The 56,149-nt window shown below is 63.0% G+C and carries 53 protein-coding genes and 1 pseudogene (1 of these 54 cut by a window edge); 32 read left to right on the plus strand and 22 right to left on the minus strand.

Annotation, left to right across the window (positions count from 1 at the left end; translation table 11 throughout):
- Both EPO50_RS26230 and EPO50_RS26235 read right to left on the minus strand, forming a co-directional pair.
- A pseudogene (locus EPO50_RS26230) lies at positions 1-181 on the minus strand (site-specific integrase); the annotation flags it as partial.
- 175 nt (positions 182-356) lie between these two features.
- Positions 357-1,175, minus strand: coding sequence for a RadC family protein (locus EPO50_RS26235; protein WP_296349113.1), 819 nt, complete (start codon positions 1,173-1,175; stop codon positions 357-359).
- An 83-nt stretch (positions 1,176-1,258) separates the two neighbouring features.
- On the opposite strand from EPO50_RS26235, the gene EPO50_RS26240 reads away from it, so the two are divergent.
- On the plus strand, positions 1,259-2,671 hold the full coding sequence (locus tag EPO50_RS26240; RefSeq protein WP_296349116.1) for a serine hydrolase: 1,413 nt from the start codon (positions 1,259-1,261) through the stop codon (positions 2,669-2,671).
- 3 nt (positions 2,672-2,674) lie between these two features.
- Here EPO50_RS26240 and map read toward each other — a convergent pair whose 3' ends face one another.
- Positions 2,675-3,556 (minus strand): type I methionyl aminopeptidase, encoded by an 882-nt coding sequence (map, locus tag EPO50_RS26245; RefSeq protein ID WP_296349118.1) that lies wholly within the window; start codon positions 3,554-3,556, stop codon positions 2,675-2,677.
- Positions 3,557-3,669: 113 nt separating this feature from the next.
- Between map and EPO50_RS26250 the strand changes: the two genes are divergently transcribed.
- Genes EPO50_RS26250 through EPO50_RS26265 form a run of 4 tightly spaced genes read left to right on the plus strand, consistent with a single transcriptional unit; the run spans position 3,670 to position 7,603 of the window.
- On the plus strand, positions 3,670-4,431 hold the full coding sequence (locus EPO50_RS26250) for a molybdopterin-binding protein (protein ID WP_296349121.1): 762 nt from the start codon (positions 3,670-3,672) through the stop codon (positions 4,429-4,431).
- 4 nt (positions 4,432-4,435) lie between these two features.
- Positions 4,436-5,539 carry an AbrB family transcriptional regulator gene (locus EPO50_RS26255; protein WP_296349123.1) on the plus strand — a complete coding sequence of 368 codons (1,104 nt, stop codon included), beginning with the start codon at positions 4,436-4,438 and terminating at the stop codon, positions 5,537-5,539.
- The gene (locus EPO50_RS26260; RefSeq protein ID WP_296349125.1) at positions 5,523-6,911 is read left to right on the plus strand and encodes an amidase; all 1,389 of its coding nucleotides are present in this window, start codon (positions 5,523-5,525) and stop codon (positions 6,909-6,911) included. The genes EPO50_RS26255 and EPO50_RS26260 overlap by 17 nt, the downstream gene beginning before the upstream one ends.
- Positions 6,912-6,916: 5 nt before the next feature.
- The gene (locus tag EPO50_RS26265; RefSeq protein ID WP_296349127.1) at positions 6,917-7,603 is read left to right on the plus strand and encodes an aspartate/glutamate racemase family protein; all 687 of its coding nucleotides are present in this window, start codon (positions 6,917-6,919) and stop codon (positions 7,601-7,603) included.
- Here the strand turns inward: EPO50_RS26265 and EPO50_RS26270 are convergent.
- Positions 7,579-8,514, minus strand: coding sequence for a hypothetical protein (locus EPO50_RS26270; RefSeq protein ID WP_296349129.1), 936 nt, complete (start codon positions 8,512-8,514; stop codon positions 7,579-7,581). The two genes, EPO50_RS26265 and EPO50_RS26270, sit on opposite strands and share 25 nt — an antisense overlap.
- A gap of 109 nt (positions 8,515-8,623) precedes the next feature.
- Between EPO50_RS26270 and EPO50_RS26275 the strand changes: the two genes are divergently transcribed.
- From EPO50_RS26275 to EPO50_RS26310, 8 genes are all read left to right on the plus strand, one after another.
- Positions 8,624-9,262, plus strand: a complete 639-nt coding sequence (locus EPO50_RS26275; RefSeq protein ID WP_296349131.1) for a creatininase family protein — start codon at positions 8,624-8,626, stop codon at positions 9,260-9,262.
- Between the two features lie 55 nt (positions 9,263-9,317).
- Positions 9,318-9,692: a hypothetical protein gene (locus EPO50_RS26280; RefSeq protein ID WP_296349133.1), complete on the plus strand. Its 375-nt coding sequence runs from the start codon at positions 9,318-9,320 to the stop codon at positions 9,690-9,692.
- Positions 9,693-9,712: 20 nt separating this feature from the next.
- The gene (locus EPO50_RS26285) at positions 9,713-10,084 is read left to right on the plus strand and encodes a hypothetical protein (RefSeq protein ID WP_296349134.1); all 372 of its coding nucleotides are present in this window, start codon (positions 9,713-9,715) and stop codon (positions 10,082-10,084) included.
- A 39-nt stretch (positions 10,085-10,123) separates the two neighbouring features.
- On the plus strand, positions 10,124-10,567 hold the full coding sequence (locus EPO50_RS26290) for a DUF3617 family protein (protein ID WP_296349135.1): 444 nt from the start codon (positions 10,124-10,126) through the stop codon (positions 10,565-10,567).
- A 176-nt stretch (positions 10,568-10,743) separates the two neighbouring features.
- Positions 10,744-12,285 carry an ABC transporter substrate-binding protein gene (locus EPO50_RS26295; RefSeq protein ID WP_296349660.1) on the plus strand — a complete coding sequence of 514 codons (1,542 nt, stop codon included), beginning with the start codon at positions 10,744-10,746 and terminating at the stop codon, positions 12,283-12,285.
- Positions 12,286-12,384: 99 nt separating this feature from the next.
- Positions 12,385-13,593: a hypothetical protein gene (locus EPO50_RS26300; RefSeq protein ID WP_296349136.1), complete on the plus strand. Its 1,209-nt coding sequence runs from the start codon at positions 12,385-12,387 to the stop codon at positions 13,591-13,593.
- Between the two features lie 85 nt (positions 13,594-13,678).
- A complete protein-coding gene (locus EPO50_RS26305) occupies positions 13,679-14,875 on the plus strand; it encodes an ABC transporter substrate-binding protein (RefSeq protein WP_296349138.1) in 1,197 nt (398 codons plus the stop codon).
- 12 nt (positions 14,876-14,887) lie between these two features.
- Entirely contained in the window at positions 14,888-16,048 is a 1,161-nt protein-coding gene (locus EPO50_RS26310) for a phytanoyl-CoA dioxygenase family protein (RefSeq protein WP_296349140.1), read from the plus strand.
- Between the two features lie 9 nt (positions 16,049-16,057).
- On the opposite strand, the gene EPO50_RS26315 is transcribed toward EPO50_RS26310, so the two are convergent.
- Genes EPO50_RS26315 through EPO50_RS26325 form a run of 3 tightly spaced genes read right to left on the minus strand, consistent with a single transcriptional unit; the run spans position 16,058 to position 18,668 of the window.
- Positions 16,058-17,029 carry a polysaccharide deacetylase family protein gene (locus tag EPO50_RS26315; RefSeq protein WP_296349142.1) on the minus strand — a complete coding sequence of 324 codons (972 nt, stop codon included), beginning with the start codon at positions 17,027-17,029 and terminating at the stop codon, positions 16,058-16,060.
- Positions 17,030-17,599, minus strand: a complete 570-nt coding sequence (locus EPO50_RS26320; RefSeq protein ID WP_296349144.1) for a DUF4269 domain-containing protein — start codon at positions 17,597-17,599, stop codon at positions 17,030-17,032.
- A gap of 4 nt (positions 17,600-17,603) precedes the next feature.
- On the minus strand, positions 17,604-18,668 hold the full coding sequence (locus tag EPO50_RS26325) for an LLM class flavin-dependent oxidoreductase (protein WP_296349146.1): 1,065 nt from the start codon (positions 18,666-18,668) through the stop codon (positions 17,604-17,606).
- Positions 18,669-18,755: 87 nt separating this feature from the next.
- Here EPO50_RS26325 and EPO50_RS26330 point away from each other — a divergent pair, with 87 nt between their 5' ends.
- Complete coding sequence (locus EPO50_RS26330; RefSeq protein ID WP_296349148.1) at positions 18,756-20,240, plus strand: hypothetical protein; 1,485 nt, start codon at positions 18,756-18,758, stop codon at positions 20,238-20,240.
- 274 nt (positions 20,241-20,514) lie between these two features.
- Complete coding sequence (locus EPO50_RS26335) at positions 20,515-22,212, plus strand: amidohydrolase family protein (protein ID WP_296349150.1); 1,698 nt, start codon at positions 20,515-20,517, stop codon at positions 22,210-22,212.
- 4 nt (positions 22,213-22,216) lie between these two features.
- Here the strand turns inward: EPO50_RS26335 and EPO50_RS26340 are convergent, their stop codons facing one another.
- The 3 genes from EPO50_RS26340 to EPO50_RS26350 form a co-directional block, all read right to left on the minus strand.
- The gene (locus tag EPO50_RS26340) at positions 22,217-22,522 is read right to left on the minus strand and encodes a hypothetical protein (RefSeq protein WP_296349152.1); all 306 of its coding nucleotides are present in this window, start codon (positions 22,520-22,522) and stop codon (positions 22,217-22,219) included.
- 72 nt (positions 22,523-22,594) lie between these two features.
- Positions 22,595-23,047 carry a cupin domain-containing protein gene (locus EPO50_RS26345; RefSeq protein WP_296349154.1) on the minus strand — a complete coding sequence of 151 codons (453 nt, stop codon included), beginning with the start codon at positions 23,045-23,047 and terminating at the stop codon, positions 22,595-22,597.
- Positions 23,048-23,099: 52 nt separating this feature from the next.
- On the minus strand, positions 23,100-23,279 hold the full coding sequence (locus EPO50_RS26350; RefSeq protein WP_296349155.1) for a hypothetical protein: 180 nt from the start codon (positions 23,277-23,279) through the stop codon (positions 23,100-23,102).
- Between the two features lie 435 nt (positions 23,280-23,714).
- Between EPO50_RS26350 and EPO50_RS26355 the strand changes: the two genes are divergently transcribed.
- The 6 genes from EPO50_RS26355 (at position 23,715) to EPO50_RS26380 (ending at position 28,869) form a co-directional block, all read left to right on the plus strand.
- Positions 23,715-24,890 carry a molybdopterin-dependent oxidoreductase gene (locus EPO50_RS26355; protein ID WP_296349158.1) on the plus strand — a complete coding sequence of 392 codons (1,176 nt, stop codon included), beginning with the start codon at positions 23,715-23,717 and terminating at the stop codon, positions 24,888-24,890.
- 3 nt (positions 24,891-24,893) lie between these two features.
- Complete coding sequence (locus EPO50_RS26360; RefSeq protein ID WP_296349160.1) at positions 24,894-25,283, plus strand: cytochrome c; 390 nt, start codon at positions 24,894-24,896, stop codon at positions 25,281-25,283.
- 101 nt (positions 25,284-25,384) lie between these two features.
- Positions 25,385-26,620: a GTP cyclohydrolase II gene (locus EPO50_RS26365; protein ID WP_296349162.1), complete on the plus strand. Its 1,236-nt coding sequence runs from the start codon at positions 25,385-25,387 to the stop codon at positions 26,618-26,620.
- A 25-nt stretch (positions 26,621-26,645) separates the two neighbouring features.
- Positions 26,646-27,794 carry a URC4/urg3 family protein gene (locus EPO50_RS26370; protein WP_296349163.1) on the plus strand — a complete coding sequence of 383 codons (1,149 nt, stop codon included), beginning with the start codon at positions 26,646-26,648 and terminating at the stop codon, positions 27,792-27,794.
- Between the two features lie 16 nt (positions 27,795-27,810).
- The gene (upp, locus tag EPO50_RS26375; protein WP_296349165.1) at positions 27,811-28,449 is read left to right on the plus strand and encodes a uracil phosphoribosyltransferase; all 639 of its coding nucleotides are present in this window, start codon (positions 27,811-27,813) and stop codon (positions 28,447-28,449) included.
- Positions 28,450-28,473: 24 nt separating this feature from the next.
- On the plus strand, positions 28,474-28,869 hold the full coding sequence (locus EPO50_RS26380; protein WP_296349167.1) for an MAPEG family protein: 396 nt from the start codon (positions 28,474-28,476) through the stop codon (positions 28,867-28,869).
- A 21-nt stretch (positions 28,870-28,890) separates the two neighbouring features.
- Here the strand turns inward: EPO50_RS26380 and EPO50_RS26385 are convergent, their stop codons facing one another.
- The 8 genes from EPO50_RS26385 to EPO50_RS26420 all read right to left on the minus strand — a co-directional run bounded on the left by EPO50_RS26385 (position 28,891) and on the right by EPO50_RS26420 (position 35,490).
- Positions 28,891-29,361 carry a copper chaperone PCu(A)C gene (locus EPO50_RS26385; RefSeq protein WP_296349168.1) on the minus strand — a complete coding sequence of 157 codons (471 nt, stop codon included), beginning with the start codon at positions 29,359-29,361 and terminating at the stop codon, positions 28,891-28,893.
- Between the two features lie 55 nt (positions 29,362-29,416).
- Positions 29,417-29,902: a TlpA disulfide reductase family protein gene (locus EPO50_RS26390; RefSeq protein WP_296349171.1), complete on the minus strand. Its 486-nt coding sequence runs from the start codon at positions 29,900-29,902 to the stop codon at positions 29,417-29,419.
- Positions 29,899-31,086: a sialidase family protein gene (locus EPO50_RS26395; RefSeq protein WP_296349173.1), complete on the minus strand. Its 1,188-nt coding sequence runs from the start codon at positions 31,084-31,086 to the stop codon at positions 29,899-29,901. The genes EPO50_RS26390 and EPO50_RS26395 overlap by 4 nt, the downstream gene beginning before the upstream one ends.
- Positions 31,086-33,266 (minus strand): TonB-dependent receptor, encoded by a 2,181-nt coding sequence (locus EPO50_RS26400; RefSeq protein WP_296349175.1) that lies wholly within the window; start codon positions 33,264-33,266, stop codon positions 31,086-31,088. The genes EPO50_RS26395 and EPO50_RS26400 overlap by 1 nt, the downstream gene beginning before the upstream one ends.
- Positions 33,267-33,327: 61 nt before the next feature.
- On the minus strand, positions 33,328-33,717 hold the full coding sequence (locus EPO50_RS26405; protein ID WP_296349176.1) for a DUF2946 family protein: 390 nt from the start codon (positions 33,715-33,717) through the stop codon (positions 33,328-33,330).
- Between the two features lie 77 nt (positions 33,718-33,794).
- Complete coding sequence (locus EPO50_RS26410; protein ID WP_296349179.1) at positions 33,795-34,400, minus strand: NUDIX hydrolase; 606 nt, start codon at positions 34,398-34,400, stop codon at positions 33,795-33,797.
- Position 34,401: 1 nt separating this feature from the next.
- Positions 34,402-35,160, minus strand: a complete 759-nt coding sequence (locus EPO50_RS26415; protein WP_296349181.1) for an SDR family NAD(P)-dependent oxidoreductase — start codon at positions 35,158-35,160, stop codon at positions 34,402-34,404.
- A gap of 12 nt (positions 35,161-35,172) precedes the next feature.
- Entirely contained in the window at positions 35,173-35,490 is a 318-nt protein-coding gene (locus tag EPO50_RS26420; protein WP_296349183.1) for a multidrug efflux SMR transporter, read from the minus strand.
- 132 nt (positions 35,491-35,622) lie between these two features.
- On the opposite strand from EPO50_RS26420, the gene EPO50_RS26425 reads away from it, so the two are divergent.
- The 5 genes from EPO50_RS26425 (at position 35,623) to EPO50_RS26445 (ending at position 41,320) form a co-directional block, all read left to right on the plus strand.
- Positions 35,623-37,413, plus strand: a complete 1,791-nt coding sequence (locus tag EPO50_RS26425; protein ID WP_296349185.1) for a peptide ABC transporter substrate-binding protein — start codon at positions 35,623-35,625, stop codon at positions 37,411-37,413.
- Positions 37,414-37,471: 58 nt separating this feature from the next.
- Entirely contained in the window at positions 37,472-38,434 is a 963-nt protein-coding gene (locus tag EPO50_RS26430; RefSeq protein ID WP_296349187.1) for an ABC transporter permease, read from the plus strand.
- The gene (locus EPO50_RS26435; RefSeq protein ID WP_296349188.1) at positions 38,400-39,350 is read left to right on the plus strand and encodes an ABC transporter permease; all 951 of its coding nucleotides are present in this window, start codon (positions 38,400-38,402) and stop codon (positions 39,348-39,350) included. The genes EPO50_RS26430 and EPO50_RS26435 overlap by 35 nt, the downstream gene beginning before the upstream one ends.
- Positions 39,351-39,422: 72 nt before the next feature.
- Entirely contained in the window at positions 39,423-40,334 is a 912-nt protein-coding gene (locus tag EPO50_RS26440) for an ABC transporter ATP-binding protein (protein WP_296349662.1), read from the plus strand.
- On the plus strand, positions 40,331-41,320 hold the full coding sequence (locus EPO50_RS26445) for an ABC transporter ATP-binding protein (protein ID WP_296349190.1): 990 nt from the start codon (positions 40,331-40,333) through the stop codon (positions 41,318-41,320). The genes EPO50_RS26440 and EPO50_RS26445 overlap by 4 nt, the downstream gene beginning before the upstream one ends.
- 14 nt (positions 41,321-41,334) lie before the next feature.
- Here the strand turns inward: EPO50_RS26445 and EPO50_RS26450 are convergent, their stop codons facing one another.
- From EPO50_RS26450 to EPO50_RS26465, 4 genes are all read right to left on the minus strand, one after another.
- Positions 41,335-43,206, minus strand: coding sequence for an HWE histidine kinase domain-containing protein (locus tag EPO50_RS26450; RefSeq protein ID WP_296349193.1), 1,872 nt, complete (start codon positions 43,204-43,206; stop codon positions 41,335-41,337).
- Between the two features lie 24 nt (positions 43,207-43,230).
- Positions 43,231-48,681 carry a HAMP domain-containing protein gene (locus EPO50_RS26455; RefSeq protein WP_296349195.1) on the minus strand — a complete coding sequence of 1,817 codons (5,451 nt, stop codon included), beginning with the start codon at positions 48,679-48,681 and terminating at the stop codon, positions 43,231-43,233.
- A gap of 211 nt (positions 48,682-48,892) precedes the next feature.
- Positions 48,893-49,429, minus strand: a complete 537-nt coding sequence (locus EPO50_RS26460) for an MgtC/SapB family protein (protein ID WP_296349197.1) — start codon at positions 49,427-49,429, stop codon at positions 48,893-48,895.
- Between the two features lie 2 nt (positions 49,430-49,431).
- Positions 49,432-49,824 carry a PRC-barrel domain-containing protein gene (locus EPO50_RS26465; RefSeq protein WP_296349199.1) on the minus strand — a complete coding sequence of 131 codons (393 nt, stop codon included), beginning with the start codon at positions 49,822-49,824 and terminating at the stop codon, positions 49,432-49,434.
- Between the two features lie 447 nt (positions 49,825-50,271).
- Here EPO50_RS26465 and EPO50_RS26470 point away from each other — a divergent pair, with 447 nt between their 5' ends.
- The 6 genes in view from EPO50_RS26470 to hpnE are tightly spaced (at most 53 nt apart) and all read left to right on the plus strand, a layout consistent with a single transcriptional unit that may run on beyond the window.
- Positions 50,272-51,282 carry a hypothetical protein gene (locus EPO50_RS26470; RefSeq protein WP_296349201.1) on the plus strand — a complete coding sequence of 337 codons (1,011 nt, stop codon included), beginning with the start codon at positions 50,272-50,274 and terminating at the stop codon, positions 51,280-51,282.
- A gap of 53 nt (positions 51,283-51,335) precedes the next feature.
- Entirely contained in the window at positions 51,336-52,349 is a 1,014-nt protein-coding gene (hpnA, locus tag EPO50_RS26475) for a hopanoid-associated sugar epimerase (protein ID WP_296349203.1), read from the plus strand.
- Positions 52,346-53,509 (plus strand): glycosyltransferase, encoded by a 1,164-nt coding sequence (locus EPO50_RS26480; protein WP_296349205.1) that lies wholly within the window; start codon positions 52,346-52,348, stop codon positions 53,507-53,509. Before hpnA ends, EPO50_RS26480 begins: the two co-directional genes overlap by 4 nt.
- Positions 53,506-54,393, plus strand: a complete 888-nt coding sequence (gene hpnC, locus EPO50_RS26485; protein ID WP_296349207.1) for a squalene synthase HpnC — start codon at positions 53,506-53,508, stop codon at positions 54,391-54,393. Before EPO50_RS26480 ends, hpnC begins: the two co-directional genes overlap by 4 nt.
- Positions 54,390-55,235 (plus strand): presqualene diphosphate synthase HpnD, encoded by an 846-nt coding sequence (hpnD, locus tag EPO50_RS26490; protein WP_296349208.1) that lies wholly within the window; start codon positions 54,390-54,392, stop codon positions 55,233-55,235. Before hpnC ends, hpnD begins: the two co-directional genes overlap by 4 nt.
- A protein-coding gene (gene hpnE / locus EPO50_RS26495; RefSeq protein WP_367268064.1) for a hydroxysqualene dehydroxylase HpnE crosses the window boundary here: on the plus strand, positions 55,154-56,149 show its 5' portion. 324 nt of this gene lie beyond the right edge of the window; the window shows 996 of its 1,320 coding nt (coding positions 1-996); its start codon is at positions 55,154-55,156; its stop codon lies off the right edge, out of view. Before hpnD ends, hpnE begins: the two co-directional genes overlap by 82 nt.

Raw genomic sequence — 56,149 nt, forward strand, 5'->3', positions numbered from 1 at the left:
GTTTGCCATCGCGCCACTGCTGCGCCATCCAGTCGGCCGTCACGCGCGTCGGCATGGGTTTCAACACCAGCACAAGCCGGCCGGTGCCGCGGCCCTCGCCATCAACGAGGCTCTCCTGAGAGCTTTGTAGTTCGACCCGCTTCATGGCCTGCCGGATCGCTGCATCTGTAAGACTTGCCATCCTTCTCACCACCCTCACCAAATTGGGGGCGGTAACGAGGGTGCAGGGGTCGGCTACTGGGGGCGGCAGGCCCTCGCATCCCGCGAAAAACCGCTCCCATTTATGACTCTAACCGATCCCAGTGAACAAGGGATAAGTGTCGTGTTTAAGCGGTTTCTAGCGTGATTGAGCGTGATCAGCCGGTTTGAGTAGGGTGGTTGTGGACCAGGATCAGCGCGGCGGCGTTCAGTGCCAGCGCCCGCTTCACAACCTCACGCGGGTAGACCGGCGTGTGGTCGATGGTGCCGCGCTGCTGTACCTCGTCGGCGATCAGCACGTTCTTGGTGTCGAGGAAGAGAATGCGGAACTGCTCGGTTTTCTCGTGCGCGAGCGCGGCATGGCAATAGTCGATGAGCTGCTGCCAGTTGGTGAGGACGGGCATGTCCTTGACCTTGCGCTCGGCCAGCCGTCGGCCGACCTCGCGCATCGCCTTGAAGTGAACCAGCGTCCTCTGGTCGATCTCGAATTCGCGCAACTGTTCAGGCTCGGCGGCGAAGACGTCGCCCAGCGTGCCGAAGCGCTCCAGCAGGCGCTTGGCCAGTGGCTTGGTGTCGATCCGTTCGATTGAATAGAAGAGCAACAGCTCCAGCAGCTCATAGTCGGCCAGCGGTTCGGCGCCGGCTTTAAGCACACGTTCGCGCACCCGGCCGCGATGGCCGTGATAGTGCGGCTTGGGTGCATCTGCATCGCCGCTGTTGTGGCCGGTCGCGGCAGGCGCGGCGTCGATGGCTGCCACCAGTTTTTCGGTCGGATCCTCGCCAGCGAAGTCCCAGCATTGGTCGAGCCGGTTCCACGTGCCGCCGATGTCGCGCAACACTTGGCGATGAGCCAGAGTATTGCCGCTGACTCGCCAGAGATTTTCCGATGTCTGGAGACGAAGGCCCGCGGCCAAGAGCGCCACAACCGCCTTGTCGTCCGCTGCAGGTTCGAGTGCCTGGCGTTTTGCCTTCCCCATGGCGTTACGGTCCTACGCAACCGCGGCAGAAAGGCGGCAAGAACTGGCTGAAGCCGAGACGGTGCACCTGTTAGGATCGGCCGATGTCAGGAACGACCTTTACCGAGATCGACGCCGCCTGCGCGGCCTTTGCGAAACAGGAACAGATCCCCGGCCTCGTCGCTGGGATTGTCCAGGATGGCCGGCTTGTCCATGTGACGACAGTCGGCCTGGCGGATATCGAGGCGTCCCGGCCGGTCGGTCCGGCCACGGCATTCCGCATCGCCTCGATGACCAAGAACATGACGGCGCTTGCCATCCTCTCCCTGCGCGATCAGGGCCGTCTCGTCCTCGATGCGCCGCTGGCGGAGTATGTACCGCAGTTCGCCGCAGTGCCGCCTGCGACCCGCGACAGCCGGCCGGTGAGTCTGCGCGATCTCCTGAGCCACGTTGCCGGCTTCGTCACCGACGATCCCTGGGGCGACCGTGTGCTCGGCATGACGCCTGTAGAGCTGGATACGCTGATGGCGAGGAGCCGGCTGTTCGCCCGCCCACCTGGCCTTGCGTTCGAGTACAGCAATCTGGGCTACGCCTTGTTGGGGCGCGTGCTGACCAACGTCAGCGGAGAGCCCTATCAGGCCTTCATCCGGCGGACGTTCCTAGAACCGCTCGGCATGGTGCGCACCACCTTCGATGCTATCGACGCCAGCAATGGCGACTTCGCCTGGGGCTATCGTCTGGACGAGGGCCAGTGGTCACGCGAGCGGATCGAACCCGATGGCGAAGTGGGTGCGATGGGCGGACTGGCAACCACCGTGCCCGACTATGCCCGCTACGTCGCCTTCCTCCTCAGTGCCTGGCCGGCGCGCGACGATCCCGAGGCAGGTCCGGTCCGGCGATCTACCGTTCGCGAGATGGGCCTCTGGCATGCGCCGCCGCTCCCGCCCGATTCCGCCGCCGACGGACGTCCGCCGGCGCCGAGCGCCTATGGATATGGTCTCGTCCATTCTACGGACGGCTTGCTCGGTTCACGGCTGCATCATGCCGGTGGCCTGCCCGGTTATGGCTCGCACGTGCTCATGCTTCCGCAGCGGGGATGGGGTGTCTTTGCGTTCGGCAATCGCACCTATGCGCCTATGTCGCGCCTCACACTCCGCGTCGCGGAGATGCTGCATGCCGCCGCGCCCCGGCAGGAGCCCGCGAAGCCGTCACCGGCTCTTGCCCGAGCCGTGCAGGCGGTCGTGGCTGCCTACGGAGTCGGACGTATCGAGGAGGCCGAGCCAGTCTTCGCCGTGAACCTGCTGCTCGACATGCCGGCGCGTTTTCGCAATGCCGAGCTTGCTGCCTTGAAGCAGCGGCTCGGCGACGGTCATCTGGAAGGGATTGAGCCCATCCACGCGCTGGCGGGTCGTTTCACGATGGCCTGCCTGCGCGGTCGCTTGCGCGGAACAGTCACGCTCTCCCCTGACGCAGAGTCCGGAATCCAGAAGCTCAGCCTGGCGGCCGAGGAGATCTGATGCTCAGGCCGTCACGGCCTGACGATCTTCCGCAGGCTTGGCCTGGCCGAGATCGTAGGGCGGCTTGGCGAGGCCCATTGGCGAGAGGGTGAAGAACTCGACGCCTGTCTCGGTAATTCCCACGGAATGCTCGAACTGCGCCGAGAGCTGCTTGTCGCGCGTTACCGCCGTCCAGCCGTCGCTCAGGATCTTCACCTGCCAGGTGCCGGCGTTCACCATCGGCTCGACGGTGAAGAACATGCCGGGCTTCAGCACGGGGCCGCTGCCCTTCTTGCCATAATGCAGGATGTTCGGCGCATCGTGGAAGATGCGGCCGAGCCCGTGACCCGAGAAATCGCGCACCACGGAGAAGCGCTGCGCCTCGACATAGCTCTGGATGGCGAAGCCGATGTCGCCGACATGGGCGCCCGGCTTGGCCACGGCGATGCCGCGCATCATGGCTTCGTAGGTAACGTCGCACAGGCGCTTGGCCTTCACGCTGACGTCGCCGGAATAGAACATGCGGCTGGTGTCGCCGTACCAACCGTCGAGGATGACCGTGACGTCGATGTTGACGATGTCGCCGTTCTGCAGCCGCTTGTCCGACGGAATGCCGTGGCAGACCACATGGTTGATCGAGGTGCAGATCGACTTGGGAAAGCCGCGATAGTTCAGCGGGGCAGGGATCGCCTTATGGTCGAGAATGTAGTCGTGACAGAGCTTGTTGAGCTCGTCCGTCGAGACGCCCGGCTGGACGTGCGGCGTGATGAAATCGAGGGTCTCGGCGGCCAGGCGGCCAGCACGGCGCATGCCTTCGAACCCTTCCGGGCCATGCAGCTTGATGGTGCGCTCGTCGCGACGCCAATAATCGTCGCTGTCGTCGACGAACTCTCGGGAATTGGTCATAGGCCTTATTTGGCATGCGATACGGGCAGTAACAAGACCGTGGCGGCAGCTTGGCCCGACCTGCTGTGTCCGCTAATCTACTGAAACCACGGGGAAAATTGTGCGAGTCCAGAATGTCCGAGCCGGCAAAAGTCGTCACCGCCTGTATCCTCGTGATCGGTAACGAGATCCTGAGCGGCAGGACCCGCGATTCCAACATCCAGTATCTCGCCACGGAACTCGGCGCACTCGGCGTGCGGGTCATGGAATGCCGCATCATTCCCGACGTCGAGGATACCGTCGTCGCCACGGTGAACGAGGTGCGGCGGAAGTTCGACTACGTCTTCACCACCGGCGGCATCGGCCCGACCCATGACGACATCACGGCGGACTGCATCGCCAAGGCCTTCGGGGTAGGCATTTCCGAACATCCCGAGGCGGTCGCGCGCATGACGCGCCACTATGGCGACCCAGCGCTGTTCACGCCGGCGCGGCGGCGCATGGCCCGCGTCCCTCATGGCGGCGTGCTGGTCGACAATCCGGTGTCGGTGGCGCCAGGGTTCCAGATGGAAAACGTCTTTACTTTCGCCGGCATTCCCAAGGTTGCCGAGGCGATGTTCCAGTCGATGAAGCACCGGCTGGTCGGTGGCACGCCGGTTCTGTCGCGGACCGTGCGCACCAACCTGCCCGAAGGCATCATCGCCGAGCCGCTGGGAGTGTTGCAGAAGCGTTTCGAGGATCTCGACATCGGGTCCTATCCGGCTTTTCGCAACGGCAAGCCCAGCGTCTCGCTTGTATTGCGTGGCACGGATGATGCAAGGCTGGTCGCCGCGTCTCTCGAGCTGATGGACACCATCCGCAAGATGAATGGAGAGGCGGAGGAGTTCGTTCAGTAGTCCGATGACCGAAGAGCCCGCAGACAAATCCTCCAAGGGGTTGGGCGGGCTTTCACCGGCCCTGCAATGGGTGCTGCTTGTCGCGATCTCGGCCGGCATCGCAGCGCTGCTGCTCTGGTTGCATGCACCCGCGCCGCTCATGCTGGGGCCGCTGATCGCTGGCATCATCGTCGCTTCGAACGGCGGCAAACCCCGAATGCCCCTGTCGGCCTTTGTCTTCGCCCAGGGAGTCGTCGGCTGCATGATCGCGCGCATGGTGCCGCTGTCGATCGTGGGCGACATCCTGGCTCACTGGCAGCTCTTCACCGTCGGTGTCCTGGCGGTCATCGGAGCGAGCACCTTGCTGGGCTGGATCATGACCCGCCTGCAGATGCTGCCCGGCACGACCGCGCTCTGGGGTATCAGCCCGGGAGCGGCCTCGGTCATGACCATCATGTCCGAATCCTACGGCGCGGACGTACGGCTGGTCGCCTTCATGCAATATCTGCGCGTCGTCATGGTGGCGGGCGTTGCCGCCCTGGTGGCCAAGATGTTCGGTGTCACGGCGCCCCATGGTGGCGACGCGATCGCCTGGTTTCCCGATGCGAACTGGTTGTCGTTCGGCGAGACGCTGGTTGTCGCCATCGTGGGCCCCCTCATTGCCCGTGTGCTGCGGATCCCAGCAGGCGCCATGCTGGTGCCGTTGGTCATCTGCATCGTGCTGGCGCATGTCGGCTTGATGACGGTCGAGCTGCCGCCGTGGGCGCTGGCGGTGAGCTTTGCCTTCATCGGCTGGAATATCGGCCTCAGGTTCACGCGGCCGTTGCTGCTCTACGTTGCGCGCATGCTGCCACGGGTCGCGGCGTGCGCTGCCGTGCTGATCGCGCTCTGTGGCGTCGTCGCCTGGCTGATGGTCGTCACCATTGGCGTCGATCCGCTGACCGCCTATCTCGCGACCAGCCCCGGCGGCGTCGATTCGATTGCCATCATCGCCGCTTCGACCAACTGCGACGTGTCCTTCGTCATGGCGATGCAGACGGTCCGTCTTCTCGCCGTGCTGTTCCTGGCGCCAGTGTTGACCAAATTCATTGCCGAGCGTGTAAGCTATCCTGATGACCGCCATCCATGACATGACCGCCGGCGAGCTGCTCGCCGCCTACAAATCGAAGAAGCTGTCGCCGGTCGAAGTGACCGACGCCGTGATCGCCCACATCGAAGCCTGGGAACCGAAGCTGAAAGCGCTCTATGCGCCAGACTTCGGCGCGGCACGCAAGGCCGCCAAGGAAGCCGAGAAGCGCTGGCAGGCCGGCAAGCCGCAGGGATCGCTCGATGGCGTGCCGATCACCATCAAGGAGAATATCGCGACCAAGGGCGTGCCGGTGCCGCTCGGAACGGCCGCGACCGAACTCGTGCCGGCTGCGGCGGACGCGCCGGCATCGGCAAGGGTGCGCGAGGCGGGCGCGATCGTCCTCGCCAAGACCACGATGCCCGACTACGGCATGCTGTCCTCGGGGCGCAGCTCGTTTCATGCGCTGACGCGCAATCCCTGGAATCTTGCCTGGAACCCTGGCGGTTCCAGCTCTGGGGCGGGGGCCGCGGCGGCGGCAGGTTACGGGCCGCTGCATCTTGGAACGGACATCGGTGGCTCGGTGCGCCTGCCAGCCTCCTGGAACGGCATCTTCACCTTGAAGCCCAGCCTCGGCCGCATCCCGGTCGATCCGCCATTCTTCGGCCGCGCCATCGGCCCGATGACACGCACGGTCGCGGATTCGGCTCTGCTGATGGCCGAACTCTCCAAGCCCGACTCGCGCGACCATATGAGCCTGCCGCCGGCGACCATCGACTGGAGCGCAGGGCCGCGCGATCCCAAGGGCCTCAAGATCGGCCTGCATCTCGATGCGGGTTCCGGGTTGCCGGTCGATGCCGAGACCAAGGCGGCAATCGAGGCGGCGGCCAAGCTGTTCGCTGACGCCGGGGCTCATATCGAGCCGGTGGCGCCGTTCCTCTCGCCCGACATGCTGCATCTGCAGGACCTCTTCTGGCGGGTTCGGAGCTGGGTCGATTTCTCGGCGTTGAGCCATGAACGGCAGGCCAAGGTTCTGCCCTTCATTGCCGATTGGTGTCGCGGTGGCGCGGACGTCTCGGGCTCCATGGTGATCCGCGGCGTCAACAACTACATGGCGATCCGTGCCGCTGCGACGCGCGCGACGCAGCCCTTCGACTTCGTGCTGTCGCCGGTCTCGCCCGTGCCGACCTACCGGGCGGAATGGGAGACGCCGACCAACGACGTCAACCGGCCGCTGGAGCACATCTCCTTCACCATGCCCTACAATATGAGCGAACAGCCGGCGGCTTCGATCAACTGTGCGTACACGAAGGAAGGCAAGCCGATCGGCCTGCAGATCGCCGGCCATCGCTTCGACGATCTCGGCGTGATGCAGCTCTCGCGCTGGTTCGAGGCCGCGCGTGGCCCACAGAAGAGGTGGCCGGAGCCGAAGTAACGGCCATGAAGGCGCCCCTCGGCATCCTGATGCTCGACACGCGCTTTCCGCGCATCGTCGGCGACATCGGCAATGCCGCCTCGTTCGACTATCCGGTGATCTTCCGGCGCATGGAGGGTATCGGCTCATCGGATGCGGTGACGACCCATCCCGATCGGCCGCGTGTACTCGCGGCCTTGCGAGCCAATGCCGAAGCGCTGGCGGCCGAAGGGGCAGTGGGCATTTCAACAAGCTGTGGCTTCCTGGCGCTCTATCAGGATGAGCTGACCGCCGTGTCACCGGTGCCTGTAGCGACGTCGGCGCTGCTTCTCATCAAGCAGCTCGAGGGAAAGCGGGTAGGCGTCATTACGGCGTCGGCGAAGAACCTGACGCCGGCGCATTTCGAGGCGGTGGGTGCACCGGGCGACACACCCTTCGTCGGTCTGCCGGAGGACAGTTCCTTCGCCGACACGTTCCTGCGCAACGGACTTGCGCTCGATCGGCAACAGGTCGAGCGCGAGGCGGTCGCCGCCGGTCGCGCGCTGGTGGCCCGACATCCCGAGATCGATACGGTGGTGCTCGAATGCACCAATCTGCCGCCCTACAAGGGGGCTCTCAAAGCGGCCCTTGGCTTGTCGGTTTACGACGTGCTCGACCTGTTGAATGGCTTCTATGCCAAGCTTAGCCGTCAGGAAGGCAGCAAGCGGCGATAGAGCGGCTGCAGAAGCGTCGGGATCAGGTAGATCGGAAACTGCACGGCGGCGATGAACAGGAAGATGTCGGGATCGGCCGTGACCGGCAAGACCGCCATCAGCAGGGCGTTGTGGCGGCCACCTGAACAGTAGCCGGCGGTGAGGGCGATGCGCCGGTCGAGAATTGGCAGCAGGCCGACCGCCATGACGAGATTGCACAGGAGCATGCCGGCGAAGGCGCCGGCGATGAAGCCGCCGAGCTTCATAGGCTCGGCCAGGGCCCGGGCCACAACGCCGTCCATCAGGGGAATGGCAAAGATCATCAGCACCGCCACCGACAGGCCGTCGAGCGCAGGACCGGCCTCGGTGACTTTGGTGCCGAGGAAACGACGTATGACGATCGCGCCGATGAGCGCCAGCGCCACGATCAGCCCGAGCCTCAGGCTGAGGTCGAGAAGGCCGATCTTGAGATCGAGCCCCAGCAGCCAGAGGGCGAGCGGCGGCAGGGTGAAGGGTACGAGGAAGTTGGTGAACAGCGAGATCAGCAGCGCCAGCGACGAATCGAGCCTGAGGAAGGTCGCCGTCGTGGCGGCCGAGATGATGCCCGGAGCCATGGCGCTGAGGCAGAGGGCGGCCACCAGACCTGGCCACAGGCCGAGGCCCTGCCAGATCGGCCAGACGACCAGCGGAACCGCAATGAGATTAAGAAGCGACAGTGCGATGGCCAGGCCGGGACGGCGCAGCAAGGCGCTGAGCCGATTCCAGTCGACCCGCGCCAGGGCCAGCATCAACAGCGTGACGGCGAGCGGCATCAGAAGCGGGCGGGTCGCGGCGGCGAAATCCTGGAACAGGAGCCCGAGAAGCAGGGAGAAGGGCAGCAGAGTGGTGGCGCGCCTCCCCATGTGCTGCAAGACGAGAACGACAGGATTCATTGCGCCGACCCTAGCACAGGCCGATCGCCGCTACTTTTTGCATTGGCGCAGGCCCAGCATCCCGGATACGCATCCGTCGGTCGTACGCGTGTCGGGGAGGCGTGTGGGAATGAAGGGCGTCTGGTTGGAGGATCTCACCTGGCCTGAGGCCAAAGCTCGCTTCGATCGAGATGACGTGGTCGTCATCCCGGTCGCCGCCGCCATCAAACCCCATGGGCCGTATCTGCCGCTGGGTACCGACGCCCTCATAGCCCGTGCATTGGCACAAAGAGTGATCGAGCGGCTGCCCGTTGTCGTAGCCCCTATGGTGGACTCTGGCGTGGCTCTCGCCTGTACGTCTCTTGCCGGCGGCCAGCATCGGCAAAGTGAGACGTTCAGACAATTTCTGCGGGATGTTGTCGATGGTTTTGGTACCCAAGGTGTGAGCCGTGTCGCCCTTCTCGGTGTCGGAACCTCGGCCGAACAACTGCTAGATCTAGACCCAGTGGAGGGTGTCCTTGTGCTCCGCGCAGGAGGCATGGGTGTACCTGTCAAAGCATTGATCGAGCGTCTCGGCGATCATCCGGTCGGCGAAGTTGCGACATCCATCATGCTCGCGCTTGCCCCGCGAAGCATTCGACCGGAGCCGTCGGCCGGCGCCGGCGATCCGAGCCACGCGACGGCTTTCAAAGGCGAGCGCCTCATGGCTGCCTGGGTCGATGACTTGGTGACTACACTCACGGCGAAATGGCCGACGCTAGGGATGTGAGAAAAATGCCGGATTCTCTGGCCTTTCTCGGCATGGGCTGTCACAAAATCCCGCCATGCCTCTGCATTGGACGATCGACTCCAGGGACCATCTCGTCGTTGCTACCGCCGACGGCGATGTGACGCGTGAGGAGATCGAGCATTATTTGCACGTGCTCGATGGGGCAAATGCGATGGGGTATCGCAAGCTGTTCGATGCCGGCAACGGTGACACGTCGATGAGCGCCGATGATCTGCTGGCGATCGGCGTGCAGATTCGTGATCGTCACTCCAAAGGCGATCCTCTTGGCCCGCTGGCCATCGTCATGCCGTCCGACAAGACTGAATTGGTATCACGCATCCTCGGCATTCTCGCAGCGGCTGATCGTCCGATGCGCGTCTTCGATTCGATCGAACCGGCACGCCGTTGGATCGAGAGCTTCCCTAAGTAAAAATCGAGAGCGACATCTGTATGCCCATTCGTTGGACCGTCGATCAGTCGCGGGAAATGCTCCTGGCTGAAGCCGAAGGCGCAATCACCCTGCAGGAGGTCGTCGAGTATCTCGACGCTGTGGTCACCGCCGGGACCGGGCCCTATCGCAAGCTGTTCGACGGCAGCAAGGCGCAGTCGGCGATGACCGATGAAGAGATGATGGTCCTGGGAGCGCGGCTGCGGACCTATCACGGTCAAGGTAAGACCGGTGCTCTCGCCATCGTCGTGGCCGCGGACGAGACGCATGGCCTCGCCCGCTTGTTCGGTGTCTTGGCAGCTGCCGATCGCCGAACCAAGATCTTCAATACCCTGAAGGCCGCCCGCGATTGGATCGACGCGCAACCGCGATGAGCGATCGGGTATAGTGGCGGCCAACAGACGGAGATGGAAATGAAGTTGTTCGGAGTATCTGCAATCCTGGTCGCATCGGTCGTCGCTGGCACCGCCCTCGCCGAGACCGCCATCCAGGCTGGCGAATGGGAGGCCACCGAGAAGACCACGCTGGAAGGCGTGCAGCCCACACCCGCTACGTCGAAGAAGGTTTGTCTCAAGGGCGACGACGCCAAGCTAGAGCGGCTGCTCTTTCCGACGCCGGCCGAGATGAAGGAACACGGCTGCACATACCAGGAGGGGGCCAAGAAGGCGGGTGTGCTGACGGCCACGTTGATCTGTCCGCCGTCCGACATGATCGCGGGCGTTACGGCCAAGGCCGAGATCAACTACAGCGCCACGAGCTATGAAGGGATGGGCCAGATCGAAGCCAAGGACAAATCGGGCACTACGATCAAAGGCAGCAGCGTTCTGAGCGGCAAGCGTCTCGGTGACTGCTCGTAGCATCCGTCGATAGCGAGAGCGCTCATCCGATATCGCTCTGCAGAGTTTGTGAAATTCGGACAGGTCTTCATACTCACACGAAATGACGGCACCGCGATCTAACGCGGCCTGTGTGAGGAGGAGACGACATGAAAAAGAGGGCAGGATCTTTCACCCTGGCCGCTGTGGCGGCCGCGATGGTTCTGACGCCGGGCGTCGGCTGGAGTCAGAAAGCAGGCGGGGTGTTGAAGATCCAGCACATGGACACGCCGCCCAGCGCGTCGATCCATGAAGAGGCGACCGTATCCGTCGCCGTGCCGTTCATGGCGCTGTATAACAATCTGGTCGTGTTCGACCAGAACGTGGCCAAGAACAGCTTTGACTCGATCGTGCCCGATCTCGCCACAAGCTGGTCGTGGAGTGGCGACGGCAAGCAGCTCGTCTTCAAGCTGCGCGAGGGCGTGAAATGGCACGACGGCAAGCCGTTCACGGCCAAGGACGTAGTCTGCACGTTCGATCTTCTGCTGAGCCCCGACAAGCTCCGGCGTAATCCGCGCTCGGCGTGGTGGGGGAATGTCGAGAAGGCAACGACCACCGGCGATTTCGACGTCACCTTGCATCTCAAACAACCGCAGCCAGCCCTGCTGGCGTTGCTCGCCTCGGGCTATTCGCCGATCTATCCCTGCCATGTGCCGTCGGCCGACATGCGCCGCAAGCCGGTCGGCACCGGACCCTTCAAGCTGGCCGAGTTCAAGATGAACGAGGGCATCAAGCTCGTGAAGAATCCGGACTACTGGAAGAAGGGGCGGCCCTACCTCGATGGCATCGAATACACGATCATTCCCGATCGTTCGACGCGTATGCTCTCTTTTATCGCCGGCAAGTTCGACATGACCTTCCCGGCCGACATCACGGTGCCGTTGTTGAAGAACATCAAGCACGATGCACCGCAGGCCCAGTGCACCATGCGGGAAAGCGGCGTCAGCACCAACCTGATCGTCAATCGCGAGGTGGCGCCCTTCGACAATCCCAAGGTCCGCCGAGCGCTCGCCCTGACGCTCGATCGTCAGGCTTTCATCGACATTCTGAGTGAAGGCGAGGGCAAGATAAGCTCCGCCATGCTGCCGCCACCCGATGGTGTCTGGGGCATGCCGCCGGAAATGATAAAGACCCTCACCGGCTACGGCGACGTCGAGAAGAACCGTGCCGAAGCGCGTGAGCTGATGAAGGGAGCGGGCTACGGGCCGGACAAGCGGCTGAAGCTCAAGGTCAGCACGCGCAACATCGCGACCTTCAAGGATCCGGCGGTGATCCTGATCGACCAGCTCAAGCAAATCTGGATCGACGGTGAACTCGAGATCATCGACACCGCGGTCTACTACAATCGCGTCTTCAAGAAGGACTATGTCGTGGCGCTGAACCTGAGCGGCAGCGCCGTCGACGATCCCGACGTTACCTTCTTCGAGAACTACGCCTGCGGGTCGCTGCGCAACTACAACAACTACTGCAATCCCGAGATGACCAAGCTCTTCGAGGAGCAGTCGCGCGAGCCCGACCAACAGAAGCGTCTCAAGCTGGTGTGGGAGATCGACCGCAAGCTGCAGGAGGATATCGCCCGGCCGATCATCTCCTACGGCCGGATTGCCGGCTGCTGGCAGCCCGCGGTGAAGAACGTCACCCTGCACGTCAACAGTATCTACAACAATTGGCGCTTCGACGACGTTTGGCTCGAGCGCTAGGTTGCTTGCTGTTGGCATAGAAAGGGAGACGATCTAACCTAGATCAGCGGCGGTCGGGACTCATTCCCGGCCGCGGGCCCCACAGGACTTTTCGGAGCTGTGATGTCGCTTTCCAGGACGATCGTCTCGACGTTTGTCACTGTCATTGTCTCGTTGGTTGTCGCGGAGCTCGTTGCCCGCGCCGTGTTTAGCTTGAAGCCACTCGTTATCCAGACGCCCTACCATCCGATCTATGCGTTGGCGGAGTTCGACAATTTGTCGACCAATGCGGAAATGGCGCATGGCCCGTCGGGTCCGATGGCCTACGGCTATGAGGAGGGGGTGTTCGGCTATTACTATGATGGTCGAACGCTGCCGCCGCGCTCCTCGACGAATCTTTCCGATTTTCTGTTCCGGCATACGCTGTCGCGCTACGACGCCGCCACCATCGATCGTCTTGCCTGCGAGCAGCCCAATTCTGCAGCCATCTACGTACTCGGCGGATCGGTCGCCCAGGGTCATTCCGCCCAGAGCAAGGCTGCCACCTGGCATGCCCTCCTCGAAGGTAAGCTGCGGCGGCAGCTTCAGCGCGACGATATCTTTCTCTTCAACGGCGCGATGGGCGGATATCTGTCGTTGCAGGACAAGATGGCCTATTACCTCGCCGCCGTGCCACGCAATGCCCGCGCCGTCCTGATACTGAATTCACAGAATGATCTCGTTGTTCCTCTGAGTTCTGGAACGCGGCCTGGCGATCCTTTTGTATTGGGCGTGCGCTTTGGCCAATTCTTCACCGACGGCTTCTTTTGGTGGCTGGCCAAGCACAGCGCGATCGTGAATGCTCTGGTCCAGTCCGAAGTGAAGCAGGCAATCCAGACCTACCGACAGCGCTTGAACGAAGACGACGCGGCCTTTGCCCAATACGCGGAGGCTGTGATGGATATCTACTTCGAGAACATGCACGAGGTGCTGGAGGACTGTGCGATCCATGGCCGGGCCTGTCTTGTCACCATACAACCCTCCCGCAGCTTCACGGCCATCAATCGAGGGCTTCCTGCCAGCGATGTCTTGTCGGAGAAGCGCATGCGCAGCTTCTACGAAATGCTGAAGCAGAGGGTGGCCCGTAGCCCCTATCGTGCGCGCTTCGTCGACCTCACCGGCATCTTCGATCGCTCGGATATGGCTGAGATCTATACTGACGGCGCGCATTTTAGCGAACGCGGACAGGCAATCTTGGCCGACGAGCTGATGCAGTCGGCACTTGGATTGTTGAAAGATACTGCCGGGGGTACAGGGACGCCGGGCCGCTGCCGACGCCCGTCGATCTGACTTGCGAAACTGACGGTGCTTGCAGGCGTGCGCGGCTGCGTCGACGAGCCTAGGCTTTCTCCCAATAAAGAAGTGGAGGAAGCGCATGCGGATTTTTGGAACGGCGGCGCTGGTCGCCGGGCTCTCGATCGCCTCGTTCGGTGTGGGATCGGCCCTCGCACAACCAAAGTACGGGCCGGGCACCTCGGCGACCGAGATCAAGGTCGGACAGACCATCGCCTATTCCGGCCCGGCATCCGCCTACGGCCAGCTTGGCAAGGTCGAGGAAGCCTACTTCAAGTGGCTGAATGCCAAGGGCGGCATCAACGGCCGCAAGATCACCTTCATCACGCTCGACGACGGCTACTCGCCGCCTAAGGCGGTCGAGAACGTGCGCCGTCTGGTCGAAAGCGATCAGGTGGCCCTGGTGTTCAACGTATTGGGTACGCCGCTCAACATGGCGATCCGGCCCTACATGAACCAGAAGAAGGTGCCGCAGCTCTTCATTGCCGCCGGCGCCACGGCCTTCAACGATCCGGCGAAGTTCCCTTGGACAATGGGCTGGCAGCCTAACCTCCAGGCCGAGACGGCCTTCTACGCCAAGCACCTGCTGGCTAAGGCGCCCAACGCCAAGGTGGCGGTGCTCTACCAGAACGACGATTTCGGTAAGGACATGCTGCACGGCCTGCAGCTCGCGCTTGGCGACAAGGCCAAGACCATGATCGTCGACACACAGAATTTCCAGCCGACTGATCCGACGATCGACAGCCAGCTTATCGCGCTCAAGGCTTCTGGCGCAGATACGCTGTTCCTCTTCACCTATGCCAAGCAGGCGGCCCAGGCGATCAGCAAGATGGACGATCTTGCCTGGAAGCCCACGACCTACCTGCACCTCGGCGCAGCCTCGGTCGGCGCTACCTTCAAGCCGGCCGGGCTCGAGAAGTCGAAAGGCATCCTGACCGCGGGGTTCATGAAGGACGTGACCGACCCACAATGGAAGGACGATCCCGACGTCAATGCGTGGGTCGCCTGGATGAAGGAGAACATGCCGGGCGCGGAGCTCTCCGATATCCTGAACGCCGCTGGGTACGCCTATGCCCAGACGCTCGAACAGGTGTTGCGCCAGGCCGGAGACAATCTCACGCGCGAGAACATCATGGCGCAGGCGGCCAACCTGAAGAATTTCCGGGTCGGCCTGCTGCTGCCGGAGAGCCGCATCAACACCAGCCCGACCGATTACCGGGTCATCACCTACATGAAGCTGCAGCGCTTCAACGGAACGAGCTGGGATTACGTCGACTGACGGAGGCGTGCGATGGACCAGACGGTGGTTGATCACACGGCCGACTACGGGCCAGAAGAGGCCGCGATGCAGGCCTATCTTCGTGAAGGTGAGAAGCGGGCCTATGCGCTGGGCAATCGCGGGCCGATCCGTTTCACCGCTGACGGCGCTTTGCATCCGGAGATCGTCGAAGCCTATTGGCGATGTGGCTTCTACGTTTTCGAAGGCGTTCTGAAGTCGGACGAATTGGCTGACATCGAGCGTGACCTGCGCGACATTCTCGATCGGTTGCCGGTCGAGCGGGGAGCGCCGGTCGATGCCAAGGGACGGCCGGCGCTAGGTGTGGGATGTGCGGCGCCAAACCTGCTCTGGTCCAAGCCGCTCGGCGATCCGTTCGGCGGCACTGCACTCGCCAATGGCCGCCACCAGGTGAAGATGTTCGAGCCGAAGGCGGCCGCCGATGCGCCCAAGGAGATCGTCTATCTCATCCTGGGCTCGCTGCAATTTTCGGAGGCGGCCCTGCGTGTCTACGGCCATCCGCAGCTTCTGGCTGTCGCTGCGGCGATCAACGGACCGGACTTCGCCCCCTTCAACGAGGCCCTGTTCATCAAGGAACCGGGCCGCGGTGCCTCCGTGGCCTGGCACCAGGATGGCGTCACCCACTGGGACAGTCCCGACTGGGACGAAGGCGTGCACGGCTTCAACTTCATGGGTCAGCTCTATGGCTGTACGCCGGCCAACGGCGTCTGGGTCGTGCCGGGCTCGCACAAGCTGGGCAAGATCGACATCAAGTCTGTGATCGCCAAGGCCGGCAGCGAACGGTTGCCCGAGGCGGTGCCAATGGTCTGCAGGCCGGGGGATGTCTGCATCACCAATCGCCAGGCGCTGCACGGTTCCTTCGCCAACACCAGCAAGGATTGGCGCGTGACCGTGAACTTCGGCTTCCATCGCCGCAAGTCGGTATTGGATGTCAAAGGTGGTGGCGTACACAACAAGGAGGCGGTCTACGACGCCGCGCGCATTCGCGAGCGAGCCAGGATGATCGGCTACGCCATCGATGCCCGCCGCAAGCGCTTTCCGCAGGAGACGCCCTTCGTCTACCGCCTGCACGCTGAAGCGGGAGAGACCTATCGCTGGGACGACGCTGCCCGAGCCGGCGTCAAGGACTACAACCTGCTCGATTTGTCGATCTAGCCTGTCTCGTCAGTACATCTTGGGAATGAAGACGCCTTCCATGTTGTCGGAGATGGCACGGAAGACCCGGCCCATGACTTCGGGTGTGCTGTGGCCCGGCATCGGGGAGATACGGTCGATCTCCTCGAAGACCGCCGGCGGGCAATCCTCGATGGCGACGCCTTTCAGCGCCGCCCATTTCTGCACCTGATTAAGGAACCGCGGCGTGACGATCGGCACGGCCTCTCGGTTGAACGGATCGGCCATTGCCTCTTCGAGGGGAATGAATTCGACGCCGGCAGCCTGAAAGCGGTCGAGGATCTCGCTGAGACAGTCGGCGGCCAGCGGCGTGCCGTGGATCAGCCAGATATGCGCCGGATCTCGGCCGAACATGGCGCGCGCCGCGGCGGCCTGTACGCGAAGTTGCCGCTCGGCTGTATCGACGAACAGGCGCCGGACCCGCTTCAAACCGTCGGCATCGCCAGCCTTGGTGGCCCGCCAATGCGGCGCCAGGAATTCGGTGTCGTAGAACCAGATGCTGATCGGTGCGGGCGTGAAGCCGTGCCGATCGAGATAGGCCTTCACGCCCTCGTGCTTCTCCGGCGTGTTGCCCCAATTGTCCATGCAGTAGCGGAAGTACCGCGTGGGCACCCGGCTGGACCAGGGTTGGATCAGGGTTTCGGTCCGCTCGATGTCGGCGAGATATTTCGGCACGGTCACCCAGTTCAGGTTCGCGTGATGATGGGTGTGGTTGGCGATGTGATGCCCGGCCTCGACCCAATGATCGAAAGTGCGAAGGAGGTCGGGCCGCCCTTCGGCCGGACTGGTGGCCGAAAAGGCGTAGGTGCCGGTGACCTTGTGCCGTTTCATGGCGTCGGTCATCGCCTGCGTGATGCCGAGGTGCGTGTAGCCGGACGCCAGCGGCATGTCCGGCCACAACAGAAGGTCATCCATGCTGATGGCGAGCCGGATTGGTCCGTCGGGTGAAATCGGCTCTACCATCTACTTTTCTCCACCAGTGCTCATGGCCGCCACTGTGATAGCAAATCCGCGACCGTTCAGCAGCCGGACGAGGTCGGCATCGGACCTCGCTTCGACATCGAGCAGGGCGAAGTAGGGATCGCCGGCGAGGCCCAGCACCGCGGCGAAGGCTGGTTCGGTCTTCAACCCACCGCGACGACGCTCCATGACTGCCGCGCGAAAGGCGTCGCCGCCCAGCGCCAGCAGCCGACGCTCGACCGTGAAATGTCGCCAACCCGCTTGCTGTACGACTGGGCGAGACGCACCGAAGATTTCGATCGGCCAGCCATGGGCTTTGAAGGACGCGACGACCGGTCGTGCATCGCCAGTCCATTGATGGATGGCAAATTGTTCGTGGTTGCTGGCGAAATCCCAGACTGTTCGCGTGAAGGCATCGGCATCGGCATCGACGACGTGGCACAGCACGTCGATATCGCTGCCGGGCATGTCCAGTCCCAGGGGCGGGGTGCCAGCGACATGCGGATCGAAGCGCGCCAGCACCGCCAACAGATCCAGCCGTTGCAAGGCCTCGAGATAGGTGGGTGAGGCCATCGTGTCAGGCGAAGGCGGGCATGACCTGTTCGCCGAACTGTCGCATCGACGCGAGGTTCTGCTGGTGATTCATGGCGCCAAAGCCGGTCTGGCAGAGCAGGTGCTGCACGCCAACGTCGCGCAGTTCGGCCACCTGCTCGCGCACGCGCTTGGGCGAGCCGTAGAGCGAACCGGTGCGCAGCACGAAAGGGATCGCCTCGGAGTCCGGCACCTTGGGATCGGTCCAGGCATTGAGCGCCGCCGGATCGGGTTCGAAGTCGGCCGGATTGTGTGCCTCGCGCACATGCATCATGTGCGCGCGTGTCTCGACCAGCAGCCCGGCCAGCGCGTCTTCGGCTTCGGCATCGGACTCCGCGACATATACGTTGCGCCATAGTGCACTCTTGGCGAGCAGCGTCGCGCGGGTCCTTTCGTCGTGGCCGCCTTCGTCGATGCCGGCGGCATAGGTCGCCCAGCGTTCCTTGATTCGTTCCACGGGCAGGCGCGCCGTGAGGATTGGCACGCCGAGCTTGCCGCATTCCTTGAACGAGCCGGGCGAGATCACGCTGCGCCACAGCGGCGGGCCGGGAAGCTGCACCGGCTTCGGCCGGATCGCCGGCACATGCAGCTTGTGGAAGCGGCCTTCGTAGTCGAGCGGGGACTCCGTCCAGGCGCGCTGCAGGATGTCGACAGCTTCTTCCATGCGCTCGCGGCTGTCGGTGCTGCGCAGGCCATGGCCGACGAACTCGTATTCGTTGTAGGCCGTACCCTTGCCGATTCCGACGTCGATGCGGCCCTTGCTGAGGTTGTCGAGCAGTGCGAGTTGCACAGCCAGCCGTACCGGATGATGAAAGGGCGTTTGCACCACGGCAAAACCCAGTCGCACTTTTTCGGTTTTCATGGCGAGTGCGGCTGCGAACATGAGTGAGTCGCAGTAGACGCTTTCTCCCGTGAAGTAATGTTCCGTCAGCCAGACGTCGGAGAATCCGAGGCGTTCTGCCTCACAGGCCTGGGCAACGATCTGATCTATGCGTGCCCCGTCTTCGTCAGGCGATGGGGACATGGCAAGCGTCAACCAACCAAACTGCATCGAACTCTCCGCCAACTCTCGGCACGGTCCATGTTTCTATAGCATGCGGTCTGGCATCGTGAGGTAGGACGGACTAACTAGGCAGACGTGCGTAACGTGCTGAAGAACTCCCTGCTGGTGATCGTCACCATCGTACTGTGTACCGTGGCAGCCGAGGCCATGGTGCGTTGGCTGGAGGCGGGCGACGATCGGTCGGCGCGGCAGTATCTCGAGAAAATCCCTTTGGCCTCGGGTGTCGAGCGCGCGTGGTTTGCTGAGGATCCGCCGCCACTGCCGAATCGCCACGCCGTTCCGGCGGAATGGCGGGCGCTGGACCGCGAGATCGACCTGAGTGGCGTCAGCGGAGCGACGCGGCGCGCCGACGCCTTCAAGGCCTGGAACAGCGTCTTCGTCGGTGATCCCTGTCAGCACCCTTATCTGAAGGACGCGCCGGGTCGTCTTTTCGTCTACGACCCGCCGGATGGCGCACCACGGCCGCCTTATCGTTTCTTGCCGGACGCGACGACGCCGATCGGCTTGGTGACCAATGCCTATGGCTTCCGTGGTCCGCCAGTACCGGTGGCACGTCAGCCCAAGACCATCCGTATCGCTTTCGTCGGAGCCTCGACGACAGTGGCCTCGCACCACTTTCCTTATTCCTATCCCGAGTATGTCGGGGGGTGGCTGAACCAGTGGGCAGCCGCGAAGAAGCTCGATGTGCGCTTCGAGGTGCTGAACGCCGGCCGCGAGAGCATCAACTCAGTCGACATCGCCGCCATCATGCGCGACGAGGTGGCGCCGCTCGCGCCCGATCTCGTCGTTTACTACGAGGGCGCTAACCAGTTCAGCCTGCGCTCGCTCGTGCCCAAGCTGCCGCCGCAACCGTCCTATGCCGAGTTGATGGAAAGGAAGCAGCCTAACGCCTTCGAGCGCGTATTGGCCGATCTTGCTTACAGCTCGGCGCTGGCAAGGCGGTTGCAAGCGTTGCTGGCATCGGGCGAGGTCAAGAAGGACGGCGGCGAATGGACCAAGCCGGATTACAAGCTCAACTGGCCGGCAGGCCTCGATGAGCGCGACCCGGACCTCGCTCGGACTGATCTGCCGGTGAACCTGCCGACCATCCTGCATGATCTCGACAGCATCCGCGCGGCAACCACGGAGGTGGGGAGTGAACTTGCGCTCGCGTCATTCGTCTGGCTGGTGTCGGAAGGCATGGTGCTCGATCCGGAGCGCCACCGTGCCATCCTGGAATATCTGAACGTCGGATATTCGCCGTTCCGCTATCGCGACTTGGAGCGGCTCGCCGCTTTCCAGAATCGCGTGTTCGCCAAGTATGCCGCCGAACACAACCTCGCCTTTCTCGATGTCTCGAAGTGGATGCCGCGAGATCCCAATCTGTTCATCGACGCGATCCATGGCACGCCCGAAGGTGTGCGTCTGCGCGGCTGGGTCATGTTCCAGCTCCTCGTGCCGTTGATCGAGCGCCATCTCGCTGACGGCGCCTGGCCCAAGAAGGATTTCCCCTCGGCGCCGGCTCTTCAGCCCTTCAAACCGCGGCAGATCACGTTCGATTGCGGGAAGACGGCGGGTTGAGTGCCGGCGGCAACTGCCGCCGGCACTCCACACACCCACCACATGCCAGCAGTGGCAGGGCGAGAGTTTTTCCCCAAAGCTCCACCCCGCGCCGCCACCGGCGTCTGGCTTTATAGTGAAGTTGCATCTGTAGCGCAAACATTAGAACCTGAGACTTGCAAACTAGGGTGTCCGCGCAAGTGGCTGGCGGTTTTGCGACGCGATGGCGGTGATGTTGACAGGTTTTTGAGCTCCGCCCACGCTTTCGACAAAGCAAAAGCGAAGTGGAGGAAGCATGGCGCGGTTCGATCGTGTGATCCGGGGAGGCATGATCGTGGACGGCAGCCGTCTGCCGCGCTTCCGGGGCGACATCGGCATCAAGGATGGCGTGATCGCCGAGATCGGCCAGATCGGCGCCGGCGAGGCCGATGAGGTGATCGACGCTGGCGGCCTCATCGTGGCGCCGGGGTTCGTCGACTTGCACACCCACTACGACGCGCAGCTCTTCTGGGATCCCTACTGCACGCTCTCGTCGTGGCACGGCATCACCTCAGTGGTGATTGGCAATTGCGGCTTCGGCTTCGCGCCGGTACGGCCCGCCGAGCGCGAGCGCGCCATGATGTCGATGACCCGCGTCGAGGCGATCCCCATGGCCTCGATGAAGGAGGGCATGCCGTGGAACTGGGTGACCTTCACGGAATTCCTCGACAGCGTGGACGCCGCGCCCAAGGCGGTGAACATCCTGCCCTATGTGCCGATCTCGCCGCTGCTGATCTGGGTGATGGGCTTCGAGGCGGCTAAAGCCGGCAAGCTGCCGACAGCGGAGCAGCACGCCGAGCTCAAGCGCTTGCTGCACGAAGCGATGGATGCCGGCGCTTGCGGCTGGTCGGCGCAGCGCATGCTGCCGACCGGGCCCTCGGCCGTACAGCGCGACTATGACGGCACGCCGATGCCGACCGATGTCATGCACGACGACACCTGTCGTGAGTTCGCCCGCGTGCTGGCCGAACGCAACGAAGGTTTCATGCAGATGCTGCTGATCTCGGGCGACAATGCCCGCGATCGCACTTTCTACGAAGAGCTGTCGAGCATCAGTGGTCGGCCGATGATCATGAATGTGATCCAGGCCTTCGATCACCGGCCTGAAATTCATCGTCGTCAGCTGGCATGGCTGAAAAGCTGCCGTGAGCGCGGCATTCGGGTCGTGGGGCAGGGTCTTACGACCGATGCTGGCTTCACCTTCACCTTCGAGGACTGGAACCTGTTCGACGATTCGCAGGTTTGGTGCGATGCCACGACCGGTACGCGTGCGGAGAGGCTGGCCAAGCTCGCCGATCCGGCGCGACGGCCCGCATTGCGGGAGAACCTGCCGATCACGGCGACCGGCCCCTTGCCGCAGATCGCGATCGTCGGCCCCAAGCTCGACAAGAACAAGAAATGGCTCGACTACACGCTCGCCCATGCCGGCGAGAAGATGGGCAAGCATCCGGTCGACGTGATGCTCGATATGGCGGTCGAGGAGAATCTGGAGACGGAATTCTTCGCCGCTCCGCCCAATGGCAGCATCGAATATCTGAAGGAACTGGTCGACGATCCCTACATCCTATTCGGCGTTTCTGATGGCGGCGCACATACCAAGTTCCTGACCGCCGGCCGCTATCCGACGGAGACGATCTGCAAGGTGGTGCGCCAGCACGGCATGCTGAGTCTCGAGGACGTGCACTGGCGTTTGTCGGCACTGCCGGCTGAAGTGGCGGGCTTCCGTGGCCGCGGTGTGTTGAAAAAGGGCGCGCCGGCGGACATCGTGATCTACGACTATGATGGACTGAAGGTGCTGCCGGGCGAGATCGCTCACGATCTGCCGGGCGGCGAATGGCGCCGCGTCCAGCGCGCCTCGGGCTACAAGTACATTCTCGTCAACGGTCAGGTAACGATGCGTGACGATCAGCCGACCAACAGGCATTCGGGTCGGTTGCTGCGCCACGGCGCCTAGGAGGCTACTGGCAGGGCTGGCCTTTCACCGGCACGCGCAGTTTCCAGCACAGCATCTCGCCGTCGCTAGCACGGCCGGAATTGCAGAAGTAGACGTCCTTGTCCTTCTGCAGCCACAGGCCGCCAGGAACCGCCGCCTTGATTTCGAAGCCGGTGCTGATCAGCAACGCCGACGAATAGGCGGGCGCCTCGGCGTACTGCGATTGGCAGGTGGGGGGCTTGGTGTTGGGGGATGGAGGAGCGCTTGGCTGTTGGGCAAACGCCGCCGCAGATACCAAGCAGGCCAGGCCAAGGACGCCTAGCAATTTCATGAAAGTCCCCCGTTCACGTGAGGAGGACTTTAGAGTCGTCGCGGTCCTGGTGCAACAATCCCGGATTTGCCGTTACGTCGCTGCTTGATCCTCGACTGCCGTTTCGAAGTCGGCGGGCATCGTGATCTCGATCAACTCGAGGTCGTCCGAATGGTCGATCTCTTTATGCTTCACGCCGGGCGGTTGATAGACGGTCGAGCCCGCAACGAGCTTGTGCTGGCCGTAACCCTCGTACTCGAAGATCGTCCAGCCCTTCAGCACATAGACGAACTGGAACTGCAGCGCGTGGCTGTGGCGGGGAGCGTCGGGATGCTGACCAGGAACGGCGCGAATCACATGCGCGCCAACCTTGCCGCCGGTCAGCTCCTTGAGACCGAGCGGGCGGTATTCGAAGAACGGCCGCAGCCCATCCTTCTTAAAGGAGTCCGGTCCAAGGTGATTGACGATGCTTGGCCCACCTGCCGCTGCATCGTCTTTCAGCTTTTCCTGCGTGACTTCTTCGGTCGTGGGGAACAGGTCAGGCATGGCATCCTCCGTCTGTCGTTGGAAGTGAGCATGCCCTGACTAATCCCGCGGGTCAGCAGAAGTTGCCGGCGCTCGGTTCGCGTAGACGCCAGCACAGCGGCTCGGTTTCGAGCGGCCGTCCGGAGTTGCAGTAGTAGACTTCGCGATCCTTCTGGACCCAGAGACCGCCGGGTACTGCTGCCTTGATGTCATAGCCAGCCGTGATCAACCCCGCAGCGGACTGGCCTGGCATCGGCGTGTATTGAGACAGGCAGATTTTCGCCGGTAGCTGGGCCGGAGGCGGAGCAGCCGCCTGCTGTGCCCAGGCAAGCCCTGCAGCCATTACAATTGCAAAAGCACCCACACCCAAGGATTTCATCGTTAACCCCATCGAAGCATCCCTTTGGACAACAGCAACGGAGATCTCCTGACCGACAGACGCTCCCCAAAAGCAGTCTGTCGGCAGGAGCTCCTTCCCACGCCGGCATATAATTATTATTGCATTTTAAACGCGAACAGAAATTCACGAATGTAGACGAGGCGAAACAGCGCAGCAATAAATATGCAGTAATATGGCAATATTATGGGCTGGCTATCGTCCCGGTCGGCTATCGTCCAAAATAGGGTTGTGAGTATCAAAACGACGACAAGACGGGCCTTTCTGGCCCAAACCAGTACAGGCGGCCTGATGATCGTATCGGGGGCTGCTTGGGCGCAAAACCCGACAACGCCTGCCACGATCGACCTGCCCTTGCCGGGCGGCCCTGATGAGCGGGTCATCACCACGGCCTTCCCGCAGAAGGGACCGATGATCCTGCAGCGCACCCGCCCGCCGCTGCTCGAAACGCCGTTCGAAGTCTTCGACCGCGGCGTCTTTACGCCCAACGATGCTTTCTACGTGCGCTGGCACTGGGCGGTCATCCCGACCGAGATCGACGTCGATACCTTCCGGCTCTCCGTGCGGGGGCACGTCGACAAGGAACTGTCGCTGTCGTTGAAAGAGATCGTCGATGGACTGCCGCGGGTCGAACTGGCAGCGGTCAATCAATGTTCGGGCAATTCGCGCGGCTTCACGGAGCCGCGTGTTGCCGGTGCGCAGTGGGCCAACGGCGCCATGGGCAATGCCAAGTGGATGGGCGTGAAGCTGCGGGACTTGCTGGATCGTGCCGGCATCAAGCCTGGCGCCGTCGCCGTGCGCTTCGCGGGACTCGACGAGCCCGTGATGAGCGACGCGCCGAAGTTCATGAAGTCGCTGTCGCTGGATCATGCACGCGACGGCGAAGTGATGATCGCCTATGCTATGAACGGCGAACAGCTTCCGCTGCTGAACGGCTTCCCCCTGCGCCTCGTGGTGCCGGGCTGGTATTCGACCTACTGGGTGAAGATGCTCGACCGCATCGAGGTGCTGTCGGCGCCCGATGAGAGTTTCTGGACCAAGAACGCGTATCTGATTCCCGACACGCCCGGCGCGGATATGAAGCCAGGTCAGGCCGGCGTCGCGATGGTGCCCATCAACAAGATGGTGCCGCGTTCCTTCATCACCAATCTGAAAGCCGGCGGGACCTTGAAGGCTGGCACAAAGAACTTGGTGCGCGGCATCGCCTTTGGCGGTGTGACCGGCGTCAAGAATGTCGACCTTTCGATGGATGGCGGCGCTACCTGGTTGCCCACGGTTCTTGGCCGCGACGAAGGCAAATATAGCTTCCGGCAGTGGCAGGCAGAGGTGGCGCCGGCCGTTGGCGATCTTGCGTTGATGGTTCGCTGCACCAACGATGACGGGCTTGCCCAGCCGTTGGCGAACAATTGGAATCCCAGCGGGTTCATGCACAACGGCATCGAGACCGTACGCGTGAAGGTGGCCTGACCGATGAAGATCTCCATGGGTACCGTTGGCTTTGCCGTCCCGATCGTGGCGGGTGTCGTGCTTGCCCTGATCGGCCACCCGGCTGTTCAGCTTCCACCTCCATCACCGGCGGTAGCAGCAACGCCGGCGGCTTCGGGCTTTGCGCTGAAATCAGTGTCGGTCGAGCTGCCGGTCAGCGATGTGGTTTTCCCCGGCGGTGCCAAGGCCGACGCCATCGCAGCCAACTGCCTCTCCTGCCATTCCGCCGGCATGGTGCTGACCCAGCCTGACCTCGCCAAGGCCGCCTGGACGGGCATCGTCGAAAAGATGATCCATGCCTACAAGGCGCCGGTGGCGGAGGCCGATGTCGCGGCCATCGTCGATTACCTGCAGGAGACCAGGGGCGCCAAGTAGTTGCATCCCCTCGCTTTTCCGCTGTCGTCGATATTCTTTCCTTCGTAATCCGCAGGCCTTACACTGCCTCGCTTTCCCGCTCCGAGGGATCCGGAAAGCAAATGGCTCATATCAGACTGAATACCCATCCCAGCCAGGGCGGCCAGCCGGCCCCTCCAGTGGTGTGGGGCGCGCGTGATCCCGCCGTTCGCGGGCCTGTTGTCGGCACGGTCGCGGACTCGGCGCGGCGCAACGCCATCGGCGTGCATTCCGGTAGCTATGGCATCTATCGCGCACTGGCGATCGCGGCGCAGGAGCTGAAGCCAGGCCACCGCCCGGACTTTACCAACACCTCGCCGGCCGAGCCGATCGGCCCGTTCGAGAGCTGGTTCGATCCGAAGAAGATCGTGTCGCTCGATCCATGGGGCCACATGGTGGCCGATGTCTTTGCCGACAAGCTGGCAGCAGGCTGGGATGTCCGTCCGACCATTGCCGTCACCAAGGCGCATGTGCATATGCCGGAGATCCGCGACGCGATCGCAGCCGGCCGGCTGAAACCGGACAATGACATCCTGAGTTCGTCGGGCGACGTGAAGGTGACCAAGGCCGCGGTCGAGCCGGTGTGGTGGCTGCCGGGCATCGCCGAGCGTTTCGGCGTCAAGGAGACCGACCTGCGCCGTACCCTGTTCGAGCAGACGGGGGGCATGTACACCGAGCTCGTCACGCGCATGGATCTCGAGCTCTTCCTGCCGCCGATCGGCGGCGCCACGATCTATTTCTTTGGTGATGTGCAGAAGCTCGGCAAGCCGGAGACCAAGATCGCTTGCCGCCTCCATGACGAGTGCAACGGCTCCGACGTGTTCGGCTCCGACATCTGTACTTGCCGGCCCTATCTCGCGCACGGCATCGAGATTTGCATCGAGATGGCGCAGAAGGGCGGTGTTGGCGTGGTCATCTACAATCGCAAGGAAGGTCGGGCGTTGGGCGAGGTCACCAAGTTCCTGGTCTACAATGCGCGCAAGCGCCAGCCTGGCGGCGATTCGGCAGCGCAATACTTCAACCGCACCGAATGCGTCGCCGGCGTGCAGGACATGCGTTTTCAGGAGCTGATGCCTGACTTGTTCCATTGGCTGGGCATCGCTCGCATCGACCGCTTCGCCTCGATGAGCAACATGAAGTCCGATGCCTTGCGCGAGCAGGGCATCGAGGTCGTCGAACAGGTGCCGATCCCCGATGAACTGATCCCCGCTGACGCTCAGGTCGAAATGGATGCGAAGAAGGCAGCTGGCTACTTCACGCCGAAGAAGCCTGCCATCGAAGAACTGGGCAAGCCCAAGGGCAGGGGGTTGAACGAATGACGTCGTTGTGGGGCGTGGTACTCCAATGACCGAGTCGATTGCCTATCTTCGCACGCCGGCGGCTATTCGCGAACGGTCGGCCAAGGTCCTGAAGCACGTCGAAGACGGGCAGTCGCATTGGTTCTCCCTGTCGGGTGACGGGCTGGAGGCGGCGGTGCAGGCGACGCTCGCCGTGACGCGGGAGCGCTTCCCCAATCCGGCGGCCATTCCCTTCCATTCGCGCTGGAGGCACTTCGAGGTCGGAGGCCACGATCGCTGGAGCGCGTTGGCGGACCGATTGAAGGGACTGCCGCCTGAAGAAATCGCTCGTCGCCGCATCGACCTCGCGGTCGTGTCCGTGCTGCTCGATGCGGGCGCCGGCACCGCCTGGAGCTATCGCGAGCCGGGCACGGGTGAAACCTACGCGCGCTCCGAGGGGCTCGGTGTCGCGAGCCTGCATATGTTCGCCAACGGCGCCTTCAGTCGCGACGCGAAGGGTGACCCATTGAGGGTCGATGCCGAGCGCCTCGCGGCGCTGACGCCCATGGATATCGCCATGGGGTTCCAGGTGAAGGCGCACAACCCGCTGCTCGGCCTGGAAGGTCGCGCCGAGTTGTTGCGCAAGCTGGGCAACACAGGACTCGATCGGCCCGGGGCGTTGTTCGACATCGTGGCGGGTAGTGGCGAGGTGAAGGCCGAATCGATCCTCGCTGCCGTCCTCGACAAGCTCTCGCCGATCTGGCCGACCAAGCTCGGTGACGTTTGGGAGCATCCGGCCGCCGGACTGGTCCCGTTTCACAAGCTCTCGCAATGGATGAGCTATTCGCTGGTCGAGCCGATCGAAGGCGCCGGACTCGAGGTCATCGCGCTCGATGAACTGACTGGCCTGCCCGAGTATCGCAATGGCGGGTTGCTGGTCGATGCGGGAGCTCTGCGACCCAAGCAGCGCGCCTTGTTGGAGAAAGCATTCAAGCCCGGTGACGAGGCGATCGTGGAGTGGCGGGCGCTGACGGTGATGCTGCTCGATCGCATTGCCGAACATGTGCGCGGCCATCTCGGCCTCGATGCGGCAAGTCTGCCGCTGGTGAAAGTGCTGGAGGCCGGCACGTGGTTTGCGGGACGCAAGCTCGCCGCGGAACGACGCCCGGGGGGAGGGCCGCCGATCGCCATCGAAAGCGACGGCACGGTGTTTTAAGGGGGAGTTTTCATAAATGTCATTGCCGCACTCGATCCACGTCGTGAGCCACCCGCTTGTGCAGCACAAGCTCAGCAAGATGCGCGACAAGGAGACGTCGAGCACGAATTTCCGCCGTCTGCTGCGCGAGATGGGGTTGTTATTGGGCTACGACGCCACGCGTGACCTGCCGCTGGTCGAGCGCGACATCGCGACGCCGATCGAAGCGATGAAGGCGCCGTTGCTCGAAGGCAAGAAGCTGGTCGTGGTGCCGATCCTGCGCGCGGGCCTGGGGCTTGCCGAGGGCATCATCGATCTCGTACCGCTGGCGCGCATGGGCCATGTCGGCCTCTATCGCGATCCCCGGACGCTTCAGGCGGTCGAATACTATTTCAAGATTCCGCAGGATATCTCCGACCGTGACGTCATCGTCTGCGATCCCATGCTCGCCACCGCGCATTCGGCGATCGCCGCAGTGGATCGCTTGAAGGAGTCTGGCGCCAAGAGGATCAAGTTCATTTGCATCCTGGGTTCGGAGCAGGGCGCACGAGCCTTCGCCGAAGTTCATCCAGATGTGCAGGTGTTCGCGGCAGCAATCGATGCAAAACTCAACGATCACGGGTATATTGTTCCTGGCCTCGGCGACGCGGGCGACCGTCTCTTCGGGACCAAATAGCCCAAGAAGCGCAGGAGCAACGCAATGTCTCCGGACCTGAAATACCTCCTCTTCTCTACGATCCTGGCGTTCGTGCAAGTGCTGGTGGCGGCGATGGGCGCCAATCAGGCGGTCGGTCTCAACACACTCGCGGGCAACCGCGAAGGCCTCGGCGAGATCCCCGGCTGGGCAGGGCGCGCTAAGCGTGCCCATCTCAACATGATCGAGAACATGGTGCTGTTCGCAGCCTTGGTGCTGATCGCGGCAGCGGCTGGCAAGGCCAACGCCATGACGGCAATGGGCGCCATGATCTTCTTCTGGGGACGCCTGGCCTATGCCGTGATCTATGTCGCCGGCATCGCCTGGCTGCGTACGCTCGCCTGGTTCGTGTCGGTGATCGGCATGGCCATCATCGCCTGGGAACTCCTGAAGGTGATGTAGCTTCCTGCCGCGTCGCCTGCCTCAGTGTTTCGGGGCGGGCGATGCGGCACCCATCGCGGCGACGCTCAGTTCGACGTCGACCGAGCCGGCTTTCTCGAAGACCAGGGTGGCCGGGATCTTGGCGTCCTTGGCGAAGGGCGCCTTCAGCTCCATAAACATGAGGTGATAGCTGCCGGGCTTCAGTTCGACGGTGGCGCCTGGCGGGATTTCCAATCCTTTCTCCAGCTCACGCATGCGCATCACGTTGCCGTCCATCCGCATCTCGTGAATCTCGGCCTTGTTGGAGGCCGTGCTGCGCACGGCGACGAGCCGGTCGGGCGCCGTACCTTTGTTGGTGATCGTGAGGAAGCCTCCGCCGCTCTGCGCGGAAGGCGGCGTGGCGCGTGTCCAGGGATTGCCGATCTCGAGCGAGCCGACCTTGTAGTCGTGTGCAAATGCCGGCAGGGCGAAGGTGGCAATGGCGGCGGCAAGGAGCCAGCGACGGATGGTCATGGCTTTGTTCCTTTCAACTGGATGGGGGAGGATATGGTCGGGGGAGCGGCCAGCTTCAACGCTTGGCCTGCCGGTCGAGCCAGGCTTTGACCTCGGCAAGATCGGCGACACCAGACAATGTCGTGACCTTGCCCTCGCGATCGATCATCAGGGTGCGCGGCAGCTCGCCGGACCAGGCCGGATCGATCTCGAAGCGCAGGCGCTCGTTGAAACGGTCGGCGAAGCTCCAGCTCTCGGTCTTGCCGAGACCCGTGCGGGTCAGCATCTCCTCGACGCGGGCCGGTGGCTGCGGCACGGGATCGGCGGCCAACAGCACCAGCCGCATGTCGGGGCGCTCTTTCTCAAGTTTGGCCCATTCCGGCAGCTCGGTCAGGCAGGGAGCGCAGGTGAGACCCCACAGATGGACGATTGTCGGCTGGCCTTCATGAGCGGCGCGGAGTTTCGCCCAACTTCCCCGTTCGAAGGGCTGCGGGTCGGCAGCGTGCGCGTTGCAAAGTGGGGCCAGCGCCAGCAACAGGGCGAGGATGGCGGCCTTTCTCATGGCTGGTTCTCCAGCGGGATCAACCGATAACCTTCGATCTTGGTCAACCACGAGAGATAGGCGTGGCCGCCATAGGCGACGAGCAGGGGGTGGTCCGAGGCATCGGAGGTTTCGGCGATCGTGCGCGCCTCAGTCCATTGGCGGCCGCTGTCGCGGCTCACCTGCCAACGCACTACGGATTTCGTGCCGTCGAATTCCTTCCAGACGAGGTGCAGGGCCTGACCATCCGAAAGCAGATAGGGACGCGCCGGCTGACGATTGGGCGAGGAGAGGGCACGCGGCGCGCCGAAGGGAACGTTGCCATTGTCGGCACGGGCATAGAACAGGCCCTTGCGCGACGGCGCGTCGGTGAACCAGGCGACGTGATAGGAGCCGTCCGGCGCAATCGCAATGGTCGGCCCGTGATGCGGGCAGGCCTCGATCTTCCAGTCGTCGGCGCTCACCCGGCGCAACGGACCGGGCGTCGTCGCGTCCTTGAAGGTGACGACGGCATGGTCGCGCACGGAACCGGGAAAGATGTTGCGGAACACGATGGCCGGGCGTCCCGGCCCCGCGAAAGCGACGCCCAGCCGGCAGCATTCGCAGGTGTTGTCGAGTGCGATCTCCGTCTTACCGAAGCTGGCATCGCCATCCTCCCAGGCATAGGCCAAGGCAGCACCTGGATAGGCCCGGCCGGACGCGCGCGCCTTCGCACCGTTGCGCTTGTCGAGCCATGTTGCGAAGACACGGCCTGATGATGGATCGACGGCTACCGTCTCGAAGCGTTGGCTGGTCTTGTCGGCGGTGATTGGCCGCGGCGGGGTGAAGCTGGCGCCATTGTCCTTGGAGCGGGCGAAGAAGGCGCGGCCATTGAAGTTCTTGTCCTGGAAGATCGCAAAGGTAACGATCAAGCCGCCCTTTGGATCAACCGCGATACGCGCGCGCGCATCGGGACCCCAGTCGAGGTTCATCGGCTCGGGGGTCACCGCGACAGGCTCGGAGAAGGTCTTGCCGAGATCTGTCGATTTCACCACGACGATCTTGTCGGCCGTCGCGCGCACCAGCCATAGCGTGCCGTCGGGGCCGAAAGCCGGCGTCGCCGTGAAGGCTTCGGGCGCAGCGCTCGGCTTGCCGTGATTGTGATGCTGGGCGGCGGCAGTGCCGGCCAGCATGAGGGTCGCGAGTAAGGTAAAGAACAGGCGCATCAAAACCTCACTCTCAGGCCGGCAGTGGCGGTGAGCGGCATGCCCAGGGCGGGAATGGCCGACGGATTGACGGTCGTGCCCTCGAACGAGGTCAGGGTATAGCCCGACGCGAGATACTGCACATTCGTGAGGTTCTGCACGCTGGCGTAGATATCGACATCCTTTACCGGCGAATAGGTCAGGCCGAGGTCGATCAGGGTAGCCCCCTCGTTGAGCTGGGTATGGCCCGTGTCGTTCCAGTAGGCGGGGAAGGACTTCAGGGACGCCGTCAACACCAGTTCCGGGATCGGCCGCCATTCGGCGTTGGCCGTCACCATCGTGGTCGGCACCTGACCCAACTGCACACCGGTCCGGATCAGGGTCGGGAAGTTGGAGCTGGTGAGGTAGGCCGAGGTGGCGACGAAGCTGGCGCCGAACTTCAGTTCCTTTGTCGGCTGCCAGCCGCCGATGATCTCGATACCCCGGAACGTGGCGTTGCCGACATTCTGGTACTGCCGCACCGTCGTGAAGGCAGGGCTGAGACCTGCCGCAGAGACGAAGGGCGCTGCACAAGCGGGGCTGGCGTTGCAGACCGTGACGAAGTCGATGAAGTTGTCGAGGTTATTGTTGAAGATGGTGCCCGACAGGTTGAACTCGCGCCACTGGAAATCGAAGCCGATCTCCTGGCCGAAGTTGGTCATGGGCTGCAGGTTGGGATTGATCGCCGTGTAGGACGTGCCGCTGGCAAAGCTGCGGTACATCTGGTTCATGCCGGGCGCGGAGAAGTTGCGATAGATCGCACCGCGCAGAACCAGCTCGTCGGTGACGTGGAACTTCAATCCGAGGCGCGGATCGAAGCTCGAAGCGCTGGAGTTGGCGACCGGATTATTGGTGCCGGAATTGACGGTCAGCACATTGGCGTTCAGCGCCTGCCAGAAGTCGCCGCGCAGGCCGATCGTGACATCGAGCGGTATGCCCGGAACGCGATAGGTGCCCTGCGCGAAGATGCCCTGCAGCCGGTGCTCGCCATTGGCGACGAAGCTGGTTGGGGCAGCCGTCGCACTGGCATAGAGGTTGTTGTAGTCGGAGATGACGATGCGGCGCGCATCGACGCCGATCTTGACGTCGCGGATCGGTCCGAAGTTCGCCTCGTAGAAAACCGAGCCGCCTTGTTCGGAGTTAGGTGCCGTCTCGATCTGGCTGACGAATTGGTTGGTGGCGCTGGTGTTGTTCAGCGTATAGGCACCGCTCGCCACGTTGATGGTGCCGAACGAGCCGCCGCCGGCCCAGGCATTGAAGTTGATCGAAGAGTTCTCGTCGAGCTGATAGGAGCCGCCCAGCAGCAGCCGATAGGTCGACCAGTTGTTATGGGCGTAGGTCCAGGTCAGGCCATCTTCGTAGGTCTGGTTGAAGTAGGCCTTGGCGTAGAGCTTCAGGCTCTCGCTGGGCGTCAGGAAGGCGGAGAAGGCGACATTGTCGGCCTTCGACGCCGTCGGAACCAGGTTGACGTTGCGATACTGGGCGGGCGTCGTGTTGTAGCCCGCACTTTGGGTGTGATTATAGGAAAGACCGACCTTCAGCTTGTCGTTCACTGCGAGGCTGGTCGAGATCTCTGCGGTCGAGGTGTTGAAGCTGCCGTAGCTCACGTCGGCCGCTACGCCGGTCTTCGTGGGTTCGCGGGTAACGATGTTGATGACCCCGCCCATCGCCATGTTGCCCCACAGGCTGGTGGCGCCGCCGCCGCGAATGACCTCGATTCGGTCAACCGAGTTCTTGGGGATCGCACTCCAATTGATCGTCCTGAAATAGGGGTCGTTGATCGGCACGCCGTCGACCATCACCAGCGTGTTGATGGTCGTGGTGGTACCGAAGCCTCGGATATTGACGGGCTGGGCCGTCGGATGGAGCTGGCCGGTCGGGATCGTCGGCAGCCAGACGCCGGGAATGCGGTTCACGATCTGGTCGACACCGGTCTCCGGCATGGCCTGGATCTGCTCGCGCGTGACCACGGTCGTGCTGACGTCGAGCTTCTCGAGGTCGGAGCCGCGGCCGGCGCTCACGGTGATGGGCGGCAGATTGATGGTTGCCGCCGGTGGTGCGGCCGAAGGGTCCGCAGACGGCGTGTCCTGCGCTTTGGCTAATGCAGGAATCAGCCCCAGGGCTGTAAAGGCGGCGAACGTCGCCGCGCGAACGGAAAACATGAAAACTCCCCACGAATGACAAACGAACGCGACGCGGATGAGCGCGTCGCGGCTTCAGGTGTCAGACGAGGGAGGGTGGGGCGCGGGGCTGGCTTGGCCCGTCGCGGATACCAACGGGCGAGTAGGCATCGACGGCGGCGACGAAACGGATCGTCGTGACCACAGGTTCGATGCGAACGAAGGCGGCGGATGGCTCGGCCAGCACGGGGGCGTGGGCGAGACCGAGGCAGCATTCGTGGTTTGTGGCAGTCGCCGGAGCCGACGATTGCGAGTCGTCTTCCCCTGCACTGGGCAGGCAGAAGGCGCCCCACATCTTGGCGGCCGCAATCGGTCCGGCATCGCGCAACATGGCGGCATGCGCCAGTGGTTGCAGGAAATTGAGTGTGATCGCAAACAGCGCGACGGCAAAAGCCGACGCGCGCCAACCCGAATCAGGGCGTTTGCGAATCATGGTGAATTCTAGGCAGGGCGATCGGCTCCTCACAAGCCGACTGAGGCCCTCATAGTGTCGCAGCAGGGTTGCAAGAGTTAGAAGCGCAGGCTGGCAAGCCGCGGGTCACCGGTTTTCGCCGCATGGAGGTGCAGCAGCCACATCGCACCGCCCTGGAAGCCGTGCAGCATACGTCGGCCTTCGCGCAAATCGGCGATGTACTCGGCGAACGGAATCTGGTGTGGCACCAGCACCTCGCCGTCGTCGAGCTTGGGCGCGGCCTCCTTACGGGCGTCCAGGGCCAGGAAGCAGTGAACGCGGTTGTTGAGCCGCGGTGCGTTGGCGAAGAACGTACCCAGCGGATGCCATTCGTCGGCGGCGAAGCCGGTCTCCTCCAGGAGCTCACGCTTCATTGCCTCGATCGTCGGTTCGCCCGGCTTGTCGTGGATGCCGCTCGGCAGTTCGACGACGGTCTGCTGGCAGCCGTGACGATATTCCTCGATCAAGATGATGTTGCCGTCGTGCGTCAGAGCCAGGGCCGTCACCCAGTCGGGCTGCTCGATGACGTGATAGGGGGTGAGGACATGCCCATTGGGCAATTCCACCGTGTCCGACCTGAGCGCAATCCAACGATCGCGGTACGCATACTGGGACTCCAGGACCTTCCAGGGCGTGACCGTGGTGCCCTGCTTTTCGTCTTTCATGTCAAACCGCCGTCCAGCCGCCATCGACCACCAGTTCTGCACCGGTCACATAGGAAGATTCATCAGATGCCAAGAAGAGGATGGCGTAGGCCACCTCATCGACCTCCCCGGCACGGCCGAGCGGTACGCCCTTCAGGGTCTTGGCGCGTTGCTCGGGATCGGCGGTGCGCCCTGAGGTACGCATAGGTGGCATCAGGCCAGGATGCACCGAATTCACGCGAATACCTTCCCTGCCATGCTGGGCGGCGGCGGCCTTGGTGATGAGCCGCACGGCGCCCTTGGAGGCATTGTAGCCGACATGGATGTAGGCTTGACCGACGATGCCCGAGATCGAGGAAAGGTTGATCACCGAGCCACGACGGCCACCCTTCCGCATGGCCGCGATACCGTGCTTCATTCCGAGGAAGACGCCGGTCGCGTTTATGCCCATCAGCCGGTTCCAGGCATCCGTATCGTAGAGGTCCTGCTCGGCCGACCCCGAGATGCCGGCATTATTCACCAGCACGTCCAGGCCGCCGTGGGCGGCGGCGACTCCATCAACCACTTTCTGCCACTGACCTTCGTCGGTCACGTCGAGATGAACATAATGCGCCGTGCCACCTGCCTTCGTGATCGCGGCGGCAGTGGCTTCACCCTCTCTATCGAGGACATCGGCGAGCACCACGGCCTTGGCGCCTTCGCGGGCCAAAAGCCGCGCGGTTGCGGCACCCATGCCGCTTGCCGCGCCGGTGATCAGGGCGACTTTCCCTTTCATACGCATGGGTACGCTTCCTTATGCGAGTTTGAGGCCGATGATGCCGGCGATGATCAGGCCGATCGAAATGATCCGCATGGCCGATGCGGAATCACCGAACGCCAGGATGCCGACCGTGAAGGCGCCGACCGCGCCGATTCCGGTCCAGACTGCATAGGCGGTGCCCATGGGAATGACCCGCTGTGCCCACAAAAGCAGCGCACCGCTGGCTGCCATGGCGACGACCGCGAACACGATCCACCATGGACGAGGGCCCTCATCGGTCCATCCGAGCTTGAGGCCGACAGGCCAGCCGATCTCGCAAATTCCCGCCAAAACCAGAAAAACCCATGCCATGGAACCGTCCCCAAGAGTTCGTGCTGTCATTGACTGCAGCGTTACAGCCTGTAACGATCAAAGAATTGCACGCATCTTGCAGCATAGCGAGGGCGGCTCGGGGACGGACATCCAAGACTTGGGAGCGTAACGATGAACGAACATGAATTGCGTGGCCTCATTGGGAAGGTGAAGGCCGGCAAGCTGTCGCGACGAGGATTCGTGCAGCGCATGATGGCGGTTGGCATTGCCGCGCCAGCCGCCAGCCTACTTCTAGTGCATTCGGGCGTTGCCATGGCGCAGAGCCCGTCGACCTACAAGCCGACGAAGCGCGGCGGCGGCGGCATCCTGAAGGTTCTCTGGTGGCAGGGGCCGACCCTGCTGAACCCACATTTCGCCGTCGGTACTAAGGATCAAGACGGCTCGCGTCTCTTCTATGAGCCTCTGGCCGCTTGGGATGGCGAGGGCAATCTCAAGCCCAAGCTGGCAGCCGAGATCCCGACCCGCGAGAATGGCGGCGTCGCAGCTGATGGCAAGTCGGTCACCTGGAAGCTGAAGCAGGGCGTCACCTGGCATGACGGCAAGCCGTTCACTGCCGACGACGTCATCTTCAATTGGGAGTACGCCAAGGATCCGGCCACGGCCGCCTACACGATTGGCTCCTATCAGGACGTCGTTGCCGAGAAAGTCGATCAATACACGGTCGTCGTGAAGTTCAAGAAGCCGACGCCGTTCTGGGCCGATGCGTTCGTGGGGACGCGCGGCATGCTGATCCCCAAGCATCTGTTTGCCGACTATATCGGCGCCAAGTCGCGCGACGCCCCCACCAATCTGAAGCCGGTCGGCACCGGTCCCTACATGTTCAAGGATTTCAAGCCGGGCGACATGGTTTCCGGCGTGATCAATCCGAACTACCACCAGGCCAACAAGCCTCATTTCGACGCGATCGAAATGAAGGGTGGCGGCGATGCGGTGTCGGCGGCGCGCGCAGTGCTGCAGACCGGCGAGTATGACTTCGCCTGGAACATGCAGGTCGAAGACGAGATTCTCTCGCGACTGGAGAAGGGCGGCAAGGGTCGCGTCCAGGTCACGCCGGGCGGCAACATCGAATTCTTCTTGATGAACCAGACCGATCCGTGGACCGAGGTCGACGGCGAGCGGGCAAGCCTCAAGACCAAGCACCCGACGCTCAGTGATCCCGAGGTGCGCAAGGCGGTCGCGCTTCTGGTCGACAACAAGTCGATCGAGCAGCACATCTACGGCCGTACCGGCCCGGCGACTCGCGACTTCCTCTACAATCCGGAGCGTTTCCGCTCGAAGAACAATCCGATCGAGTTCAATGTCGACAAGGCGAACGACATTCTCGAGAAGGCCGGCTGGAAGAAGGGGCCCGATGGCATTCGTGCCAAGGACGGCAAGAAGCTGAAGTTCGTCTATCAGACGTCGATCAACCAGCCACGCCAGAAGACGCAGGCGATCATCAAGCAGGCCGCACAGAAAGCCGGCATCGACATCGAACTGAAGTCGGTGACGGCCTCGGTCTTCTTCTCGTCCGACGTCGCCAATCCGGACACCTACACGAAGTTCTATACCGACCTCGAGATGTACACGACGACCATGACGCAGCCGGATCCCGCGCTGCACATGCTTCAGTTCGTCTCCTGGGAGGCCGCTTCCAAGGAGAACAAGTGGCAGGGCCGTAACATCACCCGCTGGCAGAGTCCGGAGTGTGACAAGCTTTATCGGGAGTCGGAGTCGGAGCTCGATCCTGTCAAGCGGGCCGCAATGTTCATCAAGATGAACGACCTGGCGATCCAGAATCACATCGTGCTGGGCGTTGTCCAGCGGCCAGGGGTCACGGCACAGGCGCTCAAGCTCAAGGCCCAGATCAGCGGCTGGGACAACAACACGTCCGACCTGTCGGACTGGTTCAAGGAAGCCTGAGACACTGCCAGTTGAGACCCCTCCCTCACTCTGCGGGGGAGGGGCGTAAGGCCCGCCAATGTCTCGTCAGTACATTATCCGTCGTCTGCTGATTGCCATCCCAAGCCTGCTCGGGATCAGCGTCGTGCTGTTTGCCGTGCTCGCCATGGCGCCAGGTGATCCATTCGAGGAACTCGCCACCAACCCTGCGGTGCCACCCGAGGTCCGTATGGCGCTGCGTGCCAAATTCGGCCTCGATGATCCCATCTGGACCCGCTACCTGCACTGGCTCGCCGCCATGCTACAGGGCGACTGGGGCTTCTCCTTCGCGAGCCGCATGGATGTCGACAAGCTGATCCTGCAGCGCCTGCCGGTGACGCTGATCGTGATCGGCTCCTCGCAGATCCTCGCCATCCTGGTGGCACTGCCGGTTGGCGTGCTGGCCGCGACCCGGCCCTACTCGGTGTTCGACCAGGTCGCCAATACACTGGCCTTCATCGGTTTCTCGCTACCGACTTTCTTTACCGGCCTGCTGCTGATCCTGATTTTCTCGATCCAGCTCGACTGGCTGCCCTTCGTCTATCGCAGCGACATAGAAGCCAAGGGCTGGCTATTCTATTGGGAGCACATAAAGCAATCGATCATGCCGGTAGCTGTGCTGGGCCTGTTCCAGGGCGCCTCGCTGGTACGCTACGTGCGTTCCTCGGTGCTCGACGTCATCCGGCTGGATTACGTTACCACCGCGCGGTCCAAGGGCATTGGTGAGCGCAAGGTCATCACCAAGCACGTGGTGCGCAATGCGCTGATCCCGGTGGTGACCCTGGTGGCGCTGCAGATGCCGATCGTGTTCGGCGGCGCCATCGTCACCGAGCAGATCTTCCGCGTTCCCGGCATTGGCTCGCTCCTGATCTCGGCCATGCTCGCCAACGACACGCCCGTCGTCATGGGCGTGACTTTCGTGTTCGCCTGTCTCGTCGTCCTCTTCAACCTTATTGCCGATATCCTTTATGGCTGGCTCGACCCCCGCATCGCTTTCCGCTGAAGCACCGCGCGTCGCCGCGGCAGCCCCTCGCAAGAGCCGGCCGGTCACGCCGGCCCGAGAGGCATGGCGGCGTTTCCGCCGGCACAAGCTCGCCGTGGTGAGCGGCATCGTGCTGATCGTCATGTTCGCGGCCGTGGCGCTCGGTCCGGTCATCTGGCCGGTGCCGATCAACGACATCGACTTTGCCGCCAAGCTGCAGGGGCCGTCCTGGTCCCATCCACTGGGCACCGACGATCTTGGCCAGGATCTGCTGGCCCGCCTCCTCTACGGCGGCCGCATCTCGCTGGCCGTCGGGCTGGCGGCCATGGTCGTCGCCGTAGTTGTCGGCATCCTGGTCGGAGCGCTGGCCGGCATGTCGAGCGGTCGGGTCGATGCCGTGTTGATGTGGCTTACCGACCTTTTCCTATCGCTGCCGCAGCTGCCGCTGCTGCTGCTGGTGATCTACCTCTTCCGCGACACGATGAAGGGGATTTTCGGCGTCGAGGGCGGCGCCTTCGTGCTGATCGTGGTGGTGATCGGGGGCTTGCGCTGGATGCCGGTGGCGCGTCTGGTGCGCGCGCAGTTCCTCTCCCTGCGCGAAAAGGAGTTCGTCGAAGCCGCCCGGGCGCTCGGTGCCTCCAAGACGCGCCAGGTCGTCCAGCACATCCTGCCCAACGCCCTGGGGCCGGTGATCGTGGCCGGCACGATCGACGTCGCCGCCGCCATCATCGCCGAATCGACGCTGTCGTTCCTCGGCCTGGGCTTTCCGTCCGACGTGCCGACCTGGGGCAGCGTTCTGCGCGACGCCAAGGACTATCTCGACATCGCGCCGCATTGGGCGCTGTTCCCCGGTGCCGCCATTTTCCTGGCCGTGCTTGCTATCAATTTCATCGGTGACGGCTTGCGCGACGCGCTCGATCCGCGCCGGGTTCTCTAATGCGAGTGTAGCGTGGCCGAACCTCTGCTGGACATCCGCGGTCTCAAAACCTGGTTCAAGACCGACGACGGCATGGTGCGTGCCGTCGATGGCGTCGACCTCCATATCGATCGCGGCGAGACCCTGGGCGTCGTGGGCGAGTCGGGCTGCGGCAAGACGGTGACGGCACGATCGGTGCTGAAGCTGATCGACATGCCACCGGGCCGCTTCGAGGATGGCGAGATCCTGTGGCAGGGCCGGAATCTGATCCCGCTCGAGCAGGCCGAGATGAACAAGATCCGCGCCCGGGAGATCGCGATCATCTTCCAGGAGCCGATGACCTCGCTGAACCCTGTTTACACCGTGGGCGACCAGATCGCCGAGGTGATCGAGCTGCACCAGAAGTTGTCGCGCAAGCAGGCGCTGGTTGGCGCCGCCGAGATGCTGCGGCTGGTCAACATCCCCCACCCGCAGCGTCGGGTGCACGATTATCCGCATCAGTTCTCCGGCGGCATGCGCCAGAGGGTGATGATCGCCATGGCGCTGTCCTGCCAGCCCAAGCTCCTGATCGCCGACGAGCCGACGACGGCGCTCGATGTCACCATCCAGGCGCAGATCCTGGAGCTGATGCAGGAGATGAAGGACAAGTTCGGCATGGCGATCATGCTGATCACCCACGCCATGGGTGTGGTGGCCGAGACCTGCCAGAGGGTGACAGTGATGTATGCCGGTAAGGTGGTCGAGGAAGCGCCGGTCGAGGCGCTGTTCGGCAATCCACGGCATCCCTACACGCAGGGCTTGATCCGCTCCATCCCGCGCGTCGACCGCGCCGCCGAGAAGAAGCAACGGCTGGAAGCGATCGCGGGCACGGTGCCGAGCCTGCTCGATCCGCCGCCCGGCTGCCGCTTCGCTTCGCGCTGCAAGTACGCGATGGAGGTCTGTACCCGGGCGATGCCCCCTCTCAAGGAAGTGGGGCCTGGCCATTTCGTGCGGTGCGTGCTGTGAGCGGCGCGCAGCCCAGTGGCGAGACGCTGCTGTCGGTCCGTGATTTGCGCAAGCATTTCGCGATTACCGGTGGCGTATTTTCGCGCGTCGTCGACAAGGTTCATGCCGTCGACGGTGTCAGCTTCGATATCGGGGCCGGGGAGACCCTGGGGCTGGTGGGCGAGTCCGGTTGTGGCAAGTCGACGACCGGTCGCTGCATTCTGCGCCTGATAGAACCTAGCTCGGGCGAGGTGCTGTTCCAGGGCGCCGACGTCACTCAGATGAAGACCGATGCGCTGCGGGCCATGCGGCGCGACATGCAGATCATCTTCCAGGATCCTTATGCGTCCCTGAATCCGCGTCTGACGGTCGGCGCGATCATTGGCGAGGCGCTCACCATCCATAATCTCGCCGCGTCGCGGCAGGCGCTCGAGGATCGTGTCGTGCAGCTCCTCGAGACGGTGGGCTTGCAGCCTGACCATATGCGGCGATTCCCGCACGAGTTCTCGGGCGGCCAGCGACAGCGCATCGGCATCGCCCGTGCGCTTGCCGTCGAGCCCAAGCTGGTGATCTGCGACGAGCCGGTCTCCGCGCTCGACGTGTCGATCCAGGCGCAGGTCATCAACCTGCTCGAGGACCTGCAGGAGCAGTTCGGCCTCACCTATCTGTTCATCGCCCACGATCTCAGCGTGGTCGAGCACATCTCCACCAGGGTGGCGGTGATGTATCTCGGCCGTGTCGTCGAGATCGCGCCCTCACGCGATCTCTATGATAATCCGCTGCACCCCTATACCGAGGCGCTGCTCTCGGCCGTGCCGATCCCTGATCCCACGGTAAAGCGCAAGCGCATCATGCTGCAGGGCGACGTGCCCAATCCGATCCGACCGCCGTCAGGCTGCCACTTCCACACGCGCTGCCCGATTGCTAAGCCCGATTGCGCCCAGCGCGTGCCCGAGCTGCGCGAAAGCAAGCCCGGGCATTGGGTGTCCTGTCACTACAGAGGATAGGGCTGGTAGCTGCCTCAGGTTTTGGCAAGGTGACGCTGCGCTGGCAGCTTCAGCAATGACAGTAGTACGCCTTCCAGCGCATCTGCCTCAAGGGGCTTGGATAGTAGCGGGATGCTGGTGTAGCGCCGGTCGATACTGTCGCGTTGATAGCCCGTGATGAACGCGAAGGGCACACCGTACGCGATCAGCAGATCGGCCAGCGGATCGGCCAACTCGCCAGCAAGATTGAAATCGAGGATCGCGGCATCGAAGCGCTCGCTTCTTGCTGCCGCCAGTCCTTCAGCCAAGTTCCCGTAGGGACCAATGACGGTGGCGCCGAGATCCTCAAGGATACGTTTGGCCATGATACCGACCAAGACCTCGTCCTCCACCATCAACAGCCGATGTCCGGTGAGGCTGCGGTTGCTCCTGGTGGGGAGGGGCTTGACTGGCGGCTGCTCCGTGATGGGAGCGGGGCCTGACGCCACGAGCTGTGCCCGTGGGATCGACAGACGACAATGCAGGCCCTGCGGGAGCCATTCATAGAGGACGCCACCACGAAACTGCGCCTCGATAGAGGAGCGCACGATGGAAAGTCCGAAACCCAGTGACTTGGGCTCCGATGTCGGGGGGCCACCAGTCTCAGTCCACTCAACCACAAGCGCCTGATCGTCGACCTGCCAAAGGAGACTGAGATGGCCGGTGTCGGTCGAAAACGCACCATACTTGGCGGCGTTGGTGGCGAGTTCATGGACAGCCAGCGCCATCGCCTGAGCCGTTGCCGGTAGAAGCGTGGCTGGAGGGCCGCCGACTGTTATCCGGTCACGGTGATCGGTGCGATAGGGGGCCATCTCTTCGTCGACGATTTTGCCAAGGCTGGCACCCTGCCAGTGTGTAGCTGAAAGCAAGTTGTGCGTGGCGGCGAGCGCGTGGATGCGGCCTTCGACTGTGGTGACGAACTCCGGCGTGCTCTTGGCTTTGGTAAGCCGCAGCACGGAGAGTACGACCGCCAGCATGTTCTTGGCGCGATGGTCGACTTCGCGCGCCAGTACGAACTGCCGTTCCTCCGCGCGCTTGCGGTCGGTGATGTCGACAGTGACACCCGTCAAATGGATCGGATCGCCCTTCGTGTCGCGCGAGATAACGCCGGCGCCGAAACACCATCGAACCTCGCCGTTTGGCCGGATAATGCGAAACTCCACTTGGAAGCGTGACCCCGCACCGGCGGAAATAGCGGCGATCGAATTTCGCTCCCGATCCTCGGGGTGGATCATCGCCTCGATACGCTCGATCGTGGGTGTAAAATTCGAGGGATCGACATCGAAGATGCGATAGGGACCGTCGTCCCATTCGATGCGGCCACTCGCGACGTCGACTTCCCAGGCACCCATGTTCCCGGCACCGAGAGCGATGGAGCGGCGCTCCTCACTGCGGCGGAGCCGCTCAGTCTGAGTTTCGAGCTCGGCAGTACGCGCGGCGACTCGTGCTTCGAGTTCGGCGTTCAGCGCCTCGAGCTGACGGGTCTTGCGGTAGAGCTCAATGAAGACGCGGACTTTTGCGCGCAACACCTCGGGCACCACGGGCACCGTCACGTAATCGACGGCGCCGATCTCGTAGCCACGCAGATGGTCGGTTTCGGCGATTTGCACAGCAGAGACGAAGATAATGGCGAGCTTCTGGAAACGCGGATGCTCGCGGATCATGGCTGCGAGCTGGAAGCCGTCGATCTGCGGCATGACGACGTCGATCAACACGACCGCGACATTCTCGGTCTTGAGCAGCAAGCCGAGGGCTTCGTGCGGCGAGTTCGCTTTGATGAGGGTTTCGCCGAGCTCGGCGAGGATGACCTCGTAGCTCAGCAGTTTTGCCGGCTGATCGTCGATCAGCAGGATGCCAACCTTGTCCATTGGGGCTGAATCCTCGGACATGGGTCAGCGATGCAGCCAGAGGCGCAGCGCCGAGAAGAGCTGCTCGGTGTCGACCGGCTTGGCGAGGTAGTCGGATGCCCCGGATTCAAGACACTTCTCCCGATCACCCTTCATCGCCTTGGCCGTAAGCGCCAGGATGGGCATTCGCCGCAACGCGGGATTGTTGCGGATCAGCGCCATGGTTTCATAGCCGTCCATTTCAGGCATCATGATATCCATCAGCACAATCGAGACGTCGGGCGAAGTCTCGAGGATCGAGATCGCCTCGCGCCCCGTCGTGGCAATCAGCACATGCATGCCTCGACGTTCGAGTGCGCTCGACAGAGCAAATATGTTTCGCGCATCGTCGTCGACGACAAGCACGGTGCGGCCGGCGAGCACCTCGTCGGAGCCATGCAGACGCTCCAGCATGCGCTGTTTGGCGGGTGAAAGCGTACTCGCCGCGTGATGCAGGAAGAGCGAGGTCTCGTCGAAAAGCCGCTCGGGCGACGTCGCGCCTTTGACCACGATGCTGCGTGCCATCGTATGGAGACGCGTTTCCTCGCCGGCCGAGAGATCGCGGCCGGTGAAAACCACGACCGGCAGGGCAGCCAGGGCAGGATCGGCTTGCATCGCTTCGAGGACGTCAAAGCCCGACATGTCAGGAAGACGCAGATCGAGCACCATGCAATCGTGTTTATGGGTCCGAAGTTTCTCAAGGGCTTTCCGACCTGAGCTCACGGTGCTGATCTCGACATCGGGGTGATGCAGGAGTTCGCCAACGCTCAGCCGTTCGGCCTCGTTGTCCTCGACGATCAATAGTCGCTTGCGACGAGGCTGGACGTAGTCGTTGATGCGCGAGAGTGCGGCCTTCAATCCTTCGGTCGTGGTAGGTTTGCTGAGGTAGGAGAAGGCGCCGCGCGACAGACCCTGTTGGCGGTCCTCGTCTATGGTCAGGATTTGTACCGGGATGTGGCGTGTCTCCAGGGTGCGCTTGAACTGGCTGAGCACGCTCCAGCCCAGCATGTCGGGCAGGAAGACATCGAGCGACATGGCAACGACGTCATACTGCAAAGCAAGTTCGAGCGCCTCGGCACCATGTGCCGTGACCACGGTTTTCAGGCCGGCAGCGTGGGCCGCATCGACCAGGATTCCGGCGTAGCTGGGATCATCCTCGACAATCAGTAATGTGCGATCGCCGGGCTGCAGATTGTGGCGATCGTCGAGAAACGGATCGGCCATGCGCTCGGGCAGAACGACGGCGGGTGGTGGCGCAATCCCCGGCGTCGGCTGGCGCAAGGCCGTGCGTGGGCCCATGTACATCATCGGCAGATAGAGAGTGAAGGTGCTGCCGACACCCGGCATGCTGCGCAACGACAGCTCGCCGCCCAATAGATTTGCGAGTTCGCGACTGATCGCAAGACCAAGGCCGGTACCACCGTATTTGCGACTGGTGCTGGCATCAGCCTGCTGGAAAGCTTCGAACACGATCTTCTGCTTTTCGGCAGGAATGCCGACGCCGGTGTCGGTGACCTCGAAAGCGACGACCGAACTTGCTTGATTGAGCGCGGTATTGTCGGGCCGCCACCCGCCCGTTACGCGCATGACCCGCAGGCGCACGCTACCTTCGGCGGTGAACTTCATCGCGTTGGACAACAGGTTCTTCAGGATCTGCTGCAAGCGCTTGGGGTCGGTGACGAAGCTGCGATCGAGGCCGGCATCGGCCTGAACATCGAATGAAAGGCCCTGTGAGTCCGCCTGATGGCGGAACGGTCGTGCCACGGTCTCCAGCAGATTCGCGAAGTAAATCTCCTCGGCGTCGACGGTGACGGTACCCGACTCGATCTTCGAGAGATCGAGGATATCGCTGATCAGATTCAGCAGATCGGTTCCGGCGCCATGAATAGTACGGGCGAACTCGACCTGCTTGGCCTTGAGGTTGCCATCGGGATTCTCCGCGAGCTGCTGGCCCAGAATCAGGATCGAGTTCAGTGGCGTGCGTAGTTCGTGGCTCATGTTGGCCAGGAATTCCGACTTGTAGCGCGAGGTCAGGGCCAGCTCCGATGCCTTCTCCTCGACAGCGCGGCGCGCCTGCTCGATCTCCTGGTTGGCGCGCTCGACTTCGTCGTTGCGCTCCGCGAGCTGCGCGGCTTTCTGCTCCAGCTGTTCATTGGTCTGTTGCAACTCACCCTGCTGGGTCTGCAGCTCGGACGCGAGCTTCTGCGATTGCTTGAGCAGACCTTCGGTTTGCATCGTGGCTTCGATCGAGTTCAGGACGATACCGATCGACGCGGTGAGCTGTTCGAGGAAGGCGATCTGCAGCTCGGTGAAATGGGTCAAGGAGGCCAGCTCGATGACGGCTTTGACCTGGCCTTCGAATTGGACCGGCAGCACGATGATGCTTTGCGGCACAGCCCGGAACAGGCCGGACGTGATAGGACGCGCTCCATCGGGGAGGGCAGAAATGTGGATTGGCTTACCGTCGGCAGCGCATTGGCCAACCAGGCCTTCCCCGATACCCACGATCTCGGGATGCCCATCACCAATGCTGTCGGCGTAGATCGAAAGCAGGCGCAGTCGCGGTGTGCCATCATCCTGTCTTTGGTAAATCACCGCTTGGTGGGCGCCGACAAGCCGCGTCACCTCGCTCAGGATCATCCGACCCACGGCACCGAGATCGCGCTGACCCTGGAGCATGTTCGTGAATTTGGCGAGATTGGACTTCAGCCAATCCTGTTCGGTGTTGCGCACCGTCGTGAGACGCAGATTGTCGATCATGGTGTTGAGCTTGTCCTTGAGCTCCGCCACCTCGCCCAGGGCGTCGACCTGGATCGACCGCGTCAGATCGCCCTTCGTGACAGCAGTCGCCACTTCCGCGATGGCGCGCACCTGGGTGGTGAGGTTCGCTGCCAGCAGGTTCACGTTACCGGTGAGGTCCTTCCAGGTGCCGGCGACGCCGGGCACCTGGGCCTGACCGCCCAACTTGCCTTCGGTGCCGACCTCGCGGGCCACGCGGGTCACCTCGCCGGCAAAGCCGTTCAACTGATCGACCATCGTATTGATGGTCTCTTTGAGCTGCAGGATTTCACCGCGTACGTCGACGGTGATCTTCTTTGATAGATCACCGGTGGCCACGGCGGTGGTCACTTCGGCAATGTTTCGGACCTGCGTGGTGAGGTTCGCCGCCAGCAGGTTCACGTTATCGGTGAGGTCCTTCCAGGTGCCGGCGACACCGGGGACCTGGGCTTGACCGCCCAACTTGCCTTCGGTGCCGACCTCGCGGGCGACGCGGGTCACCTCGCCGGCAAAGGAGCGTAGCTGATCGACCATCGTGTTGATGGTCTCCTTCAGGCGCAGAATCTCGCCGGAGGCGTCGACGGTGATCTTCTTAGAGAGGTCACCGCCAGCCACGGCGATCGTGACGTCGGCGATGTTTCTGACCTGCGTGGTGAGGTTCGCGGCCAGCAGGTTCACGTTATCGGTGAGGTCCTTCCAGGTGCCGGCAACGCCAGGAACCTGGGCTTGACCACCCAACTTGCCTTCGGTGCCGACCTCGCGGGCGACGCGCGTCACCTCACCGGCAAAGCCGTTCAACTGATCGACCATCGTGTTGATGGTCTCCTTGAGCTGCAGGATCTCGCCACGTACGTCGACAGTGATCTTCTTGGAGAGGTCACCGCCGGCCACAGCGGTCGTCACTTCGGCAATGTTGCGCACCTGGCTGGTCAGGTTGATGGCCATGAAGTTGACGTTGTCGGTTAGATCCTTCCAGGTCCCGGCAACACCGGGGACCTGGGCCTGACCGCCGAGCTTGCCCTCTGTGCCGACCTCGCGGGCCACGCGCGTCACTTCACCCGCAAACGAGTTGAGCTGGTCGACCATCGTGTTGATGGTCTCCTTCAGGCGCAGAATCTCGCCGGAGGCGTCGACGGTGATTTTCTTGGAGAGGTCGCCGCCAGCTACGGCGATCGTGACGTCGGCAATGTTTCGGACCTGGGTAGTGAGATTCGCCGCCAGCAGGTTCACGTTGTCGGTGAGGTCCTTCCAGGTGCCGGCGACACCGGGGACCTGGGCTTGACCGCCGAGTTTGCCCTCGGTGCCGACCTCGCGAGCGACACGGGTGACCTCACCAGCGAAGGAGTTGAGCTGATCGACCATCGTATTGATGGTCTCCTTGAGCTGCAGGATCTCACCACGCACGTCGACAGTGATTTTCTTGGAGAGGTCACCGCCGGCCACAGCGGTCGTCACTTCGGCAATGTTGCGCACCTGTGCCGTCAGGTTGGTGGCCATCGAGTTGACGTTGTCGGTGAGGTCCTTCCAGGTGCCGGCAACGCCAGGCACTTGGGCCTGACCGCCGAGCTTGCCTTCGGTGCCGACCTCGCGGGCGACGCGGGTCACTTCGCCGGCAAAAGAGTTGAGCTGATCGACCATCGTGTTGATGGTCTCCTTGAGCTGCAGGATCTCGCCGCGTACGTCGACGGTGATCTTCTTGGAAAGGTCACCACGAGCGACGGCTGTCGTAACGTCGGCGATGTTGCGCACCTGGTCCGTCAGGTTGTCGCACATGGCATTCACTGAGTCGGTGAGATCCTTCCAGGTTCCAGCAACACCGGGCACGATTGCCTGGCCGCCGAGTTTGCCTTCGGTGCCGACCTCGCGCGCCACACGCGTCACCTCAGACGCAAACGAGCGAAGCTGATCGACCATTGTGTTGATGGCTTCCTTGAGCTGCAGGATCTCGCCACGCACGTCGACGGTGATCTTGCGCGACAAGTCGCCATTGGCCACGGCGATCGTCACGTCGGAGATGTTGCGGACCTGGGCTGTCAGATTGTTGGCCATTGAGTTGACGCTCTCCGTCAACTCGCGCCAAACGCCCGTCACCTCGCTCACCTTTGCCTGGCCGCCCAGCTTGCCCTCGGTGCCAACCTCGCGCGCCACACGTGTCACCTCGGATGTGAAGACGCCGAGTTGTTTGATCATGGTGTTGACGATGGTGGCGGCCCGGAGGAATTCACCCTTCAGCGGTCGCCCGTCGACATCGAGTCGCACCGTTTGCAAGAGATCGCCTTGCGCCACGGCGCCGATCACGCGTGTTACTTCGGTGGTCGGCCAGACGAGATCGTCGATCAGCGCATTGATCGAGCCTTCCATCTCGCCCCACGCACCTGTCGAGGCCGCAAATTTTACCCGCTGACGCGTGCGCCCCTGTTCGCCGACGGCCTTGCCAATCCGCTCGAGCTGGTGGGCCATGTTTTGGTTGGCGGTAGCGATGTCATTCACCAGATCAGCGATCTGCCCGACCGGACCCTCGCGCTCACCCGACAAGCGTGCAGAGAAGTCGCCGGCCCGCAAGGCTTCCAGGACGCCGACCAGTTCGCGTAAATCTATGGGAGGAGTGGCGGTTCGGCGCGCAGGAGCGGAAACCGTCGTCGTGCTATCGGCGGCGGAAGGTGCAGCGTCGGCAGTCATAGAGCCTCCCACGAACTGGGAAGATTGCATCCGCCGATTTCCGCGTTCCCGACGGAACTACCTATGAACGCGGCGAAATCTCCCCCTAGCGACCTAAAACGCTCTCGGTTGCTTTAGGTTGCAGGCGGTCACAAATTTGATTGCAAAGGCTGTAAAGCCTTGACGTCGACCACCGGGGACAAGCCGGGAGGCTGCGAGGGATCGAACTACGCTACTTCGGCGACTTGTCCTTACTACGCTGGCCGTCGCGTTCCTCGTCGTCTTTCTTGTCGGCGGCAATGCCCAGCTTGACTTCGAAAGTATGCAGCAGGCCCATCACGACCAAGATCAGGAGCGTGCCGAAGCCCGCGATCTGCCAAAGGCCCAACCCGCAGGAAAGGCCGACCGCGCCAGCCAGCCACATGCCGGCACCGGTCGTGAGCCCTTGGACCTCGCCGCGCGCAAACAGGATGGTGCCGGCGGCCAGGAAGGCTACGCCCGCCGTGACCGCCTCGACGGCGCGGATCGGGTCCGCCACGACCGCTTCGCGGCCGAACACCGGCGTATGCACGATCTCAATCGTGAGCACGCCGAACGTCGCCGCCGCCACGCAGATCAGGATATGCGTGCGTAATCCGGCCGGTCGCTTTCGCCACTCTCGCTCAAACCCGATGAGCGCTCCCAGGACCGCCGCGAACAGGAGCCGCGCGGCGATGACTGGAAAGGCGAGGAACGTCGGATGTGCGAACTCTTCTGCGAGCGCGCCCATCGTTAGCTGGAGGCGTACTTGAATTCCGGTAGAGCCTTCAGCGCATCCTTGGTGGCACCCGGCAATAAGATTTTGTCCCCAGTGGTCTTGAGCTGTTCATACGGCAGGACAACGAGTTTGTTGCCCATGCCAAGGAAACCGCCGACCGATAGCACTACGAACGGCGACTTCCCGTCCTGGCCGATGATGATATCGTCGACCTTGCCGACTGTATCATTGGCCTCGTTCACGACGGACGAGCCAATGACCTTGCTGGCGCGGTAGCCGGTCGCAATCTTCACCACGTCGACTTTGGTAAGCTGGACAGTCTGGGGAGTACCCTGCGCCAGCACGAAGGCGGGGGCAGCAAGGGCAGTGGCCGCAGCGAGGGCTGCAGCGGCGAACAGGACACGCATGTGGACCTCCTATGAGATGCGCCTTCTCAACGGGCGCTGCAGCGGAGCGTTCCGTCAGTATCTCAACAATTGCAGGTACGGAGAGCGACTGCAGGGGAGGTCGGCCCGATAAGGTGTTGCTGTTGTCGATCAACAACCCATGAGAGACCATATAACTAGATAAGCAACCAGAATATCCAGATGGTCCCAAAAATTGTCGTTCTGCGGGCGATTGACGACGGCCAATGCCTCGACGCCGCCTTGATGAAGCGGTTAGTTGAGCTGCATTTCGTCAGGCTCATCAGGACGGCAAACAGGGCTTTATCCTCACTTCGCTAAAGTGCATTCATCTGCAGTTTGAATGCGAAACTGCCTGCTAATTACCTCGGCCAAGCATGGGGCAGTCGCCATGCTAGGGTGCCGTGTTCAGCTAGTGATGCGTGCGCTCTATGGAGATATTGAGAAGAAATGAGCGACACTATCGTTAACACACACGCGATCGAGGCTTTGTTAGCAGATTTCGTTCCACCGAAACGGGCCACCGAGCCAGTCAAGTTTGGAACTATCGAGGCAGCCTATCGAACCTCCCGTCAGTGGCAGAGTAATGAGCCGGGCGCCTGGCGAACCGGGTCCGAAGTTCACAAGCGCGAAGTTTCAAAGATGTTCAGGGAAACGTTCAATCCCTATCAGCCTTCGATCATTGTCTGGCCTGAGATGAGCGACCAAGAGCTGAGGCGTTTGAGGTCTCTGCCGATCTGGGACATAGCCGTGCATACGGAAGGCAGGGCGCGACTGCATTTTGCCGCTTACGCCAATTCGCTTGCAGATGCGGAGATGCGTTCGGCGATACTGCTCAACGCTTGGGAGGAGAATCGCCACAAAGAGGTTCTCACCAATCTGGTCCGCACCTACGGCATCCAGATCTCCGATGAACCGCCCTACACTCAGGCGCGAGACTTGGAGTGGGCGTATCTCGTTACCGGATTTTCCGAGTGCATCGATAGCTTCTTTGCTTTCGGATTGTTTCACCTCGCTCAACAGTCCGGCTTTTTTCCGGTAGAGCTCGTGGAAACATTCGAGCCTGTCATTCAGGAAGAGTGTCGCCACATTCTGCTGTTCGCCAACTGGCTCGCCTGGCACCGCGCGAACTTGTCGTGGTGGCGGCGCCTCCATTTTGAGGGTCGGGTTGTTGCGGTGTGGCTGCATATCTTCTGGCTGCGGATAGGCATCGCACGCAGTATGGGCTCAGAAAAGGATGGCTCGGCTCAGAACAGCAATTTCACCGTGACAGGTGCGCAATCAGTCAGCCCCGTCGAAGTGCGGTTTTTTGACCTCATGAGGCTTTGCTTGGTGGAGAATGACCGTCGCTTCGCCGGATATGATGGCCGTCTGGTTCGCCCAAAAACGATTCCAATGCTAGTTCGATTTGCACTGCGCGTGAGCGGGTTCTGGAAGCGGCAGAAGCCTCAGCCGACATGACCGGGCTTAGTTGATATTCTGGCTGACTTTGTTGTGCCAAAGGTAAAGCGTCAATGGCTGCATCCATACGTTCGGGTGACCTCACTCTCGTCACAGGCGGATCGGGCTTTCTCGGGTCGGCCGTCGTGCGCGCGCTGATCGCGCGCGGTGCCCGAGTACGTGCGCTCGTCCGTGCAACGAGTCCCCGCGGTAACCTGGAGGGGCTGGGCTGCGATGTGGTGGTCGGCGATCTCACTGATCGCGAGTCACTGAAGCGGGCGATGAAGGACGTCCGTTACCTTTTCCATGTAGCGGCGGACTATCGACTGTGGGCGCGCGATCCGGCGGTAATCGTGCGGGCCAACGTCGAAGGCACGCTGAATCTCAAGCGCGAAGCGTTGCTCGCTGGTGTTGAACGCATCGTCTACACGAGCAGCGTGGCCGCGCTGCGGGTAGCCGGCGCGACCGTACCGGTCGACGAGACAGCCGCGCTTACCCCAGGGGAGGCGGTAGGCGCCTACAAGCGCAGCAAGACCATGGCCGAGCGCGCCGTCGAGGACATGATCCTGCGCGAGGGACTTCCCGCCATTATCGTCAATCCGACGACACCGATCGGTCCGCGCGATATCCGGCCCACGCCGACGGGACGTATCTTACTCGACGCGGCGCGCGGCAGAATTCCGGCCTTCGTCGACACGGGGTTGAACTTCGCGCATGTCGATGATGTGGCCGAAGGACATTTGCTGGCCTTCGAACGCGGCCGCATCGGCGAGCGCTACATCCTGGGCGGCGACAATCTCTCCCTGAGGGACCTGCTCGGCACCGTGGCCGGCCTCACCGGTCGTGTCGCCCCGAAAGTAAGGTTGCCGCGCCTGCCGCTCTACCCGCTCGCCGCAGGTGCGGAGTTCATGGCCCATCTCACCGGCAAGGAGCCGTTACTGACGATCGACGGGCTCCGTATGTCGAAGTACCGAATGTTCTTCACCTCGGCGAAGGCGGAGCGCGAGCTGGGCTATCGCAGCCGGTCCTACAAGGAGGGCGTCGCAGATGCTCTGGCTTGGTTCCGGAGTGCCGGATACCTCGCATGATCGTGTGGACGTGCATCGGCTTTCTGGCCCTGGCCGCCTGGCTCTACCTGCTCGTGGCTCGTGGCGGATTCTGGCGGGCTCGCGAGCGGGACGACGGGCCCGATATGCCGTTGCCCAGTCGCTGGCCAGCAGTGGTCGCGGTGGTTCCTGCACGCAACGAGGCGGACGTGATCGCGCGATCGATCGGGAGCCTGTTGCGTCAGGACTATCCAGGGTCTTTCCGCGTCGTACTGGTCGACGATGGCAGCAACGACGGCACGGCAGCCGCTGCATTGCAGATCGCAGGCTCGATGGGAGGCGAACGGCGCCTCGAAGTCGTCCAGGGAGCAGAGCTGCCGGCCGGCTGGACGGGGAAGATGTGGGCGCTGGAGCAGGGAATCCAGAAGGCCAGTATGTCGGGCGACCCAATCGACTATTACCTGCTGACCGACGCCGATATCGGTCATACGGCCGACAATCTCGGCAGCCTCGTTGCGCGCGCCGAGTATGAAAATCGGGTCCTCGTATCCCTGATGGCGGAGCTTTCCTGCACGAGCTGGGCAGAACGCTTTCTCATCCCGGCCTTCGTGTTCTTCTTCCAGATGCTCTATCCGTTCGCCTGGGTCGCACAAAGGGACCACCGCACCGCCGCGGCTGCAGGCGGCTGCGTGCTGGTGCGCCGTGATGCGCTGGAGCACGCTGGTGGCATTGCCGCAATCAAGTCCGAAATCATCGACGACTGCGCGCTGGCACGTCGCCTCAAGCGACAAGGATCGATCTGGCTCGGTCTCACCCGGCGGGCTACGAGCCTGCGTCCTTATGGCGGCTTCTGGAGCATCGGACGCATGATTTCGCGCTCCGCCTACGCCCAGCTCGGCTACTCCCCCTTATTGCTTGCTGGTACCGTGGCCGGGATGGGACTGATCTATCTCGCGCCACCGCTGCTCGCGCTGTTTGCCACGGGGCCGGCGCGCTGGGCTGGATTGGCGGCTTGGGTGCTGATGGCCCTCTCATTCCAGCCCATCGTGCGATTCTATCGGCTCATGCCGCTCTGGGGGCTGGCGCTTCCCGCCATCGGTGCCGCCTATACAATGTTCACCGTACAGTCCGCGCTTGATGTCTGGCGCGGCCGGGGGGGCATGTGGAAAGGCCGCGCGCAGGCCATCACGGGGGAGACGTGACGGTCGAGTTTGATTTCACGTCGGGCAAGGGCCACACGGACGAGAATTTTCCGGTTGCCTCGCGCCTAATCCGCGCGGAGCTGCGCCCGGCGATCCTTGCTTTCTATCGTTTCGCGCGGGCGGCGGATGACGTCGCGGACCACGAGACGGCGAGTGCCGACCAGAAGTATGCCGAACTCGATCGCATGGAAGCCGGATTGCGCGGCGATACCGATGCCAGTCGCGTAGGCGGGGCTCTGCGCGCAGAGCTGCAGAAACGCGGCCTGACCGACCGGCACGCGCTCGATCTTCTGGAAGCCTTCCGGCGTGACGTCGGCAAGCACCGCTATGCCGACTGGGCGGAACTGATGGACTATTGCCGCTATTCGGCGGCGCCGGTCGGCCGCTTCGTGCTCGACCTGCATGGCGAATCGCCCAGGACCTGGCCGCTCAACGATTCGCTCTGCGCCGCTCTGCAGGTGATCAATCATCTGCAGGATTGCGCAAAGGACTATCGCGAACTCGATCGTGTCTATCTCCCCCTGGACGTCCTCGCAGAGGTCGGCCTCCGCGTAGAGGCGCTTTCGGCCCCCCAGGCCTCGCCGAAGCTGAAGACGGTGATCGCGGGTCTCGCGCGACGGACCGGCACGCTGCTCGATCACGCGCGGCCTTTTGCCGATCAGATTGCCGACCGGCGTTTGGCCCTCGAAGTGGGGGCCATTCAGAACCTGGCGGAAAGCCTCACCCGTCGCCTTACGCGGCGCGACCCGCTTTCCCAGCGCGTCCATCATCGCCCAGGTGAGGCGCTCGTCCTGGCGATGTTCGGTGGCCTGCGCGTCGCCGGGCGGCGCCTGGGCCGGCTGTTCGGCCAGGGGCCGGCAAGCCTGCACGGAGGTCGCGGATGACCGATGCCGCGCAGGCCGATGCCGCAGAGTTCAAGGCCCGGATATCCGGAAGCTCCTTTTACACGGCCATGCTGCTCATGCCGAAGGCCGAGCGCCAGGCCATGTTCGCGATCTACATGTTCTGCCGGCTGGTCGACGACATCGCCGACGACGGCACTCGGCCGCGTCAGGCGAGGGCCGCGGCGCTCGCCGAATGGCGCAAGGACCTGGATGCGCTCTATGCCGGTCGCCCGGCCGGCCAGGCGGCTTTTCTGCAGGGCCCCGTGCGTGATTTCCGCCTGAGGCAAGCCGACTTCCTGGGCGTGATCGACGGGATGGACATGGATGTCGCAGCCGACATCCGCGCGCCCGATCTGGCGACTCTCGACCTCTATTGCAGCCGCGTCGCAGGTGCGGTCGGCCGTCTGTCCACGCGCATCTTCGGCATGAACGAGGCGCCCGGGCTCGAGCTGGCGCATCGGCTGGGCCACGCCCTTCAGTTCACCAACATCCTGCGCGACCTCGACGAGGACGCCGCGATCGGCCGCCTCTACCTGCCACGCGAGCTTCTGTCGAAAGCGGGAATTGTCACCGACGATCCGGTTGCCGTCATCGCGGATCCGAGGGTCGATGGCGCCTGCCGGGCGCTCGCCGCCCAGGCACTCGATCATTTTGAAGCAGCCGAAAGCGTATTGCGTGCTCGGCCCGGCGGCCATCTCCTGGCGCCGAGGCTGATGGCCGCCGTGTATCGGACGCTGCTGGGGCGCATGCTGGGCGACGGTTGGGCGCCGCCGCGCACGCGCGCACGAATCAGCAAACCGCATTTGCTCTACATCGTCGCGCGTTGCGCCGTGTTCGGATGACCTTGCCCGCGCGAGTTCACGTGGTCGGTGGCGGACTGGCCGGCTTGTCGGCCGCGGTGACCCTGGCGGACCGCGGCATTCCCGTCACCCTGTCCGAGGCCGCGAAGCAGGCGGGGGGACGATGCCGCTCGTTCTACGACGGGCTCCTCGACATGGTGATCGACAACGGCAACCATCTCGTGCTGTCGGGCAATGCCGCCGTCACCCGCTACATGCGCAAGATCGGGGCGGCGGACAGGTTGACCGGTCCCGGCCGTCCTGAATTCCACTTCCTCGATCGTCAAAGAGATCGGCGCTGGGTTTTCCGGCCCGATGAGGGGCGCTTTCCTTGGTGGATCCTCGATGCAGGACGTCGGGTGCCGGGGACGGCTCTGCGCGATTACTTGCGGCTTCTCGCCTTGATGCGTCGCCATCCCGGCCGCCGGATCGACGAAGTCATTCGCTGCGATGGCCCTCTCTGGGAGACGTTCCTGCGACCGCTCTTCATCTCCGCGCTGAATACCAGACCGGAGGAAGCGTCGGCCGACCTCGCGAGTGCCATCGTCCGCGAGACCCTGGCGAAAGGCGGCAGATACATGCATCCGCTCGTCGCAACGCCAACCCTTGCCGCCGCATTCGTCGACCCGGCACTCGATCGGCTGAACCGCACAGGAGCAGACATCCGCCTGGGGCGTTCGCTGCGGGCGGTCCGATTTGAGGGAAACCGCGCCGCCGCGCTGACTTTCGACGAAGGTGAAGAACTTTTGGGTCCGGAGGATCACGTGATCTTCGCGGTGCCGCCCTGGACGGCCGGGAAACTGCTGCCCGGTCTGAAGGTTCCCGACGCATTTCATGCCATCGTGAACGCGCATTTTCGGATCGCGCCGCCGGCAGGAGCGCCGCCCATGGTCGGGATGACTGGCGGCACGGCGGAA

It is taken from the genome of Reyranella sp. (genome assembly GCF_004297405.1).
In the GTDB taxonomy this organism is placed as follows: Bacteria; Pseudomonadota; Alphaproteobacteria; order Reyranellales; family Reyranellaceae; genus Reyranella.

What these genes read in the sequence shown, in the direction of transcription:
- EPO50_RS26280 (WP_296349133.1), top strand. Translation starts at nt 9,318, where the DNA reads ATGCCTCTGCATTGGACGATCGACTCCAGGGACCATCTCGTCGTTGCT.
- EPO50_RS26265 (WP_296349127.1), top strand. Translation starts at nt 6,917, where the DNA reads ATGAAGGCGCCCCTCGGCATCCTGATGCTCGACACGCGCTTTCCGCGC.
- EPO50_RS26390 (WP_296349171.1), bottom strand. Translation starts at nt 29,902, where the DNA reads ATGAGAAAGGCCGCCATCCTCGCCCTGTTGCTGGCGCTGGCCCCACTT.
- EPO50_RS26315 (WP_296349142.1), bottom strand. Translation starts at nt 17,029, where the DNA reads ATGGTAGAGCCGATTTCACCCGACGGACCAATCCGGCTCGCCATCAGC.
- EPO50_RS26295 (WP_296349660.1), top strand. Translation starts at nt 10,744, where the DNA reads ATGGTTCTGACGCCGGGCGTCGGCTGGAGTCAGAAAGCAGGCGGGGTG.
- EPO50_RS26270 (WP_296349129.1), bottom strand. Translation starts at nt 8,514, where the DNA reads ATGAATCCTGTCGTTCTCGTCTTGCAGCACATGGGGAGGCGCGCCACC.
- EPO50_RS26450 (WP_296349193.1), bottom strand. Translation starts at nt 43,206, where the DNA reads ATGGACAAGGTTGGCATCCTGCTGATCGACGATCAGCCGGCAAAACTG.
- EPO50_RS26470 (WP_296349201.1), top strand. Translation starts at nt 50,272, where the DNA reads ATGAGCGACACTATCGTTAACACACACGCGATCGAGGCTTTGTTAGCA.
- EPO50_RS26430 (WP_296349187.1), top strand. Translation starts at nt 37,472, where the DNA reads ATGTCTCGTCAGTACATTATCCGTCGTCTGCTGATTGCCATCCCAAGC.
- map (WP_296349118.1), bottom strand. Translation starts at nt 3,556, where the DNA reads ATGACCAATTCCCGAGAGTTCGTCGACGACAGCGACGATTATTGGCGT.
- EPO50_RS26405 (WP_296349176.1), bottom strand. Translation starts at nt 33,717, where the DNA reads ATGATTCGCAAACGCCCTGATTCGGGTTGGCGCGCGTCGGCTTTTGCC.
- EPO50_RS26345 (WP_296349154.1), bottom strand. Translation starts at nt 23,047, where the DNA reads ATGCCTGACCTGTTCCCCACGACCGAAGAAGTCACGCAGGAAAAGCTG.
- EPO50_RS26380 (WP_296349167.1), top strand. Translation starts at nt 28,474, where the DNA reads ATGTCTCCGGACCTGAAATACCTCCTCTTCTCTACGATCCTGGCGTTC.
- EPO50_RS26340 (WP_296349152.1), bottom strand. Translation starts at nt 22,522, where the DNA reads ATGAAATTGCTAGGCGTCCTTGGCCTGGCCTGCTTGGTATCTGCGGCG.
- EPO50_RS26385 (WP_296349168.1), bottom strand. Translation starts at nt 29,361, where the DNA reads ATGACCATCCGTCGCTGGCTCCTTGCCGCCGCCATTGCCACCTTCGCC.
- EPO50_RS26465 (WP_296349199.1), bottom strand. Translation starts at nt 49,824, where the DNA reads ATGCGTGTCCTGTTCGCCGCTGCAGCCCTCGCTGCGGCCACTGCCCTT.
- EPO50_RS26365 (WP_296349162.1), top strand. Translation starts at nt 25,385, where the DNA reads ATGGCTCATATCAGACTGAATACCCATCCCAGCCAGGGCGGCCAGCCG.
- EPO50_RS26425 (WP_296349185.1), top strand. Translation starts at nt 35,623, where the DNA reads ATGAACGAACATGAATTGCGTGGCCTCATTGGGAAGGTGAAGGCCGGC.
- hpnA (WP_296349203.1), top strand. Translation starts at nt 51,336, where the DNA reads ATGGCTGCATCCATACGTTCGGGTGACCTCACTCTCGTCACAGGCGGA.
- EPO50_RS26355 (WP_296349158.1), top strand. Translation starts at nt 23,715, where the DNA reads ATGATCGTATCGGGGGCTGCTTGGGCGCAAAACCCGACAACGCCTGCC.
- upp (WP_296349165.1), top strand. Translation starts at nt 27,811, where the DNA reads ATGTCATTGCCGCACTCGATCCACGTCGTGAGCCACCCGCTTGTGCAG.
- EPO50_RS26435 (WP_296349188.1), top strand. Translation starts at nt 38,400, where the DNA reads ATGGCTGGCTCGACCCCCGCATCGCTTTCCGCTGAAGCACCGCGCGTC.
- EPO50_RS26415 (WP_296349181.1), bottom strand. Translation starts at nt 35,160, where the DNA reads ATGCGTATGAAAGGGAAAGTCGCCCTGATCACCGGCGCGGCAAGCGGC.
- EPO50_RS26350 (WP_296349155.1), bottom strand. Translation starts at nt 23,279, where the DNA reads ATGCCAGGCCAGTCCGCTGCGGGGTTGATCACGGCTGGCTATGACATC.
- EPO50_RS26480 (WP_296349205.1), top strand. Translation starts at nt 52,346, where the DNA reads ATGATCGTGTGGACGTGCATCGGCTTTCTGGCCCTGGCCGCCTGGCTC.
- EPO50_RS26305 (WP_296349138.1), top strand. Translation starts at nt 13,679, where the DNA reads ATGCGGATTTTTGGAACGGCGGCGCTGGTCGCCGGGCTCTCGATCGCC.
- EPO50_RS26410 (WP_296349179.1), bottom strand. Translation starts at nt 34,400, where the DNA reads ATGAAAGACGAAAAGCAGGGCACCACGGTCACGCCCTGGAAGGTCCTG.
- hpnD (WP_296349208.1), top strand. Translation starts at nt 54,390, where the DNA reads ATGACCGATGCCGCGCAGGCCGATGCCGCAGAGTTCAAGGCCCGGATA.
- EPO50_RS26420 (WP_296349183.1), bottom strand. Translation starts at nt 35,490, where the DNA reads ATGGCATGGGTTTTTCTGGTTTTGGCGGGAATTTGCGAGATCGGCTGG.
- EPO50_RS26255 (WP_296349123.1), top strand. Translation starts at nt 4,436, where the DNA reads ATGACCGAAGAGCCCGCAGACAAATCCTCCAAGGGGTTGGGCGGGCTT.
- EPO50_RS26460 (WP_296349197.1), bottom strand. Translation starts at nt 49,429, where the DNA reads ATGGGCGCGCTCGCAGAAGAGTTCGCACATCCGACGTTCCTCGCCTTT.
- EPO50_RS26310 (WP_296349140.1), top strand. Translation starts at nt 14,888, where the DNA reads ATGGACCAGACGGTGGTTGATCACACGGCCGACTACGGGCCAGAAGAG.
- EPO50_RS26275 (WP_296349131.1), top strand. Translation starts at nt 8,624, where the DNA reads ATGAAGGGCGTCTGGTTGGAGGATCTCACCTGGCCTGAGGCCAAAGCT.
- EPO50_RS26240 (WP_296349116.1), top strand. Translation starts at nt 1,259, where the DNA reads ATGTCAGGAACGACCTTTACCGAGATCGACGCCGCCTGCGCGGCCTTT.
- EPO50_RS26440 (WP_296349662.1), top strand. Translation starts at nt 39,423, where the DNA reads ATGGTGCGTGCCGTCGATGGCGTCGACCTCCATATCGATCGCGGCGAG.
- EPO50_RS26370 (WP_296349163.1), top strand. Translation starts at nt 26,646, where the DNA reads ATGACCGAGTCGATTGCCTATCTTCGCACGCCGGCGGCTATTCGCGAA.
- EPO50_RS26235 (WP_296349113.1), bottom strand. Translation starts at nt 1,175, where the DNA reads ATGGGGAAGGCAAAACGCCAGGCACTCGAACCTGCAGCGGACGACAAG.
- EPO50_RS26285 (WP_296349134.1), top strand. Translation starts at nt 9,713, where the DNA reads ATGCCCATTCGTTGGACCGTCGATCAGTCGCGGGAAATGCTCCTGGCT.
- EPO50_RS26360 (WP_296349160.1), top strand. Translation starts at nt 24,894, where the DNA reads ATGAAGATCTCCATGGGTACCGTTGGCTTTGCCGTCCCGATCGTGGCG.
- EPO50_RS26250 (WP_296349121.1), top strand. Translation starts at nt 3,670, where the DNA reads ATGTCCGAGCCGGCAAAAGTCGTCACCGCCTGTATCCTCGTGATCGGT.
- EPO50_RS26335 (WP_296349150.1), top strand. Translation starts at nt 20,515, where the DNA reads ATGGCGCGGTTCGATCGTGTGATCCGGGGAGGCATGATCGTGGACGGC.
- EPO50_RS26455 (WP_296349195.1), bottom strand. Translation starts at nt 48,681, where the DNA reads ATGACTGCCGACGCTGCACCTTCCGCCGCCGATAGCACGACGACGGTT.
- EPO50_RS26325 (WP_296349146.1), bottom strand. Translation starts at nt 18,668, where the DNA reads ATGCAGTTTGGTTGGTTGACGCTTGCCATGTCCCCATCGCCTGACGAA.
- EPO50_RS26290 (WP_296349135.1), top strand. Translation starts at nt 10,124, where the DNA reads ATGAAGTTGTTCGGAGTATCTGCAATCCTGGTCGCATCGGTCGTCGCT.
- EPO50_RS26395 (WP_296349173.1), bottom strand. Translation starts at nt 31,086, where the DNA reads ATGCGCCTGTTCTTTACCTTACTCGCGACCCTCATGCTGGCCGGCACT.
- EPO50_RS26400 (WP_296349175.1), bottom strand. Translation starts at nt 33,266, where the DNA reads ATGTTTTCCGTTCGCGCGGCGACGTTCGCCGCCTTTACAGCCCTGGGG.
- EPO50_RS26320 (WP_296349144.1), bottom strand. Translation starts at nt 17,599, where the DNA reads ATGGCCTCACCCACCTATCTCGAGGCCTTGCAACGGCTGGATCTGTTG.
- EPO50_RS26260 (WP_296349125.1), top strand. Translation starts at nt 5,523, where the DNA reads ATGACCGCCATCCATGACATGACCGCCGGCGAGCTGCTCGCCGCCTAC.